This window comes from Methylobacter sp. (assembly GCF_036845245.1).
In the GTDB taxonomy this organism is placed as follows: domain Bacteria; phylum Pseudomonadota; class Gammaproteobacteria; order Methylococcales; family Methylomonadaceae; genus Methylobacter_A.
The window spans coordinates 57,672-115,342 of record NZ_DAIUEH010000001.1 but is presented as its reverse complement, the minus strand read 5'-3'; the positions used below and the strand labels follow the sequence as shown (position 1 = coordinate 115,342).

Sequence of the window (57,671 nt, the reverse complement as noted above, 5' to 3'; positions counted from 1 at the left end):
ATGAAGTCAGCGAAACCAGCCAACAAGAGTTGGCTATCGGTGTGGCTATGATACTGCCGGTGGCCTTGCCTAAAATCATCGATTACATCAAGCAGGGCAATCTTACGGGGACCGAAAGCGGCATCATCGCCTCCGCACCGCTTGCGAATAATGCCGATATCAATAGCTTCAAGAAGTTCGCCTTTACCGATAACCAGCTTGATGAAGCCAAAGCCTTTGTTAAAGCCGAGCCGGGCGATAAATTCAACTTGTCGAAACCGGAAATAGACAGCCTGAAAAGTCTCCAAACCAGCCTGAAAGGTGCCGATAACAAAACCTTGTTAAAAGCCGCGAACCAGAAATACCGGGAAATCCTGTTGCAACGCTGGCTGGCTTACCGGAAAAGCGGTTTGTCCGGCATTGCGCCTTATAGCCGCGAGAACGGCACTACCGACCCGGCAACGGAACTGCGAAACGATGCGGTCAACAGCAAAGCCTGGGCACGCTACTTTCCGGATTTACAACAAGCCTGGCTTAATTATCCGGCCGCATTGCCGCCGAATGCGACCGAACAGTTCCTTTGGTTGAATCGCAATGTCGAAGACCGGCCTACCGCCATCCTCCTGCATCGCATTATGGTCACCGGTGAAACGGGGGGCATTATTGTTTCACGACAGTTTTATGTCGGGCACTCTTACAGTTGCAGCAATGCGGTGGCCGGTGGCGTGCCTTATAAAGACGGCACACTGGTGTTTTATTCGATCCGCAGCTCTACCGACCAGGTAGCGGGCATCGGCAGCAGCCTGAAACATTCGATAGGCCGCGAGCAAATGAAAGAAGAAATGATTAAACGCCTGCAACGGCTTAACAAAGACCTGAAGCGCTAGGTAGGAGGATGCTTACGCGTTCCAACCTATTACTTTATTACCGTAAAAAATCTAACATCTGATTCAGCCGATCATTGCCCGAGCAAGCCGGGCAATGATTGATTTGGCATGTGATTAATAAAATTAACGCAGAGGAATTGCACCATGACCAACTTAATTCTGACACTAGCATTTTTGTTCCCGGTATCCGTTCAACCCAATGAAGAAGGCTGTTTGGCCAAGATTATTTTTGCCGAATCCAGAGGCGAATCTATCGAAGGGGCCATTGCTGTGGGGCAAGCTACGGTTAATCGAGCCAAGCGCACCGGCAAGCCGATATGCAAGCTGACCGGCGTGTCCCGATTAACCCCGCCACATAATTTGGCAGCGCATTACACCGCATTAGCCAAGTCGGTTATCGGGGGTAAGGATTCCATAGTACGGAATTCCGACAGCTGGAATACCGGCACGAAGCCCCGGCGCGCCGGGGAAGTCGTCAGGCAGATTGGCGGCCATGTTTTTTATGTGATGTCGGGGCTTTAATTAAGCGCTTCAACGGCTACGTAGTCTGCACCCTGTCAGGAAGCATCCAGTTTGTAGCCGAATCCCCGGACAGTTTTAAGAAGTTTTAGTTCGTAATCATCATCGATTTTCCGCCTCAATTGGCGAATATAGACATCGACCACATTCGTCAACGGATCGGCGCTATAGCCCCAAACTTGTTCCAGAATCCGGGTACGGCTCAACACCTTGCCGGGCATGCGCATAAAGCATTCCAGTAAGGCAAATTCTTTCGGAGTCAGGTCGATGAATATTTCGCCGCGCCTGACTTTATGGGTTTCTCCATCCAATACCAGGTCGGCTACCTGCAATTCTTTGGTTTCGGGTTTGATCTCGCCGTTACGTCGGCGCATCAGTGCCTCGATTCGGGCCAGCAGTTCTTCAAATGCGAAAGGCTTGGTCATATAATCATCGGCGCCCGAGCGTAAGCCGGTTACTTTATCCTGTACCGTGTCCCTGGCCGTCAACATTAGAATCGGAGTGCTGACGCCGGTATTACGCAAGCTCTCGCAAATCTGCCGACCATTGAGATCAGGCAAGCCCAGGTCCAAAATGATGACTTGAAATTTACCCTGAGTACCCATCGCTATCGCCTCCATCCCGCTACGAGCCACCTCTACGACATAGCCTTCGGCTTTCAGCCCGCGCTGGACAAAATCGACAATCCGTTCATCGTCTTCTACTAGCAAAACTCGCATATAACCGTTATCCATTAGATTATTGTATTTAAGTTATGTTTCATTGTTCTGGTTATCATCCTGTTCGGCCGAAATTAACGGCAGCATTACTGTAAACGTCGAGCCCGAATTTTCAATGCTGGTCACAGTGATGCTGCCGCCGTGAGCTTTCAGTATAGACTTAGCCATCGGCAAGCCCAGGCCCTTGCCGTCGTCCCGCGAAGCCAGCGCATTCCGGCTGCGAAAATGGCGGTCGAAAATATGCTCCAGGTCCTGCACGGGTATGCCTATGCCTTGATCGGTCAGGCTGACGCTTGCCCTTTTTCCGTTCACCCGCAAGGCAACCGCTATACTTCCGCCAGCCTTCGAATATCGGCAGGCATTATCGCCAAGAATGAATAGTACTTGTCGAAGCCGCTGTTTGTCACCATGCACCCATAAGGGTTCGGTCGAGGCATTCAGGGAAACCGAAATCGAGTTTTCCTCGGCCATCACTTGAAAATTCTCGACGGCTCCGGCCACCAGTTCGGCCAAGTCTACATTATCCCATTCAAATTGCAGATTGGCGGTTTCCGCACGGGCCAGGAACAATAGATCGTTGACGTATTTCCCCAATTGCATCGACAGTTCGACGATACGGTGCAAAGCATCCTTATATTCTTCGGTGTCGCGGTCCTGTCCCCGTAGCGTGACTTCCGCTTCCCCGCGGATCACGGTAATCGGGGTGCGCAGTTCATGGCTGATGTCCGCTAAAAACTCCCTGCGTTCGTTGTCCATGCGTTTTAATTCTTTATTGAGCTGATGAAGTTCAGAAGTCCGTTCATCCACTCTTTTTTCCAGCACGGCGCGTCCCTCGCGCAGCTTATTTTGCTGGAATTCCAGTTCCTGCGCCATTTGATTGAAATGGCTGGCGAGATAGCCGAATTCATCGCGGGTATTGAGAGCAATACGGTAATCCATATTACCGGAGGCTATTTCATCGGTACCCTTCATCAGCGCTTCGATAGGCTTCCTGACCCCGCGAAGCAGCAATACCCCGGACGTGAGACTAAATATCGCCGCAATCACTGATGCCAGAATCGCGATCCAACGCGATTGAGCGACCCAATCCTCCATTTCTTGCTTGGCTTTTCCTGCTTTTTCGCGTTCAGCACTGATCGCGGCATCGATCAACGGTTGGAACTTTCCGTCGATTTCTTCTTCAGAAAATTTCGATAGCGCTTTCACCGCCAGCTCATTTTTTCCTTGTTGACGCAGCCGCTCGACTTCGTTGAAGCGATATTGGCTGGCATCCAGAAAGGCGGTGAAATGTGCCACTCTTTCCAGCTCGGCGGGTTTATTCTGCGAATCTTCAGTATGATTTTCCGCGACTGCGGTATTTCTAAGTTCCTGCATCGCTTCGTAGAGACGTTGTTTGGATGACTCAACACCGGCTGCTGCCGTCGGACTGGTCGTTATCAGTCTATCCATCCGCTGTTTGAAGTGGCGATAAGCTTCCTGGGACAAGCGCTCATAATGATCGAAAGCCTCATACGCCATCTGGCTGCGTTGAAAATGCCCGGCAACCTGGTTTGAACCCCAATACAGTGCGACTCCTAAAAGCAACACAAAACAGAACGAAACAACGATGACAATAGCCAAACGGAAACGAAACATAAGTTCTAATTTGCGTCGCTGCTTTCGTCCAGGTGTTTTTCCATAGACCTGATGGCTTCCAGTTTTTCCCGCAGTAAGCGGGTTTCATTTTTTTTCGATCCGTTGGTATCTTTCGATTCCAGTACGGATTGAACCGATTTTTGTTTGTGCTCCAGCGTACCGACTTTTTTCGACACATTTTGTAAATGTTTTAAAGCTTCGGTATCGATAGCGACAAGTCTCTGCATTCGTTCATCGGTCAAACCACCGGGTGGGATTGCGCTAATCCCGTCCAGAATCTTGGGGATTTCGCCGCAAGCATCGGAAACTAAACGGCCGACCATCAGGTGCAGGTGTATCCCTGCTCCGGGAGGGTTCTTTTGGCGTTTCAGTAAGGTGCGGCATACTTCGGCGCGGGAGGCCGGCGATATTTTGGCCATGTTGGCACCGAAGGCCAGCAGCTCATCAAAATTCGACTGCGCATACGGATCGTTATTACGGTTTGAAGTCCCGTTCCAATCGGGATTGAGTTCGGTGCATCCGCTTAGCAGTAAAAGGCTGAGCGCTAAGCTTGTATTTCGAACAGAAGGTAATGAGTGCATAAATAGTTTTGTTCCGTATTTTTTAGGCTTTTCCGGTTAGCGGTATTTGAACCCGGATGCGGGCGCCATGTTGATCTTGTCTTGAGTCGATAATATCGACTTTGCCCTGGTGGTTGACGACATAGTCCCTGACAATGGCAAGCCCCAATCCTGGGCCTTCGATATTATCTTCGCAGTAGGCGGCGGCCTTGCCGCGGAAAAAGGGTTCGAAGACATGTGAGCGTTCATCGGGTTCAATTCCCGGTCCTTCATCTTCGACTTCCAATTCCAGTTGCGAACCCGAATCGCGCAGCATGATGCGTATTTCGCCGCCCGTTGGCGAATATTTGACTGCGTTCGATATTAACTGTTCGATAATGCTGCGCAACTGGTCATAGCTTCCGGAAATTTCGACCGGTCTGACCAGTTTTTTCAGGCTGATCGATTTGCTCTGTAGACGGGTTTGAAAGTCGTGGATAACAGACTCGAGCAGGTATTGCATATTAACGGTTTCCTTGCGGTTAGTCTTCGGCTTCGAGTTAATCTGGCTGTAACGAACCAATTCTTCCGACACTGTTTTCAGCTTGTCGACATTGCTGCATAGCAGTCGCGCAATGTCTTGCCGAGCATCGCTCGATTCGTCGCCGGCCTCGTTTGCAAGCAAATCCGCGCCTTCGCGGATACTCGCCAACGGCAGGTCGATCTCGCGGGCTACATTGTGCATGAATTGCTGCTTCGAAATCTCCAGTTCCATCAAATGCGTTCGCAGCCATTCAAGACGATTGCCCAGATAGCGCAGGTCCGAAGGGCCGGTAATGTCAATCGGCTGTTCGAGATCCCCTGAACCCAGGCGGCGAATGCCGGTATTCAACTGCCGCATTGAACGCGAAAGTATAGCCAGCATGATGACCAAGAAGATAAACGAGATGGCTAATAAAACCGCACCCTTGATTAATAGCCCTTGTTCAAGGGATTCCGATTGACTGCGCAGTTCGTTGAATTCATGATCAACGTAGCTTTCGAATTCGCGAGATAGGCTGGAAGAAGATTCACGCAGTCCCTGGAACGCTTCATCGACCGGTAATTTGAACTTATTCTCACTCGCCGAGCTGATGATCTGCTGATAAATCAGGTTTTCCTTTTCCGATAGCTCGTTGACCAAAAGAGCGATTTTGTTATCAAGATGGAGTTTTAGCAATGCGCTCAGGGCTTGTTTGAATGATGCCCGCGTACTTTCATAGGAATGTTGTTCATAAGGCTGACGAACGGCCGGGTCGGACAGCAGGACGAATAATCGGGCTTTTCGTTCGATATCGGCAGTCTTTTGCAGGACCAGGCGTATCGCCTTAGTCTGTTCGAAAACCTCGGAATTGATGGTCCGGCCCAATGCCGAAGTCTCGCGCATGCCGAAAGCCGCGTACATAACGGCCAGAAACAGCGGAATAACCGCGATCACAAAGCCCAGCGCGATAAGGGATTTTAACGATAAGATATTTTTGAATTCTATCTGATCGCAAAACGATAAAAATCGTTCCCTTGGTTTTGACCAAAGCATCGACAAATCCGGTTTTCTGAAAATATTCAGAACAAAGTTGGGAATAAGCTCCTTCATGGATCTCCGTGTTTATATTGTTAAAAAGTAATCCTTTCTACAATAAGTCATCCATGATGCCGCGCTGCAACGGAATATGTTCCGAACGATGGAAAATCCAAATGCACATTCGATACATTTTCTGGCTAGCGTGGCTTAATAGTCGATATTATACACACAAGTGTCGCATCACTTACCACGTTGCGAACTCATCAGCTTGTCCTCATTCAAATTTTCATAAGCCATGAAGCCATTGACTCTATTTCTTTTTACATTACAGACGGCATTGGTTGCGTTGTCCGTTGCCAACGCCGATGTAGTCGCGGGATTGCCGATACAAAGCACAGTCGAGAAGCCTGCATTGTTGCTTGAGCTGGGCAGCGAACCTTCGTCGGTCGGCATTGACGATAAGGCCACGAAAGTGTTGACGGGCGTTGTTGAAGCGCATGAAGGAGACGTATCGATTCAGACGACTAAAGATGAAATCAGCTCTTTGCATCCCGGATTCGGCAGTTGGAAAGTCAGCTTTCGATTCAAGGTCAACCCCGGCTTTCCGGCCAAGGCATATACTTTCTGGGCGCGTTGGCGGCAGGGTGGCGATCCCAATGTCTGCGTGCAATCTTTTGAAGTCTGGGCCGGGCCCGATCCGTCCCGGCTGGAATTGCGGGCGACATTGTCGATGAAGCCCAAGGGTTGGGAATATGCCTGGATAGCCGCCGAGTCGCCGGTCAGTCTTAAAGCTGACGACGCGGTTATCGAAGTGCGAAATAGTGGTGCCGGTCATGACGCTAAAGTTTTCGACGCCTTTCTGCTAGCCTCGCCGTTGTCCTCCCTGCCGACCGGCGGTACGACGGATAAGCCGCTGGTACTGCTGGATTTGGGCAGTGCGCCTGCCTTTTCAACAGCGGAAAAAGATCCAACTCTGCACGTTCAACCCGGCGCAGCCACGGCGGGTCCCGGTGCCGAGTCGGTGTTGACCGAAAAGGACGAAGTTCAGGTTTTTCATCAGGGTTTCGGAAACTGGGGCGCAAATTTTCGTTTTGAACTGAATCCGGAGATTATTCCGGGACAGTACCGTTTTTACGCGCGTTATAAAAGCGGCGGCGAAGTCTCCCAAGTGAGCCAAAGCTTTACGGTCAAGGCCGGGGCAAAACCGGATGAACTGGCGACACGCGGCGATTTTGCGCTGATCAACACCACGCCTTGGGAATATCAGTGGTTGCAAGCGAAAGCGACTGTCACGGTATTGCCGGGCGACCGCTGGCTGGAAATCAACAATATGGGCAAGGCAGACGGCGCCAAAGTTTTCGACGCTTTCCTGCTGAAACTGGAGACGCCGCTCGGCGACTGGATGAATGCCGCTCAGGCCCAAGCCAGGAATCGCTTCCTGGCGCTGACCAAGACTATTTCTGATGCGAACCGGTATCTGACCGTGCTCGACGGCAACGGCGGAAAAGATACTTTCCTGTTTCAAGGCTTGGCTTCCGATGCTGCGCGGCCAAATTATCAAAAACTTTCGGTTTCTTATTTGGTAGGCCCTGAAGCCGAAGCCATGGCCCGCAGCTTGAACCTTCAGTCATTGCCTGCCGTATTGATGACAGACGATCATTACGGCATTCTCGGCGTATTAACTCAGCCCAACAGCGAACAGGAGTCGGCAAGATTTCTTGCCGACCCCGGCAAAATCGGCATGATGCCGACGCCGCCCGTGCTTGCCGGCGAAAGCGCGAAGCCGCTTAAGGGCGGGATACCGGATGCATGGCTGGTGGGCGGTTTGCAGGACGGCTTGGCGGGCGTTTCGGTTTTTGGATTGGATAGCGAAACCGTGTTACGTCCGAATCCCGGCCAATCCTACCTTAGCTTACAAATGATGGGCGGGGAAATGCGGGCTTGGCATGCCGAGACGACGCAAGCCAACGGCGTTACCGACATTGAGGCCAGTACACAACATTCTTACGGCTGGTCGCGCGGCAGCGGCTATGCCCAGCTTTATTTGCATGTCGATCAACCCACACAGGCGCTGCTGCATCTGAAACAATCCGGCATCAAAACCGGCGGCTGGCTGGACGGGCAGCCTTTTAAACTGGCCGATGACCCGAATCCTCCGGCCGGGTTCTCGTCTTCTGCCGGCGAGCAAATAAAAAAATTGCTGCACGGGCTGACCATCGAAGGGCTTGTCGCCACCGCGTTGTCGGTTCGCCCGGAAGCGCCGCAGCTTGCGACGCTGAACCTGTCGCCGGGATGGCATAGCCTGCTGGTCAAGCTGGTGATGCAGCACGACCAGGGGCAGCGGTTTTATTTCGCAGGCTTATTTACCGATCCGGCCGGTAAGCCGCTGGACTCGATCAAAACGCAACCGGTCGATCCCGATGCAGATCTTGGGTTTAACAGTATTGCCGCCAAACTACGTCCTCTGGTCTTCGTGGATGCGTCAGCCAATCTGCCGCATCCGAACGATCCGCTTAAATTGCGGGTGGATATGCGCTGGCATCCAGTTTTGGAAGAAACCGCTTTAGCGTCGCCGTTACCGCGCTTTCCGGCAAAACTACGCCTGCGTTTGGTCGATTACAGCGGCAACGAGGTCGCAACGCAGGAAATAAGCGGCGTCTTTCCCGGCGAAGCCGAAGTGGATTTCGGTAAGATCAGGGAACCCGGCTACTACGCCGTTTACCTGTCGTTGCATACGCCAGACGGTAAGTTGATCATGAATTATCCTGCCGATGGCTTCTCTGTCGTAGGTGGAGCCGTCGAGCAAAAGCATAGGTTGGACAAGAAAAAACTATGGAACAACGACTATTACGCGTTGGCCGACGGCGACAACAGCTTTATGCAGGAAGGCGGCTATTTTTCCTGGCTGGAACGGATGGGGATTTACAAAAGCTATGGCAGCTATCCGGGATTCGATTCTCAGTATCGGGTCAAATGGGAACAAGCTAAACAACGCGGATTGGTCTTGTTCGCCGACTCTTCGGGCGATAGCGCGTGGCTGAATGATAATCCGGCAGACGGCCAAAACTTTATCAATACGGCATCGGCATTTACCCGTTTCTTTAAATCGACCAACGAGATCGACATTCGCAGCGAAGCCGAATGGCAAAAGCTGCGCGAACCCGCGCATTGGGTAGAACGCGCCAAATGGGAATATGAGCAGGCGCACAAGCAGCGTAGCGACGCCCATTACGTCGGCGGCAGTCTGGTGCGGCCGGGTAATAATGAGGGGGCAGGGCAGTGGTTCAAGCAGGTATTGCAGCGAGGCCTGGATAATTATCAGGACGCTTGGGACATCCATGCCTATCCGCAGCAAGCTCCGCGTTTCGGCGGTCCGATCGGCAATGGCGAAAGCGAAGATGAGCGAGGCGTACTGGCGGCTTATGCCAGCTTGGGTAGGAAGAACCGCTTGCCGTTCTGGTTGGGCGAAACCGGCGCCAAAGCGATGCACGGCCTGACCGGACGCCGCTGGCAAGCCGAGCAGGTCGCGAAAATGATCGCCTGGGTCAACAGCCGTAGCGACTATCTTGGCGTGGCGTTTTGTATCGGTCACGAATACGACTTGGCTTACGGCCGGATATGGGACTACTCAATGGGCCACAAGCCCGGCGAGGCGGCGCTCTATACCGCAAGCGCGTTGATTGACGGCTTGCCTTATCAAGCTTTCGATACCAAAGACGCTAATATTCAGGCGGCTTATTTCGGCGACACCTTTATGATTTGGCGGACCGATGAAGCAGTCGGCAATTGGCCGTTGAGGCTTGAACCCGGTAAACCTTGGGTGCGGGTGGACGTGGTCGGACATATACAGCCGTTGCCGGTCGATGCTTTAGGACATGCCGAGGTGCCTATCTCAGCAAGCCCGGTTTATGTGTTGCCGCGCTCAGAATATGAACGGTTGACTGGAGATTGAAAGCTGTTTATTCACTAAAATGCCGGGCAATGAAAGAGGTTGCCCGGTAAGCCTGGGAACCGGCGGCGGATTCAATGTTAAATATTCAGGCGATCCGCCGTTTATTAAAATATCTTATTTTGCTAACGAAACAGACCCAACAAACTCACCATTCCCCAGGCTAAACCTCCCGCTGCCGGAATTGTCAAAACCCAGGCCCAAACAATCCGTTCGATGATGGAAAGCTTGAGGGCGTGAGGATTCTTCGCAAAGCCCACACCCATAATCGCTGTTGAAATACTATGGGTCGTGGAAACCGGCATGCCGAAATGAGCCGCCGTCAGCAGAATGGTCGCCGAGCTGGTTTCCGCTGCAAAACCGTTTATCGGGTGTAATTTCACCATTTTGTGACCGAGCGTTTTGATAATACGCCAGCCGCCCACCGCAGTGCCTGACGCCATGATCAAAGCGCAAGCAAAAATGATCCAGGTATCGATGTCTTTTTCCCCGCCGTCCGGCCGTAAGAACTCGGCCCAGGCCGGTAATTGATCGAGCGTACCGGCGCTGTTAGCGCCAAAAATCGCCAAGGCGATAATGCCCATGGTTTTTTGCGCATCGTTGCTGCCATGAGCGAAGCCCATATAACCGGCTGACAAAAGCTGGGCTTTTCCGAACACAACATTAACCCATTTCGGGCGCGCTATTCGCGCCATCATGCCGCCCATGGAATTCATACCGCTGATGATAGCCATCAGGCCGCCCATTATGACGATACCCAAGGTAAACCCGGCAATCGGCGAACTGATCATCGGAAGCACTACTTTCCAAAGTAAACCTTTATTTTCTGTCCAGACGGCCGCGGTTTTCGACCACATCAAAACATCGGGATTATTGCTACCGGCCGCAAGAGCCGCGCCGCACAGTCCACCGATCAGGGCGTGGCTTGAAGAGGACGGCAACCCTAACGCCCAAGTAATAAGGTTCCAGATAATGGCGCCGGTCAGCGCGCAGATCAAAACTTCGGAGCTGATAGTCACCACGCTGGTATCCACCAGTCCCGACGAAATGGTTTTGGCTACGGCCGTTCCCGAGAACGCACCGACTAAGTTAGTGGCCGCTGCAAGTATGACGGCTTGCGTCGGCGTTAATACTTTGGTGGCAACAACCGTAGCAATCGAGTTCGCGGTGTCGTGGAACCCGTTAATGAACTCGAATACCAGTGCTGCCAAGATGACAAGCAGGAGCAAAGTCAGCATGACAACCCTTTTATGAATTTTTTAAGATGATATGGTAGACGACGTTGCCGGCATCGCGGCAGCGGTCAATCGCTTTTTCGAGGATTTCAAACAAATTCATTTTTATCAGGTAACGGATAGGATCGGTCTCGTTGGCATAGGCATCCCGGTACAATTCAAGGATTTGACTATCCGCTTCAGCTTCGATGGCTTGCAACTGATCGTTTAATTTTTTGATTTTATCCAGATCCATTCCCTGGCGTAGCAATCCGACCATTTGTTCCAAAACTTCGCAGGCCTGTTCCAGCATCTCGGCACGACTAATAAAATCCACATCGCCTATACGCGCTACCGCCAGCGTATATCGTTCAGCAAACTTTTCTACGACTTTAGGGATTTTGTAGAGGGCGCTGTTAAGCGCTTCGATATCTTCACGTTCGAGCACAGTAACAAAAGTATTGACTAATTCTTCGCTAATTTGCGCGAATAAACCTTTCTCCCGGCGGCGCGCCTCTTTAAATTTTTCCAAAGATAATTCGGACACCGGCGCACTTAACAATTCGATTAGCGCTCGAGCCGACGAACTCGCGGACTCGGAACTGGCTTCAAGCAAGCCGTAGAATTTATCACCTTTGCCGAAGATGGTTTGTAATGAGAACATGTAGTTTCCTTTATTTTATGAGCCATGAGGCATTTATTCTTGGTGTAATTATCGCATAACATTGTTTTTAATTATCAATAGATCAGAGTTGAAAGATCTAACGGGTATTTAAAAAACTGCCGGTATTATAAATTTCCTTATGTGAAATAATCGGTTGCGGACATAATTGGGATACGACAAAGCTGGAACTGATTGCATAATCGATATTTACAATCCGGACAATCAGATTCTCGGATAGCACTTCCGGTGTTTATAAAGCCGGGATCGCAACCATGAAAGACCGCTGCAAAAATAGTGTAAGGAAAGTCTTCGGCTTTAAGAATCAGGAGCAAAGCCTCCAGTACGTCGACGGTGGAAGACCTGATGGAGATAGACATGAAAAGTGAGGAAATGACGGAAAGTTATGAAGGATATGTCTAAATTCAGGGTAAGAGGACAGGTTTTGCCCTATAAAGAAAACCTGCCAATGCAAAAGCCAAGGCAGGTTTTCTGTTTTACCCGTCGCGGTAAATAAAGGCGAGTGTAACGCAGTAATGAGTAATCCGAGGCGTAATAGCGTAATTAATGCGCCGTCGGCGAAAAGGCCTGCGGGGCCAATACCGGCTCGCTGGCGAAATCCTTGGGCAACTCGCCCGTCAATCCGTTCAGGAATGCCACCAAATCATTAACTTGTTGCTCGTTGAGTTCTTTGCCGAGTTGCACTTTGGCCATGACGCGCACCGCCTGCGGCAGAGTGGCAACGGAACCGTCATGGAAATACGGCGGAGTCATGGCGACATTGCGGAGACCGGGGACCTTGAACAGGTACTTATCGGCGGGAGCTTTCGTTTCACTGAAACGTCCTTCGTCGATGGGTTGGCTGCCGGTCTCTTTCCAGTAATCCCCGAATATCCCGAATTTTTGAAATGTGGAACCGCCGATAGCCACTCCGTTGTGACAGGACGCGCAACCGATGTCGATGAATATCTTTAAGCCGTTCTGCGCTTGAGCAGTCAAGGCCTTGGCATCGCCTTTGAGAAAGGCGTCGAAAGGCGATGGCGTCACCAGCGTACGCTCATAGGCGCCGATGGCCTTGCCCCAGTGCTCCAGTTTCACCGGGTCCGGGTCGTTCGGGAAGGCTTGCGTAAACTCGCCGGTATAACCCAGCGCCTTGAGTTTTTGAATGGCCGTCGCAGGGTCGGGGTTGCCGAAACTGGCGCGTCCGGTCAGCGATTTCATCGCTTGTTCTTCCACGTTCGCGAGGTTACCGATCCAGTGGGCTTTGAACTGGAGCGCGGCATTGAGAATGGTCGGAGCATTGTGGACATTCGGCCGATGTTCGACGCCGATCGATTTGGCCAATGCATCGGTACCGTATAGGGGAGGGCGGTGGCAGATTGCACAACTCACAGTACCGTCCAGCGACAGCCGGGGATCGAAGAACAGCTTCCTTCCCAGTGCGACACGTGCGGGAGACGTTGGAAACTCTTCGGTCGCCATGTCTTGCGGAAGCGGTTTGAACAGTTGCTTAGCCGTTTCGATCAAAGGCGGACCCGCTTCTTGAGCTTGAACTGTCACCGAGAGAAAAGCCGCAGCCCAGATGATGCCTAATATCCAAGAGGTCGATTTGCTTTTTGCAGTAAACAGATGGCTGGTCATATTCGTGCACCCTTAGTCAAATTTCGTGGTAAAGTCGGCCAGTTCGTTAAGGCCGAGTGTATGCCCAAATTGGGGAAACGTCTTCAATCCTGTTTTTCTTTCTCTTGATGCTTTGCCCCTGTTTGGGCAAGAGTAACCGTGGGCCGGGCGAGTGCCGCCGCGCCACAAGCCAGAATGCCGGTCTGTTGAATAAACTGTCTGCGAGTTGCGGGTTTCTTCATGGTCAATCGCCTCATCAAAGTATGCTGAAGGCATTGCAGGAAGGATATTTGGGAACACGGGCTATCAGATGGGCTTCGTTCAGGTCATTCAAAACAGCTTGCTATCGAATACCGGTAATGCTTTAAGGCATTGTAATTCCGCTTTGGACATCAATGCAATCGGAGAAAACCTGATAAAAGGTTTGGCCTGAAAATCACCCTCTCAGCTACAAGCTCTAATTTTTGTTTGATAGATCAATTTTGCATTGAGGCGGATTAATGGAAGAACCGTTCCTATTTTGCTTCGTGTTCCTTATTCAGAGACAAAATCCAATTCGCCAACTGTTTGGCTTCTGCTGCATTGACCTGAGGTTGCGGGGGCATGATGATATTGCGCCAGCGGTGCGCTGTAGGGAAACCCGACACAGTGCCGACGATGGGCTGTGGCGGAAGGGCTGTTTCGTCCGCTTGGTGAACGCCGCCGTCTTGAATTTGCTTGATAATTTTGGCTTGGGCATTCTTGTCCTGACTGTATTTTTTGGCTACGTCAATATAGGCAGGGCCTATTCGCTTGGACTCTACTTTATGGCAGGAAAAACAGTTTTTAGCTTTCGCAAGTTCCTCCGGGTCGGCATTCGTTAATACAGGAGCAAGTAATGCGGCAAATGACAAAATCCGGCTAACCCGGAATTTCCATGCTTTTTTGCGATTTGAATGGGTTAATGAATAGTTTAAATTCCGTGCTCTGAAGCTGTGTAAATAAAGTTTCATTTTATTGGCCTCTAATCTACAAAGAACTCGACTGTCAGTGATAACTGACAATGTCATGGATTCTCCTAAACCGATACGGCTATGTCAATATTATTCGGGTCGATAAGTTTTTATCTTAAATGGCCAAGAGCCGACTATAGCAGGGCTTCGTAAAAAAACGGCTTATCCCTTTCCACACCGGGTTTTGAATAGCCAATATTTAATAAAACCCTCATCCGATCTTAATCAGACTCCCCGGTTTTCTCTCATCTTGCTTCTGTAACCTTTATCCAAACGTAGCGGCCTGCGCGCGTAATGCCGGTCGCGATGACTTTGGGGATGAACGGTTTTCGCGGTTCATCGTTGAGCAGACAAAACAGGGGTTTAACGAATATGCCACTCGCTATAGGTAATATCTTCAACGGGCTCTTTAAGCAATACGGACACACGGTGATCCTGTTGCTGCGGTTCATCGACATCGCCATGCTGATCGGCGCCGCCTGGGTCTCCCATTATTTCTGGCTACGCCAGTTTGTCATCGACCAGGATTACCGGATAGTGGTCTCTCTCGGTATTTTGGCGGCTATCATCTTTTTTGAAATCGGCCAGGTTTATCGTCCCTGGCGCAATGATGCGATGCGCGGGGAAGTCGCGCGTATCGTCAGGGCCTGGGTATCCGCGATTGTGTTGGTTATCTCCATTGTTGCGTTGATTCGTTTGCATTTCTGGTTCGGCTCCAGTTATCGCTGGATCGTGACCTGGTGGGTGTTGGGATTGTTATTCGTGCTGACCGCCCGTAGCCTGCTTTCTCATGTTTTGCAATGGTTGCGGGCTCGCGGCTGGTCTCAGGGACGCATCGTCCTAGTCGGATTGAACCGGATGGCCGTTGCGGTCAGCGGACAATTGAACCAGTCATCCTGGGCCGGTTTGCAGGTTATCGGCTATATCGATGACCGCTCAGAAAATCGGCATTCGGTCAGTGATTTTTCGTTGCCGCGCCTCGGGGAATTGGACGACCTTGCAGCGATAGTCGCCAAGGAAGCGATAGACGAAGTATGGATTGCATTCCCAGGCGAATCGCTTGCCGAACGTGCGCAATATCAACTGCGCCATCTGCCGGTCAGTATCCGCCTGGTTATCGACTGTTTTGCGTTCAAGCAAAGTAAATTCCTCAGCCTGAACACGGTGGCGGGCATTCCGACATTGGACTTTTCGGTTTCTCCGTTGCATGGCATTAACCGCTATATCAAGGAGATCATGGACAGGATGTTAGCGCTGATGCTGTTGATACTGATCAGTCCATTACTATTATTAATCGCTGTCGGCGTCAAGCTGAGTTCAAAAGGCCCGGTGTTTTACCGGCAGGAACGCGTCGGCTGGAACAATCGTTCGTTCACGATGCTGAAGTTCCGCTCGATGCCGGTGGACGCCGAGGCCAAAACCGGCGCGGTGTGGGCAAAGCCTGGCGAACAACGGGCGACCCGGTTTGGCGGTTTCCTGCGTAAAACCAGCCTCGACGAACTGCCGCAGCTGATCAATGTGCTTACCGGCGATATGTCGCTGGTCGGGCCTCGCCCTGAGCGTCCGGATTTTGTCGAGGTATTCAAGGACCAAGTGCCGAATTACATGAAAAAGCACATGGTTAAGGCCGGTATCACCGGTTGGGCGCAAGTCAACGGCTGGCGCGGAGACACCGACCTGAACCGGCGCATCGAACACGATTTGTATTACATCCAGCATTGGTCGGTGTGGTTCGACCTGGAAATTGCCCTGCGCACCGTGCTGACCGGTTTCATCAACAAAAACGCTTACTAAGGAATATTTGCCATGTTTAGATTGATTCTTCTGTTGTTGGTTTTGCATTTGTCGGCTTGTTCTTTGACGCCCGGCATGGAGATGAAAACTGAAAACAACTTCACGGAACTGGAAGTGCCGGTGATGAAGAATGGCAAGATGGTCAAGGAAAAAACCCGCATCGTCCCGATTACCGCAGACCTGATTATCGATCGGGAAAACTCGCGGCTTCAGGCGGTTAATAATCTGCCGCCGGTGGATGTCAGCCAAGTTACCTATCGAATCGGTCCTCACGACAGATTGCTGATTACGGTTTGGGAGCATCCCGAGCTGAACGATCCCGGCAGTGAAAAAATCATGCCCGAATTGGCCGGAAAAGTGGTGGCGGACGATGGCAGTCTGTATTACCCGTATGTGGGCAATATCCATGTGGCGGGGAAAACGGTCAGCGAGGCCAGAACGATGTTGACCCACGAGCTTTCCAAATATTTCAAGAAGGTCAAGCTCGATCTTCGCGTACTGTCATTCCAGAGCCATCGGGCCGCTATCGTCGGCGAAGTCAAAACGCCGGGTATACAGGCGATGACCGAGACGCCGCTGACGGTCTCCGAAGCGATCAGCCGGGCAGGCGGCGTGACTGAGAACGCCGATATGAGCAACGTGGCCCTGGCGCGCGACGGCAAGCTCTACAAGATCGATGTGCTTTCGCTGTACGAGAAGGGCGGTGCCGCCCAGGATATGCTGCTCAAGGACGGCGACGTGCTGAATATCCCAGACCGCAAGGACAACAAAGTGCTGGTGATGGGCGAAGTCGGCAAACAGCAGGCCTTGCAGGTCAACAAAGGCAAACTGTCGCTGTCGCAAGCCCTGGCTGAAGCTTATGGTTTCGACTTGAATACTTCCAGGCCCGGAGAGGTCTATGTGATTCGGCCGGGCAATATGAATCCGGAGATTTTCCAGTTGAATGCGAATTCTCCCGATGCGCTGATTCTGGCCGACCAGTTTCCTTTGCAGGCGCACGATACCGTCTTTGTCGGCACCTCTGGCGTGACCCAGTGGTCGCGCGTTCTGAACCAAATATTGCCGGGATCCTTTACCTCGATGATGTCGCTCGCCGCCACTCACGGTATGTAAAGACCTTTTTCAAACGATGGAGATACGAAAACTATGCATTCACAGAATGAAGCTACTATACAGCTCCCACCGTTGAATCCATCACGGATTGAGGAGCATGGCGTCAGTATCCGCGACACTATCGATCTGCTGATCGAAGGCAGAAAAATCATTCTGACGACGTTACTGACTGTATTGCTGATCACAACAGCCTATTTGACATTTGCGCCGCGCACTTACAAAGCTGATGCGTTGTTGCGGATCGACCGAAACAAGGCGCTGCTCGCCGCTCCGCTACGGAACGAGGCCAACGGGGCGACGACTGAAGCCGATAACCCACGGGCGCAGCGTGAAGTGGAAATCCTCCGCTCCCGTTCGGTGCTCGGCAAGGTGGTGGATGACCTGAACCTGATGGTGGAATATTCACCGTATTATTTTCCGATTATCGGAGAGACGCTGGCTAGAAAGCATGACGCCCATGACGGGGTTGCAGGTTCATGGTGGGGATTTGGCCGCTGGGCCTGGGGCGGCGAAAAGATGAAAATCACTACTTTCAATGTGCCGGATCGCTATCTGGGCAAAGCGTTTACGCTGATCGCGCTGGAACAAGGCAACTTTCGCTTGCTCGGGCCTAAGGATAACGTTCTGGCTGAAGGCCGGATAGGCGAAACGCTGACGGTCGATATGGGCGAAACCGCGCCTGCGGTCATTAAGCTCGGTGAGCTTGAGGCTCATCCCGGTACCCATTTTGAGTTGACCCGGAAAACCTCGTTAGCGGCCATCGAAATCTTGCAAAAAGCTTTTTCGGTCAAGGAAGTTTCCAAGGACACTGATATTCTCAGCGTCGAACTCAAGGGGCTTAATCCTGATCAATTGGCTAAATCAGTCAACGACATCGCTACTATTTATGTCAATGCGACCGTTAATTGGGAGTCGGCGGAAGCCTCGCAAAAGTTGAGCTTTCTGGAAAGCCAGTTGCCCATTGTCAAAGAACGCCTGGAAAAAGCGGAGCAGGGCTTGAGCGCTTACCGGCAACTGCATGGCGCGGTCGACATATCCGCCGAGGCAGAGATACTGCTCAAGCAGGCCTCCGAAATGGAGACGCTGGACATCCAGCTCAAACAAAAATACGAAGAGCAGAATCAACATCTGGAGGCGGCTCATCCGGACATGATAGCGACCAAGGCGCAAATCAAACGCATCGACCAAAAGTTGGCGAATCTGGATAAGCGGATTAAGGATTTGCCGCGCACTCAGCAAAACGTAGTGAGCCTGTCGCGGGACGTGCAGGTCAATACCGAGCTTTACACTTCGCTGCTGAACAGCGCGCAGGAACAACGCATTGCCGCCGCCGGTTCGTTGGGTAATTCACGCATTGTCGATTTTGCGGTGATTCCGGAAAAACCGTATTGGCCGAAACCCGGCCTATTGTTAGCCATTGCCACTTTGCTGGGCTTGAGTGCGGGATCGGCCATGGTGTTCCTGAGGCACTCTTTGCAACGCCACGATAACTATCCGGCCTTGCTGGAATATCAGGTGGGCTTGCCGCTTTATGCCGCTATCCCGCACAGTAAAAAGCAGCGGCGGTTGACGCGCCTGATCGATCAGGGCAGGGATCGAGAACCCGGCATTCTGGTCAGCCAGGACCCGCTCGATATTTCAGTGGAGTCGCTACGCGGCCTGCGCACTACGCTGGAAGCGACGCTGGCCAGCGATGCCAGCAAAGTCATCATGGTCTGTAGCCCGGCGCCCGGCATGGGCAAATCTTTTGTCAGCACTAATCTTTCGGCGTTGTTGGCGAGTATCAAAAAACGGGTGTTGATCATCGACGCCGATATGCGCAACGGCCGATTGCATGAAACGTTTTCCGTCGACAAGGGGCCGGGGCTTTCCGACCTGTTGGCCGGTACGGCCACGCTGGGCGAGGTCATCATCAGCTTGCCCGATGTCGGCGTGGATTTGATACCGCGCGGAAGCATGGTGCTGAACCCGGCCGAGTTACTGGTTCTCGGCAATCTGGAAGAGACGCTGGAGCAGTTGAAGAGTTTTTATAACCATATCGTGATCGATTCGCCGCCGATTTTGGGAGCGACGGACGCCGCTGTGATCGGCAAGTACGCCGACGCCACGTTTCTGGTGGTCAAGGAAGGCCGCTACACGGCGCAGGAGTTGGAAGTCAGCTTCAGGCGTTTTCAGCAGGTCGGTATAAAGCCGAACGGCTTCATTATCAACGATATGAAAGAAGGGTCGTCGTATTACCCTTATTACGGTTATGCCTACAGCCGTACCGACATGGAGTCCAAGGGTTCGTCGGTATTCATGGCCGGATACCAGGCGGTCGGCGACTGGTTGGGAAAACGCCAGGAGCATGATTATCTGTTAGCTCCGAAACCAGGCACAGACGACGATACCGACGATACTGTGCAGGTTTAAGATGAGGTTACGCCTCGAAAAAGACTTGCCGGTCCTGTTGTTCGCGCTGGTCAGCGCGTCGACACTGTCTTCTTTACCGCAGGTCGAGTCGGCCTGGACCGGGGTGAAAGAGGTTTATGGCGAGCAGGATTTCGGTTTGCGTATCCTTCGCGAGGTCATGCTGTTGGTGCTGGTGGCTTATGCGTTTTTCGAGCCGCGCTTGCGTCAGGGAGCATTGTCCAGCGCGGTGCTGGCTTTTTTGGGCGTTGTTGCCACCTATGTGTTGTTTGAGATTGGCTATGCGTTGTATCTGGATTTACCCGTGGTGGTGCCGATGGCGGGCTTGCGTGTGTTTGAGTACCTGCCGCTGGCGTTGATCGGGTTCGCGACCAGCCGCCTGGGTTCGGGGGGCTATGTGATCAACCGGTTCGCGCATTACCTTCGTTATTACATTGCGCTCCAGGCCGTGTTGGCGATAGCCCAGGCGTTATGGGCGCCACCTTTGTTCGGGGTGTCGTTCTTGGGCGGCGGCCGGCCGTTCGGCACCTTCGTCAGTCCCAATCTGTTTGGAGCGACGATGGCGACTTGCGCACTGCTGTTCTCGCTGGTTCCGGGCATGAGAAAGTGGGTGGCTGCCAGCATCTTTTTGGCCTTGCTGAGCGGTTCGCGGACTGCATTCATCAGTTCGTTGCTGGTAGTTTATTTCCAGGTTTACGCACTGCTCCGTCCCCGCGATCGCTGGGCTTTGATCATGCCTGCGCCGATACTGGCGGTGGGTGCGCTGGTGCTGGCGTCCAGCCCGTTGCTCAGCGGACGCGATGACGCCGATCCAACTCAAGACGGCCGCATAGACTTGTGGCAGCGGGTCTTTTCTGAACAAGTTCATGGACCTGCCGATGTGCTGTTCGGCTGGGGTTTGGGGCTGAGCTCCAATACCATCAATATTCTCTACGGGGCGGAACATTTTCAGGGGCAATTCGACTCCGACAGTCTTTATTTATTCCTGATGAACGGCTACGGCTTGGTCGGTCTGTTGGCCTATCTTTTGTTTTTATGGACAACGACAAGGACGTCTGTCCACCCCAACAAAGGATTGGTGGTGATGTTTATTTTCGTGGCCGGGCTGACCTTCAACATGTGGGAGTATTTTCCGCAAAACGCGATGCTGATGTATCTCTGGGGCATTGTCTTGGGTACCGGGTATCAGTCGGTCCCCTCTTTAGCACAGGTTAGCCCGACTGTATCGGGTTCGTATTATCGCCGACCATCCTGACTTTAAAGGAAAAGAGCATGATCTTAACTGTCTATTATTCACCACGAAGACACGAAGAGCACGAAGTTTTGACTGTTATTTTTCTTCGTGTCCTTCGTGTCTTCGTGGTGAAAATTTTTTAATATTTTTTTGAATGCCTATGTTCGGACTATTGAAAGAAAAACAATTATTCGGCGACGCGTTTTGGGCGCTGTTTGGGCAGGCCATGTCGGCTTGTGCTTTGTTGGCAGGCACAAGAATCCTGACCGAACTGGTAACGCCCGATATATACGGACAAGTCGCTTTATTGAACGGCTTTGTTGCGCTTGGTGTCGCGCTGTTTTCCTACCCTTTCATTTGTGCCGGTATGCGGATACTGCCGGAATGCCTGAATAAAGGTGAACAGGCGGCTTTATATAGAGTTGTGGCCGGGCTGACTGCCAGGGCAACGGTGTTGGCGATAGCTCTGCTGGTGTTGGGCGGCGTTAGCTACAGCTATTTTTCGAATAGCGATTTTTGGCTGTTTATGCTGGCAGGCGTTCTGTTGATAGTTACAGTCCGGCGCGAACTGGGCATTCAGTTGCTGATCGGCCAACGTAAGCAACGCGGCGCAAGCCTGTGGCAGACCAGCGACAGTTTCTTGCGTCCATTGCTGGCGATCGCGCTGGTATGGTGGGGAGGGCAAAAGGCAGAGTGGGTATTGCTAGGCTATATCGTCGCAAGCGTGGTTTCGAATACGATTTGGTCATTAGTGCTGGGCGCAAAACCAGACAACAAGCGTTCCATCATCACCCGTCATTTCAGGAGCGATGTGTGGGCTTATGCGTTGCCGTTAATCCCGATGGAATTGATATTTTGGATTAATGGCCTGGGTGATCGCTATGTGATCGGCTATTTGATGACGGCTGCGGAGGTGGGTTTATATGCGGCGACTTACACGATCGTCAACGAGGCGTTTAACCGTAGCGCAATGGTTTTGTTGCGTACCTTTCAGCCGGTTTATTTTCAATACTATTCCCAATGCCGGCCCAAGGAAGGATTCAGGATTTTATGGATATGGATAGCTTGCGTTGTTGCTTTAGGGATTATCGGCGTGTCGCTGGTGTTTATGACCAAGGATTGGGTCGCATCGCTGGTGCTCGCAAAATCTTATCATTCGGCGGTTGAACTGATGCCCGCCATCGCTGTCGGTTGCGCGCTGCATGCCTTGGGAACCGTGCTTGCCCAACCGCTGCTGGCAAATAAACAAACACGGTTGTTATTGCTGGGGCGCATATGCGGGGCGGTGACGGCGGCCATCAGCATTCCGTTGATGGTGAAACATTACGGTTTGATCGGTGCTGCGCTGGCCAATCCGATCTATTTCGGGGTTGAGGCTTTGGTTTTGGTCATGCTGGCCAAACCCTGGCGGAATAGCGGCTTAGAGGATCGGGCTGTAATAGATCAGGCCGATGAAGATGCGTTGCCGGCTGACAGTTATGTCAGCCATTGAGATATAAAATTATTTATTAGTCAACAAGTTATAAAACAATAAAAAATGGGGAATACTATGGCGTTTGCACCGGCAGCTTCAGAAATATATGGCGACATTTTACGTGAATGCGTGGCCTGTAGGGCTCATAAAATAAGATATTGGCGCCAGAAACATTTTCAATATACCGAAGGCACCAGCCACAAGGAGTTCCATATCTACCGTTGCGAAAACTGCGGAACCGGGTTCTTGAATCGGCCTCCGCATATGAAATGGCTGCAATCCATTTATCAATATTCAGGCCAGGCGCTGACTCAGGCGGTGACACTGGATGTCGTGCTGGCCAGGGAAGAAGAGTTTCCGAACTGCAAGCTGGATGCCGAGCGGATGAGCCGCGATGCCGCGCTGTTCAACAGCTCAGGCAATTACCGGGCTCTTGATATCGGCTCGGGCTTTGGTTTTTATACGCAGGCGCTCAGAAAGTCGGGCTACCGGACGGTCAGCATTAATCCCGGCCAATATGAAAACGAAGTGTTCAAGCATTTGAATGGCGATGAGCCGCTGGCCGTAATGTTCGAGAATTACCAACCCCAACCATCGGGGCAGTTTGGGGTAGTGATGATGTCCCAGGTATTGGAGCATCTTCTTGAGCCGGATCATGCGATCAGCAAAGTGTCCGCTCTGCTGGCGCCGGGTGGCGTTTTAGCGTGCGCCGTACCTAATTACGATTCGTTTTTGGTCAAACTGCTGGGCACGAAAGACAACGCTTGTTTATGGGTGCCGGAACATGTCAATTACTTTAGCGAGAACGGGCTAAAAGCCTTGGTGGAACGAAACGGCTTGCGTATTGTTAAGGTCGAGCAAATAACCCGTATTCCACCCAACGCGTTATCCAAACGGCTACGATTAAAAGGAAGACCGGCTGCGGTTGCCGACAGTTGGATAAAGTTTTTCCAGGTTCCGTTTGCCAAAGTGATGAATTACTTAGGATGGGGCATTTATATCAATTTATACGCGGTCAAGCAGTAAAAATGCGTTCGTGGTGATTAGTTACCCATCAATTTTAAACAAGTCATTATGTTAACCATTGTTATTTTGACTAAAGACGAGCAAGCGAATCTGCCGGGCTGCCTGACGGCTATTCCTGAGCGCTATCCGATTGTGATTGTGGATTCGGGCAGCACCGATAATACCGTCCCGATCGCCAATAGTCGAGGTTGTAGAGTTTATACCAATCCATGGCCCGGTTTTGCCGAGCAACGCAATTTTGCGATCAGGCAATGCGATATCAGTACGCCGTGGATATTATTCGTTGATGCGGATGAAATCTACCCGCAGGTTTTTTACGATTGGTTTGAATCCGGGGTGGCGGGCAATGATGCGATCGATGTATGGATGGTGCCGTCGATACTTTATCTTCGCGGCAAGCGCCTGAATTATGCTCCGGGTTATCCCATTTATCATCCAAGACTGGTACGAACAGAAACCGCAAGTTTTGTCCGCAACCACACCGGTCATGGAGAAGCCGTGATGAATACCTGCCGAATCGGCTATTCCGCTATTGCTTATGAACACTATTTTTATCATGGCGAGATAATCGAATGGATGCATAAACATGTCGATAAGGCCGCGCAAGAGGTGCAGCTTCAGCCGACAGCAGGGGCGGTAATGACTACACGCGGGCGGTTAAGCGTTTTATTGGGGCGATCCTGGTTTAGGGTTATTGCCCGTTTTTTATACCACTTCGTATTTCGAGGCGGTTTTTTGGACGGAGTTGCCGGGCTGGAATTTGCACTGATGTTTACCTGGTATGAGGCAACAATCTATTTACAGGCAAAAGCCGGTGCTCAGGCAAGGTGATTAATATGAAAGTTTCGTTGGTTTTAGCAACACTCGGAAGAGAACAGGAATTGGCCGATTTTTTGAAATCGTTGATCAACCAAACCTATAAAGATTTTGAGCTGATCATCATTGATCAAAACAAGGACGGTAAGATCGATGCGATCGTCGAGCCGTTCAAAAGCTGTCTTGATGTGATGCATGTCAAAGTCGATTTTACCGGTAACGCCCGAGCCAGGGACTATGGCATAGGCTTGGCCCACGGCAGGATCATCGCGTTTCCCGATGATGACTGCGCTTATGATAGGAATGTGCTGAAAAAAGTGGTCGCCGAGTTTAAACGACGGCCGAATCTTTCGATCCTGGTAGCGGGTTCGTATGAGTTTTCATCGAGCCGTTTTAGCATGGGTGTTAACAGCGACAGCGCGCAGTATTTTTCGCGCTTTAAAATGATGGGTGTGGAGTTTACTCATTTTTTCGATCAGAAAAAGATTGATGGCAAACAGTTCTACCTGGATCACGATTTCGGCATCGGTTCCAAATATTCGGGAGCGGAGGGTTTTGAACTTTTGTATCGCTTGCTTCGCGCAGGCAGCACGGCATTTTATACGCCGGAGATAAAGATTTATCACCCGGATAAAGATCACTACAAGTTGGGAACCGGCAGAATGCTGATGTATTCGACCGGGATCGGGGCTTACATCAGGAAGTTCGCGAATCAGCAGGATGCATTCATTTTGTATTACATCATTCGCAAGATGTTTGTCGCGCCGATCCTGAAAATGATGCTGGCGCTGGTGTTATTGAACCCGAAAAAGCTGGCTTATTCTTTTTACAATTTCGTCGGCATTTGGCGGGGCTTCCTGGCGTATGGAAAGTGAAATTAGGATGGGGACATCTGCTGGACAGATGCCGCTGCTTTTTTCGTGCTTTTCGTGGACAACTCTTTTAGTGGATTCATTAGAAGGATATTGCGGAGCGCCATGGGCGTAATTTATTTTCAGAGTGTTTCAGGAGACATATTATGAATGTAGGTATCGTTACCACGCATATACCTCCGGCTAAAGGTTACGGCGGGGTGTCCGTCACAGCCGGCGTTTTAACCAAGGCTTGGGCGGAGCGGGGGCATAAAATGGTGTTGATCGCCTCCGACGAGTCGATTGCAGGCCGGTTGCGGTCCGAGCAGGTGCATCTTGGCGAGCAGGTAGAGGTCAAGCTTTATCGTTGCTACGGATTCAGGCGATGGGGTTTTGGGTTGGGCGCTGTTCCCGAACTGTTTAAATTATGTCTGCACGCGCCGGTGGTCTATATCCATGGCATTGCGACCTGGCCGTCTACGCTGGCGGCTGTTTTTTGCACGCTGTTGCGTCGCCCGTTCATGGTCGCCGTGCATGGCGGGTTGATGCCTGAGCATGTCGAGCTGATACGGCGGCAAAAACCTCATAAATGGTTATATTATCGATGGCTGACTTTTCCAACCTTGCGCCGCGCTATCGCCGTGCATTGCACCAGCGAAACCGAGGCCGAAGGCGTACGCGATGTGCTCGGCCAAGACGCCAGAATCTTGCTGGTTCCGAACGGCATCGACAGCCGCGATGTTAACGTTGCCGGATATCCTGAAGGGAAGGGCATGAAGCTTTGCTTTCTGGGACACATTCAGCAGGAAAAAGGCATCAATGCGTTTATCAGGGCATGGTTGCAAGTTAGAAACCCAGAGGACAGGCTGACGATTGCCGGCAGAAGCGTGGACGGCGCTTATTTCGAAGAGTTTCAGGCGCTGGTGGAACAGGCTCAAGGGGCGATTGAATACAGCGGATACCTCGAACGCGGCGAGGTGATGGAGTTGTTAGCGTCCAGTCATTTCCTGGTGCTGCCTTCAGGGCTGGAAGCCGCAGGCGGCATGCGCGAGAACTTCGGTAATGTGGTGGCCGAAGCCATGGCAGCCGGACGTCCGGTATTGGTCGCCAAGGGGCTGGCATGGGATCAGTTGGAATCGGTCGGCGCCGGTTTTGTTTTCAATAGAACCGAGGCTTCGGTCTGCGACGTGCTGCGTAAAGCGCAAGCACTGGATAGTTTGGAATGGGGGCGGATGTCGCAAAAGGGCCGACAGTATGTCGAACAACAGCTCGATCCGGTCAAGCTGGGCGAGCGAATCTGGCAAGTGTTGAATAGGCCCGGTCAAACCAATTTGCCGCAACCGCTACCCGAAAGGTCTTCGTTATGAGTAAGGTCGGCCTTATCGTGCCTACTCTAAACGCCGGCAGTTTGTGGAAATACTGGCTCAAAGCCTTCGAACAGCAGACCCGGAAGCCGGATTTCCTGTTGCTGATCGATTCTTCATCGAGCGACGATACCGTCGTTTTGGCGAGCCTCTACGGCTTTGAGGTGAGGGTGATTTCCAAGTCGGAATTTAATCATGGCGGCACTCGCCAATCCGGTATTGATATGCTGCCTGAGGCGGACATTATCGTGTTCCTGACTCAGGATGCTTTATTAGCCGATCCCGATGCCATCAAGAAACTGTTGGCGGCGTTTGTCGATCAGCAAGTCGGTGCGGCCTACGGACGACAGCTTCCGCATCGGAATGCAGGGCCGATTGCGGCCCACGCCCGTCTTTTTAATTATCCGGCCGAAAGCCAATTGCGCGGCATAGAAGATAGGGCGCGCTTTGGTATAAAAACGGTGTTCTTATCAAATTCTTTTGCCGCTTACCGGCGAAATGCACTGATGCAGGTAGGCGGCTTTCCTATCGATACCATTATGAATGAAGATACCTATGTGGCCGGAAAGATGTTGCTATCCGGTTGGAAAATAGCGTATTGCGCCGATGCGCAAGTGTTTCACTCTCATGACTACGGTTTTCTGGACGAGTTTAAGCGTTACTTCGATATCGGCGTTTTTCATACCGATACTGCATGGCTGCAACATACATTTGGCGGGGCATCCGACGAAGGGATGCGCTTTGTGGTTTCGGAAATGCACTACCTGATCAAACGCGCTCCCTGGCTGATTCCCTCCGCAGTGCTGCGGACTGGATTGAAATGGATCGGTTTCAAGCTGGGCGCATTACATAAAGGATTACCCCGAGTAATTCGTAGATGCTTTAGTCTGCATAAAACTTATTGGCTTCGCGCATTGTCGTAAATTTGTCCGGCGAAGGAATGCAGATTGATAGATTAGTCACGGAAACTAACGGATATTTGAAAGATAAAACATACTCAATTTCCGAAATGGTTTTAAGATATAGTCGGCCTGAAAAGTTTTGTTCTCCAGAACCTGTTCTCGATATCTGTTGTAGGGCGCGCGCAGCACGTCCTACAAAGTTTATTGTCTCAACGTAGTGAATTTCAGGCCAAATAATTAAAGTTTTGGTTGACGTTTTAAATAAATCTTAATTATTCGGATCTAAAATGTCTGGCTTACTGGGCAAGAGACTTGGTTGAATGACTCATTTTATAAAGGTGGCCGATTTGAAAACACATAACATTGTAAAAAAAGCCGTAATGGCCGCATCTATTGCAGCTGCCTTTTCAACAGCTATGTCTTACGCCGATGTTCATCCATCCGCTGATCTGATTAAAGTTAAGCCGTCAGCGGTATACCAGGCTATCCGCGGAAAGTCGCTTGTCGACACATTGGCTCAGGTTGCCCAACGATCCGGTATTACTTTTAAGGTCAACACCGATCTCGGTAAAGATGTCGTTAGCCAGTCGATTGCTGCCGAGAACTGGGACATTGCTGTCCGGTCTTTGCTGGTTAACTACAACTTCACTGCCATTCAAGATAAAGGTGCGATCAAAACCGTCATTATTTCCGGCCGCAATAATGACGGGGCCGATACGGTTACTGCTAAAACTATTACCGCAGCGGCTGATGACATTATCGTTATTGAGCCCAGGCTGAAAACGCTTCCGGAAAAATATAAAAACTTTCCTGCCGGTTCAGTCACTGCCGTTGATTTACCGGTCAATACGATGATGAAAGTCAAGGACGGTTCAACTATTGCGTTGGATTTGCCTATGGGGCAGTTTAATGTCGCCCATGATCATACCGTGAATGAGGATGACGGCAGCAAAACCTGGGTGGGGCATTTGTCCGACGAAGGTGAAGGTTACCGTGTATTTTTGTCCCAAGGTGCAGGCGGTGCGATGGGCATAGTTACCACGCCCGATGGAACCTACAATATCGAGTCCGATAACACCGGCACCTATCTTGTTGATACCAGCAAGTTGCAACACGCGGGCTTTGACGGTGACTTAGCTACGCCATCTGAGGCTATGATGGATGCTATCACGATGAACGCCACTCAAGCTCAAATCGACCAGTTGCAAACAGCCGTTAATAACGCTAAAAAAACGCTTGATGCCGCAAATGCTTTAGTAGCGCAGTACACTTCCCAACTGAATAGTTATCAAACCCAGCTAAAAACTGTTCAGGCTACGTATAATGCAGCAATAGTCAAACGCGATACGGCGCAAAATGCATACAACATGGCGTTTGCTGCATATAGAGCTAGACCAAGCTCCGCGAACCAAGCTGCGGTGAATGCCTCGTATGTTGCATTAATTGCAGCTAAAAATGCCTATATCGTGGCTTTTAATGCGAACCAAACCGCAACAAATAATGTTAACGCAGTAAATAGCCGCTTAACTGCCGCTAAAGCTGCGGCGGCTAAAGCACAGAAAAACTACGACCTGGCGGTAAAAGCCCTGAGTGATGCTCAAGCTACTCCGGTAACGCCTGTTGCTTCCGGTACAGGTACTGGCGCGACGCCTGCGGCAACAGATACGCCGGTGGTAGATTTGATGGTTGTGTATACGACTGGGGCGCAAACGGCTGACTATGCCAAGCAACGCCTCACCTTACTGGTGACAGCCAGCAATCAAGCTTATGTAGACTCGGGTATCAATATGAAATTGAGGCTGGTCTACACTGAACCGACTGCTTACGTTGAAAGTAATAACAATTCGCAAGCGTTGTCCGACTTAGCTAATGATGTTGGCGCTTTTGCCGGTATAAGCCAAAAACGTGTGCAATATGGCGCCGACCTGGTGTTCTTATTCAGGCCTTTGTATGCGCAAACTGCCGGCTCTTGCGGTACAACTTACGTTGAGTTCGCACAATCCAGTCTGGCTAACAAATGGTTGGGTTACGGCACTGTAAGCGATGGCAGCTCTAAAGATGCGCTCACAGGTTACTATTGCGGTATCAATACTTTTACACATGAGATTGGGCACAGCCTGGGCTTGGTGCATGATCGTGAATACAGTAGTTTTACCGGCGTATTTAATTATTCTTACGCTTGGGGAGTTCAAGGTACTTTCGGCACAATCATGAGTTATAAACAGCCTGTTTTGATGTATTTTAGTACGCCTCTATTGTCTACAAAATGTGCCGGTCAGCCTTGCGGTTATGCTGAAACCGACACGGCTCGCAGTTCGGACCAAGTTAAATCGGTAAACTACACGGCTCCTCAGGTTGCAAACTTTATGTCGACAATGGTCACTACGCCTGTCCTAAAGTAATCTGTTCTGCCTAATGGCATAGTTAAAAGCAGGAGGAATTCTTACTGAAAGTTTGTTTTGGCAATTCAGCCCAGGCAAACTTTCATTCTCCCGCTTTTTTCATACGTAAATGCCATAAAAAAATCAAAGGTCGCAAAGGTTGCCATGTCCTGAATGTTTATAAACATTTAGGTATTTTACGATATACCAATCTCTCGTTATTTGGCTTAGTGTGTAATCCTCACAGAATGATGATTTTTGCGAAACAGGAGGAACTGACACTATGGCAACTAAAGAGCTGACCAAGCAAGCCTTCGCGCTTTACGACAATATTAGAGCTCAAAGTTATAGAGTTTCAGATTGTTCAGAGAATAGGGCACGTTTATATTTTCTGAGCTGTAAAGCTTTTTATAGATATAAACGCCGTCTGAAAGCCGAATAAAGGCGATGAGTGATGTTCATTGAGTAGCTTCCACGTATAGATTTTTTCTTCGTTGTAGAGGTTTTTTTTATCTATGTGTATCGGATTAAATTTCAATAATCAAAAAGAAATATGGGCCGCTAAAACAGTTTCTTCCGGCATTAGCGGCTCAAATACGAACAAACATTTGTGCGGACAAATAAACAGGATGGAAAGAGAATTGATTAAAGAAGCTTGTAAGTTATACGACAGCATTAACGATATGATTATGGCTGAGAATAACAAGCTGTATGTTTGCGTAGGCTTTAAGGAGCGTCTCTGTCGGCTTGCACTGCGGGCTCATAAAAGATATATGCGGCGGCAAGGGTATTTTCATGCTGATCAGCGAAGCAAGCATTCATAATATGCCAAACATGCGACGTCATCGGCTGATGATGACTGTTAATGGCTTAAGCTAAGATAACTTGCTGTAATTTCATTCTTGAATAGATAAGAAACCGAAGCGGACTTTGGGAATATTCGTAATCTACAACTCACACTTCTTTCAGTCCGCACGATTTATTTCGTCTGCCGGGTTGATTTACGGCTTATAAGGTCCGTTGCCCAAGCCGCCAACCGTTGTGTTATCACATAAAGCACGGGTACGAATGGAATTGCCAATAGCGTTGAAGACAGCATGCCGCCGAAAACCACGGTACCGATGGCCTGCTGGCTGGCCGCGCCCGCTCCCGAAGCACCGAGCAAAGGCACGACACCCAGAATAAAAGCAAACGACGTCATCACAATCGGCCGGAATCGACGGCGGGTGGCCTCTATCGCAGCCTCCTGAACGGATTTTCCTTCGGCTTGCAGTTGCCTGGCAAACTCGACAATAAGGATCGCATTCTTGCAAGCCAGACCGATCATTAAAATCAATCCGACCTGCGTATAAAGATTATTATCGAAACCCCGCAACATTAAAGCCAAAAGGACGCCCACCAAAGCCATCGGCACAACCAGTACCACCGCCAACGGGCTGGTCCAGCTTTCGTACAAAGCCGCGAGTACCATAAATACCAGAGTGATCGACAGCGCGTAAATGAAGTAGGCTTGATTGCCGACCTGCTTTTCCTGGAAGGACGTCGCGGTCCAGTCGTAACTTATTCCTTTGGGCAAGGTTTTATCAGCCACTTGTTCCATCAAACTCAGGGCTTGCCCGGAACTGAATCCCGGGGCAGAAGCACCGTATATTTGTGCCGCCGGGTAAAGGTTGTAGCGTAGCACCAGCTCAGAACCTAACGTCCGCTTAACTTCCAGCAGGGTTCCTAACGGTACCATCTCGTTCTGCCCATTCCGGACATAAAGATTCTTGATGTCTTCCGGCTGCGCACGGAATGACGCATCGGCCTGAATATAAACCTGGAACACCTGGTTGAATTTGTTAAACAGATTAATAAAAGACGACCCCAGATAAGCCTGCAACGTCGCAAACACGTTATTCAGCGGAATATTCAGCGACTCCACCTTGGTCCGGTCAATATCAAGGAAAAGCTGCGGGTTACGCGCATTGAAAGTAGAGATCAAATTCCGCAAACCGGACTGCGAACTGCCGGCGCGGATAACCTCGTTGACAGCTTTTTGTAACTCGGTAAGCCCCAGGCTTTGACGGTCTTCGATCATCAACTGGAAACCGCCGCCTTGGCCCAGTCCGCGAATCGGGGGAGGAATCAAAACCAGGGACCTGGATTCCTCTATAGCGGTTAGGTCTCGGCGCAGATTAGCGGTAATAATGTCCTGGTTCAATTCCTTCCCTCGTTTGTCCCAGTCGTCAAAAACAATAAAGGTGGTAACGATGTTGGAGACGTTGGCGTTGTCCAGTATCGACAGTCCGCCGATGGTTACCCAGGCTTCCACGCCTCGGGTTTTTTTAAGAATCTCATTAATCGACTTGGTCGTCGCAATCACTCGAGGCTGCGAAGAAGCGTCCGGAAGCTGGGTAATAACAATTGCATAGCCCTGATCTTCTGTGGGTAAAAATCCGGTTGGATGGTAGGCAAACTTCCACGCACTGAGAACGATTATCAGCAGATACAGCAGGAGCATCACAATGGCGCGTTGTACCATCCAGGTAACCAGGCGTACGTAAGCGCTTTCAATAAAACCATAACCCTTGTTAAAGCCCCGGAAAAACCAGTTGACTTTCTTGTCCTGGACCGGGCGCAGCCATAGGGCGCATTGGGCCGGTTTAAGCGTCAACGCATTGATCGCGCTGATGATAGCCGTGGACGCGATGACCAAAGCGAACTGGCGGAACAGCTGGCCGGTGATGCCGGGAAGGAAGGCGGCCGGTAGAAATACGGAAGTCAGCACCAGGGTAATCCCCATTATCGGCCCGGTGATTTCCTGCATCGCTTTAATCGTCGCTTCTTTCGGAGCCATGCCCTGTTCGATATGAAACGAGGCGTTTTCGACGATAACAATAGCATCGTCCACGACGATGCCAATCGCCAGAATCAGCGCGAACAGTGTCAACAGATTTATACCGAAGCCAAGCAGGGACATCGCCGCAAACGCACCAATCAATGTGACCGGAACGGTCGTCGCCGGTACCAGCGTGGCGCGCCAACTCTGTAAAAATACCACAACGACGATGAGCACCAGTACGCCGGCCTCGAACAAGGTTATGTAGACATCGTGTATAGCGCTACTGACAAACTTCGTGGTGTCGTAGTGAATTTCGTAACTCAGTCCGGGCGGAAAATCCTTACTCATAGCCGCCATGGCGCTTTTAACTTCCTTCGCTACGTCAAGTGCGTTGGCGCCGGGCAACGTAAACACCGGCATCACGGTCGCCTTGTGACCGCTGGATTGGGAAAAGTTACTGTAGCTCTGCCGATTGAGCTCGACGCGGGCGACGTCGCGAATACGCACGATTTGCGCCGACTCCTCGCGCGTGCTTTTGATAACGATATTCTCGAACTGCCCGACATCCTCTAAGCGGCCCATCGCGTTGACGGTAAACTGAAAAGTCTGGTTTGTGGGAACCGGAGGACCGCCCAGCTGTCCTGCGGCCACTTGCAGGTTTTGGCTCTGGATGGCGTTGGCTACATCCTGAGTCGTCAAATTGAAATAGCGAAGCTTTTCCGGGTTCAGCCAGACCCTCATGCTGTAAGGCCCGGCACCCCGTACCGCAATTTGACCGACACCGGGCAAACGCGCCAACGGGTTTTGTAAATTGATCACCGCGTAGTTGGACAGATAGGTATCATCAAACCGGTCGTCTTCCGAATACAATCCCACCACCAACAAGATATCCGTTGACACTTTTTTTACTGTGACACCTTGCGGTTGAACCGAGGCGGGAAGTTGAGGCAAAGCACTGTTAACCAGGTTCTGCACCAGCGCCGTTGAGGTATTAAGATCGGTTCCTACATTGAAAGTGATTGTTAAGGTGTAACTGCCGTCGCTGGCGCTGGTCGATAACATATACAGAGAATTCTCCACGCCATTGACCGCTTGCTCGATCGGGATGCCTACTGTATTAGCAACCACCTCGGCGCTGGCGCCCGGATAACGCGTAGTGACCTGAATGGTCGGGGGCACAATCGGCGGATATTGCGCCACAGGCAGGTTCATAAAGCAAACTATGCCCAGAATAATCGTGATCAGCGCGATGACATTGGCGAAAATCGGTCTTTCGATGAAATATTGGGAGATTGTCATGGTGCGGGTTTCCCCTTTTCAGCCGGGGCAGAAGAATCGCCGCCATCGGCTTTGGTAAGAGGCTTTCGAATCGGGTTTACTGTATTGCCGGGAATTGCATGTAAAAGCCCCGTCATAATCACCCAGTCCTGATCGCTAATTCCCTCTTCGATGACCCGGTCATCGCCCGATCGAACGCCAAGCTTGATCGGCCGGCGCTCAACCACGTTTTTGTCGTTCACAACCAGCAGGTATGAGCCCAACTGGTCATAACCAATAGCTGCTTCCGGTACCAGTAACGCCATTTTTTCCGAATTGAGCACAAGAACCCGCACCCGGGCAAACAGTCCCGGCAAGATCGTGCTGTTGGCATTGGGATAACTGGCGCGCAACAGTAAAGTGCCTGTCGTCGGCGTCACCGAAATCGCCGTGAAATCGAGGAATCCGGCATGCGGATAGCCTTCTTCGCCGGATAGCGCGAGCGTAGCCGGTATCTTCATTTTCTCGGCCTCGCCCGGCTCGACTTTGGTTTGTCTGATAACTCTCAGCAGGTCGGTCTCGTTGATCGTAAAGTAGACATAGATGGGATCAGTCTGATTGATCTGGGCCAGTGGGGTAAACTCACCGGCGCCGACAAGATTGCCCGGGTCCTTGAGCCGACGGTCGATACGCCCGTTGAAAGGCGCGACGACCTTGGTGTAATCCAGGTCCAGTTTAGCCAGATCCCGATTGGCCTCGGCAGCCACCACAGCAGCTCTCGCGTTATCACGTTCGAAGCGCCAGTTATCGACATCGGTCTGGGCAGCCGCGTGTTGCCGCACCAGCCCGCTGAACCGGTCCAATTCGGTTTGCGCATGATCAAGGCTGGCTTTTTGTTGAAGCACTTGGGCCTCTGCCTGCTTCAACCGGGCCTGATAAGTATCCTGTTGAATCAAAAATAACGGCTGGCCTGTTTTTACTCGATCGCCATCATGAAAGAAGACTTTTTCCAGGTAGCCTTGTACTCGTGCGACTAACTGGACTGAGTTAATAGCCTGGGTGTTTCCGGTAAATTCCAGATATTCGCTGACTTGTTGGCGAACGGGCTGACTCACCGTGACTTGTGGCGGCGGCGGAGGCGCGTAGGCATTTTTTTGTTCACAGCCTGCGCTAAAAACCGTGATTATCCACATCAACCATGCAATGTTTTGCCTCATCATAACTCTTCGCCCCATCCTCACCATCGCGGCCAACTGACGCCGGTCGGTGTTTGAGTGTCCGGCGACGGTTGGGCGGCAGGCGTCAACAGGCCGCCCCAATCGGTACGTATGGCCATCTGCTCCTTGATCGAATCAGGCACGACATCATTACCTTCCCGAATCTGCCAGCCGCCGCCCAGCGCCCGGTACACGCCGACCAGATTATTGGAGATGTCGCCCAATGTGCTGGCGAGATTATCCTGTTCGCTTAACAGCGCCTGCTGGGCCGTCAGCACGGTGGTGAAATCGGTAATGCCCTGCCGGTATTGTAAGGTTGCCAGATCCAGCGAGCGCTGGGCGGCTGCGGTGCTTTCTCCCAGCAATTGGGCGCGTTCCTGGGAGCGTAAAAACGCCACCAGGTTGTCTTCCACTTCTCGCTGAGCGCTGAGCACCGTATTTTGATAGCTGATTAACAACTCCTGTAGCCGTGCGTCCTGCACCCGCACCTGATTGGTAATTTGGCCGTAATTGAAGATGTTCCATTGCAGCGCCGGACCGAAGTTGGCGGTGCGGCTTTTCCACAAAAAAACATCGCCCAGAGCAAACGAGCCGACATCGCTGGATAGCAAGCCGAAAGTGCCGGTGAGTGAAAGTGCGGGATAGAGAGCGGCCTTGGTTACGCCAATGCTGGCGGATTGAGCGGCTGCCTGCCATTCAGCATGGCGGACGTCGGGCCGACGCCGCAGCAGTTCGGCGGGTATGCCCACGGCTACTTTTGCCGGAGGTGCCGGGATTTGCGCGGTCCCGGCCAGCAATTCGTTCATTCGGCTGGGCGGCATACCCAATAGAACGCTAAGCGCATTCTGTTGCTGGCGTAGCCCGATTTCCAGGGTAGGGATGGAGGCCTGTGTGTTTGCCAGCACTGTTCTGGCCTGTTCGACATCGCGCTCCGAGGTTGTGCCGCCGTTATAGCGGATTTCTGCAATATTCAGGCTTTCCTTTTGGGTCTCGACATTCTGCCGGGCAATGCTCAAGCGTTTTTCCAGCGTTCGGATAGTGACGTAAGCCGTGGCTACATCGGCAGTGAGACTAACCAGTGCGTTGTTATAATCGGCCACTGCCGCCTGAAACCCGGCATCCGCCGATTCAATGGCGCGGCGGAACTTTCCCCAAAAATCAATTTCCCAACTGGCGGTCAACCCCAGCTGGGTTTGGGCGTAATCGAATATCCGGGAGAAAGCGGCTTGCGAGGCGCGTTCGCTGAGGTGCACTTTGTTTAGCGAGCCGGTTAATTGCTGGTTTTGCGGATAGAGATCCCCGATCGCGACGCCCAGTTGAGCGCGGGCTTCGAGAACGCGTACTCCGGTTATGCGGATGTTGAGATTTTCGCGGTAGGCGTGATCAATTAACCGGTCCAGAATCGGGTCATTGAATGTTTTCCACCACTTTTGATCATGGGTAGAGGTCGTTTTAAGCCGCTTGTCCTCTGCTTCCAACCATTGGCTAGCCGTTTCGGTAGCTGGACGAACATAGTCCGGTCCGACCATGCAACTGGAGAGCAACAGAAAAACCAACGGCCAAACCGGGTAAAACCCAGCGAGGTTCACGTCCCATCGCATCATTAACTCCTAAGTGCTTTGATTTAGCGCTTGCAGTCCGGCACTCCAGCCGCACTGGATATTTTCGCATGCGTCCGGCGTGTCATAGTCAATCACGCTGCCATAACTTAAGGTTTATTAAGATATATTGTCAGTTTTTGCGCTACCGAAAACAGCCTTGGAGTTGACTTGCCGGGATCCCGTTTTTTGGCATGTCTATATCGTCGAGTATTTACCGGTTTTTTGTATAGCGATCCAACACAACTTGTAAAAATTCATAATCGAAGTATCTCTTGTTTATGAATCATGATAAATCCGCACAACTACTTATAAGCCAACATCATTGACAGCTTTTGCGGCCACTGATTCACCAACCACAGCCGTGCCCGATTACCGTTGTAGATTGAGTCATTTGAGACGGGTTGATGCTGTTTGACTGTTTTCCGGATCAATGGACATGCATGGCTGTCGAACTTTGAAGTTATCCGGGTATAATCGAGCAAAAAATCAAAGTTAAATTCATATGTCCAAAGATAACCACAAGCCCGGCTCTTTATTTTTAGCCGCGAACCTATCGGTTCGATCTTATGCTTGGGTGCTTCAACTTCTGGGCCTGACTGCCGCTTATTTTATAACCGGTAAACTCGGTACTTTTTTAGCTATTCCTCCTGGTTATGCAACGGCCATCTGGCCGCCTTCCGGTATCGCGTTGGCGGGCATTCTGATATACGGATACCGGGTTTGGCCGGGTATCCTGCTAGGCTCTTATCTGGTTAACCTCTCGACCGCATTAGGGACCGGCTCTGCTTCGGAAACGCTAATATCAGTCGCTGCTACATTGGCTATCGGCGGCGGAGCAAGCTTACAAGCTGTCGTAGGCGCTTATTTAGTCAGGCGCTTTACCGGTTTTCCAAACTCGCTGACCAGAGAAAAAGAAGTCTTTCGACTCTTTCTTTTCGGCGGACTCTTAAGCACCCTGGTCAATTCGACTATCGCAGTCTCGACGCTCGTCGCTGCAGGGCGGGTTCCGGCTGTAAGTTTTCCGGCCAATTGGGGGACCTGGTGGATGGGGGATGCGTTAGGGGTGTTTATTTTTAGCCCGCTTGTCTTGGTCTGGGCGCAACAGCCCGGCGAGCTTTGGCGCAATAGGCGCATGGCAATAACCCTTCCCGTTATCGCGATGTTTGCACTGACAACGGCCGCGGTTTTTTATGAGGCTCAAAACAACAGTGATCGGTTAAAGCATGAGTTCGATCAGCAGTCTGCGGAGCTGGGTGTCGCATTGGAAAAGTCGATTTCGACGCACTTAAACATATTACGTGCTCTCGGCAGTTTCTATTCGGCTTCGGCAACGGTCGATAGGGAAAGCTTCCGAATCTTCGTTGCTCATTCACTCGATAATTTCAAAGGAATTCAGGCGCTGGGATGGAATCCCCATATTCTGTCATCCGAACGGGATGCATTCGAACGTAGCGTTCGAAACGAAGGCTACCTAAACTTTCAGTTCACAGAACGGAATCTCGGCAAACAGCTTGTGCCCGCTGCGAGCCGCCCGGAATATGTCCCGGTCGGTTTTATCGAGCCTTACAGGGGCAATGAAACCGCATTGGGTTACGATGTGTATTCCGATGCGTTGCGACGTGAAGCTATTGATAGGGCGAGAGATAGCGGGGAAATCGCCACGACTGCCAGAATTACATTAGTTCAGGAACGCGGAGATCAGTATGGCGTTATCGCGTTTATGCCTCTTTACCGTAAAGGCTTGACGCATCAGACGGTGGAAGAGCGGCGTAACACTATTTCAGGTTATACGGTTGCGGTATTCAGGGGCGAAGACATCGTGACTGCCGCACTCAAAGACCTGAATCCCGAAAGACTGTCGTACAGGCTTATTGATCAGGGAGCTCCGGCTGGAGAGCAATTAATTTTTTCCAGCGATCAGAAGCAGCTAAAGCCGCTTGTCCTGCTGGAAAAGGGGCTTTTCGGAACAAACGTTTCTCTTGTGAGCCGTTTAGTCATGCCGATCGGCGGCCGCCAATGGTTGTTTGAGATCGTGCCTTCACAGGATTATTTTGCCTATCATCGCTCGGATAATGCATGGCTGATTTTATTGGTTGGCCTGTTGCTGACCAGCATGGGCAGCGCATTCGCACTGGTAATCTCCGGTCGCGGAAGTCTGCTCCGGCAGCTGGTGGATGAACGCACTGCGGCTTTAGCGCAAAGCGAGGAGCGTTTTCGTTCTACTTTCGAGGGTGCCCCTGTCGGCGTTGTTAATGTATCGTTTGATGGCCGTTTTTTAGAAGTTAATCAAGGATTCTGCGATTTGGTCGGTTACAGCCGTAATGAGCTTCTGACCATGACATTTATACAAGTGACACATCCCGATTATTGCCAGTCCGGTGCCGATAAGATACGGCAAACCCTGGCGGGCGAGATTACCGGCTTCAATGTGGAAAAAAAGTATCTGCGTAAAGACGGCGGATTCGTTTGGGGCAATTTATCGGTAAAGTTGATCCGTCATTCCGATGGCGTTCCGGATTACTTTGTTGCGGTTATAGAAAATATCGATCATCGTAAAAAAGCAGAGGCGGTGCTGAAAGAGAATGAAGTTTTTAAGCAAGCCATCCTGAATTCAGTTGTTGCCGAAATAGCCGTATTGGACCACGATGGCGTAATCTTGGCGGTCAACGAGCCTTGGCGGCGTTTTGCGCTGGAAAATACTGACAACTCCTGCATGCCGGTAGTAAACACAGATGTCGGAGCCAATTATCTGGCCATCTGCGAGGCAGCAGGTACAGATTGTTCGGCAGAGGGCGCGATGGAAGCCTACGATGGCATTCGGGCCGTGCTGGATGGCCGTTTGCCCTGCTTCAGCCTGGAATATCCATGTCATTCACCACAGCAACAACGCTGGTTCAGCATGAGCGTTACGCCTATGGGAGATATTGCACAGGGCAGTGCGGTCATCACGCATATGGACATCACGACCCGTAAGCAAGCGGAAGAGCAGTTGCGCATAGCCGCCATTGCGTTCGAATGCCAGGAGGGAATCGTGGTGATGGGTGCAAATTGGGAAATTTTGCGGGCAAATCAGGCTTTCACACAGCTTACAGGTTACTTCCAACAGGAAGTTCAGGGAAAAACAATAGCTGTTTTCAGGTCAGACCGGCACCCGCCCTCTTTTTATGACGCGATCAGGGGTGAAGCCCAGCGCACGGGGGTATGGCAGGGCGAATTGTGGCAGCGGCGTAAAAAAGGCGAAGATTATCCGGGACAGGTCATGATTACGGCCGTCAAGGATGAGACCGGGCAGGTCACTCATTACGTCGGCAATATTACCGATGCCACCAACAGTAAGCTGCATGAACAGCAGCGCCTGCTCAACGAGGCCGCACATCGTAATGCCCTGGTGCGTATCGTGCATCATCGTATTAATAATAGCCTGCAAGGCATCACAGGTATAATGTACCAGTTTGCGCAAACGCATCCCGAGGTGAGCGATCCTGTTCATCAGGCTATCAGCCAAGTGCAGAGCATTTCGGTCATCCATGGATTGCAAGGGCGTGCAGTCACCTCATTGGTACGGGTATGTGAGCTGACTGGAGCCATAGCGGCAGGCGTTGAGTCGATATGGAAAAAGCCCGTTATTGTCGACATTGCCGATGGCTGGATGCCTTATATTATTACCGAAGAGGAAGCGGTACCTTTGGCGCTGGTATTGAACGAGCTGATCTGGAATGCGCTCAAACATGGCGGGATAGAGGGGCATGTCGGAATCATGCTCAGTCATCAACCATACCCGGACCCGGTTCGGGTGACCATCCGCAATACCGGCCTGATCCCGCCCGGATTCGGCTTGGAGGATACAACGGCCTTTGGCACCGGCTTACAATTGGTCGGGGCGTTATTACCGCGAGCAGGCGCTAGATTGGCTTGGGCACAACAGGGTGAGATTGTCGTTACCACGCTGGGCTTGGATGAGCCCGTTATTCAACAGGAACCGGTCCATGAACTCCAACAATAACAGACAACAAAGCCTTTTATTGGTCGACGACGAACGACTGGTGCTGGCGACCGTTGCCCAAGGGCTGTCCAGAGCCGGTTATAACGTCAATACCGCAGAATCCGTGGACGAGGCCGAAGCTCTGCTGGCAGGTGGAGAGCGGCCGGACCTGGCCATTCTTGATGTTAGTATGCCCGGCAGGAGCGGGCTGGAACTGGCGGAGCGGCTGTATTCATTCGACGATATTCCTTTTATGCTGTTGACCGCCTACAGTGATCAACAGATCGTTGAGCAAGCGGCCGCCTGCGGTGCGCTGGGCTACCTGGTGAAGCCGGTCGATACGCGGCAATTGGTACCGGCGATTGAGGCCGCTCTGGCCCGCGCCTCAGAGCTTAAAGGTTTGCGGGTGACTGGGCAGCAGTTGCAGAACGCTCTCAACAGTGAACGTGAGATCAGCATTGCGATCGGTATCACCATGGTGCAATACCGGCTTGGACGCAAGGCAGCCTTTGAGCTGTTACGCAAAACTGCGCGCAGCCAGCGCCGCAAACTGGCGGAACTTGCGATAGATGTTATCAACGCGAGTGAAAACCTGAATCTTGGAAGTTAGCTAAAATATACTTTGATTTTAGATTATATGTAGGATATAACTTACGCAACGATTTCGGTTTGCCCCAGACCCCCGCGCCGAATCTTTGAGGCCCAGAACACGCCTCGTTAAGCTACCCGTAGTTTTTTCATAAACGGGAATTGACGAAAAATGCCCCCAAAAGGCAGGAGACACGCGTGTTCAAACAATTTGTAATTGGCTTTGCCGGTCAATATCTCCATACTCTGATTGATATATCGTTGGCGGTATCCGTATGATTGCCATCCATCAATCCGGGGAGCTCCTACAGATCACCATTAGTGGCGAATGTACTTTCGACGTCGTCCGAGAACTGTGGCTGATATGTAAAATCCAACTGCACGAAAGTAAGATCAGCCGTATTGAAATCCTGCTCAAAGAGGTGACGTCTTTCAACAACAGCGTCATCGACGCGATGTTTTTGATCTCGAACTGGGTATATGGCAATTTCCATATTTATGTGAACGATTGCTGTCCTCCTCCCTTCATACCCTCCTCACTACCTGCCAAATTGAGGTAGATGCGATGATTAACCAAATTATTGGATTTGTCAGCGGTAATGGATGGATGCCGGGCTTGTTCTGGTCCTATGCGCTTTCCGAAGCGCTGGTTATACCGGTTTATTATTCCATCGCTTTTGCACTCGCTTATTCCGTCTGGCGCCATAAGAACCTGAAGTTCCGCTGGGTTTATTTGATGCTCGGGGCTTTCATCCTGGCATCCGGCACGGCTCATTTACTGTCAATCGTGCTGTTGCGGCAACCGCTTTACCCGCTGGATGCCCACATCAAAGCGATTGCGGCAGTAATCGCTATTACCACAGCGATTTACCTGGTGCGGATTATTTCACAAGCCTTGCGTTTGCGGACTCAGGAAGAACTGGAAAAGAAGATCAAAGACTGTCATTTGGCGTTGCAGGAAAAAGATTACAAATTACAAACACTCAGCGAACAGTTTGCCGCTCTGATAGAGACAATCCCGGACGCCCTTTTTATTAAGGATGGCGAGGATAGATTAGTGATTGCCAATGAGGTCGCCAAGCAATTGTTCAAATTGCACGATATTGCCTGGCAAGGCAAGACCGGTAAAGAGCTTCCCGCAATATGTCCGGAGCTGCACGGCATGTGTGAACAATGCTTCACAAACGATAACTCCACCTGGAATGAACGCAATGCGCTTGTTTCCGAAAACGACTTTACTATGGAAGATGAAGCCGGCAATCATCGTGAGTTTTCAGTGCTTAAGGCACTATTTTTCAGGGAGAACGGCGAACGAAAAGGCATGGTCGTTATGGGTCGCGACAAAACCGATTTCCGGCTGGCCGAGCAGGAACTGCGGATTGCCGATATAGCAATTGAATCGCAAGAGGGCATCATTATCACCGATAGGGATCAACGAATCTTACGTGTAAATCGCGCTTTTACCCGGCTTACCGGATACAGCGCCGAAGAAGTGATCGGGAAAACACCGGCTATTTTGAAGTCAGGCTGCCATAACGAAGCTTTTTACCAGGCCATGTGGGAAAAATTGAGACTGGAGAAGACCTGGCAAGGAGAAGTTTGGGATCGACGTAAAAGCGGCGACATCTACCCCAAGTGGCTTACCATCAACGCAGTGGTCGACCCCGTTGGGCGAGTCAGTCATTATGTCGGCTCATTTAGCGACTTGAGCGAACATAAAGATGCACAGGCGGCCATTCACCGCCTCGCATTTTACGATCCCCTGACGGATCTTCCGAATCGGAGATTGTTTAACAATCAACTGGACCTGGCAATGTCCGTTAGCGTCTGTAACCAGCACTATGCGGCAATCATGATGATTGACCTGGACAACTTCAAGGCTATCAATGATGCCCAAGGCCATGCAATGGGTGACCAGTTGCTGGCTGAAGTGGCGCAAAGATTGAAATCCTGTGTACGCCAAGGCGATACCTTGGCGCGCTTGGGCGGCGACGAGTTTGTGATCATCCTGGAAAATCTGGACAAGGAGGACAGTCAAGCCGCTACGCAGGCCCAAGCAGTAGGCGAAAAGATCCTGAATGCGCTGAATCAGCCTTATCTGCTGAATGGAGACAAACACTATACTTCAGCCAGTATCGGCATCAGCCTGTTTATCAATTACGACGTCACCCGCGAGGAAATACTCAAGCGCGCCGATGCCGCGATGTACCAGGCTAAAAGCGCGGGTCGAAATACGTTGCGCTTATTTGATCCCGATATGCAAGCCTCGCTGGAATCACGTATGACGTTAGAGATCGAGCTACGCCATGCATTGGCGCAAAATCAGTTCCAGCTTCATTACCAGATTCAGGTAGACAATTCAGGCGAGATCATCGGTGCGGAAGCCTTGTTGCGCTGGAAGCATCCGCAGCAAGGGCTGATGACCCCAGACCGGTTCATCCCGCTCGCCGAGGAGTCGGGGTTAATTCTGCCGATTGGCGACTGGGTACTACGCACTGCTTGCCTGCAACTCAAGGCATGGGCGGACAACTCAGCGACAAAGGACTTGCAACTCGCCGTCAATGTGAGTGCATATCAGTTCAGCCAGCCCGGCTTCGTCAACCAGTTGTGCAAGATTTTGATAGAAACAGGCGCCAACGCAACAAGGCTTAAGTTGGAGCTAACCGAGAGCCTGTTAATGCACAACATCACTGACACCAGCGAGAAGATGGAAGCGTTGAAACCGCTGGGTATCCGGTTTTCTATGGATGATTTCGGCACCGGTTACTCTTCGCTCAGATACTTGAAGACGCTACCTATCACTCAACTGAAAATCGATCAATCGTTCGTGCGCGACATCATCATAGACCCGAGCGATGCGACGATCGTAAAAACCATTATCAGCATGGCCGACAACCTTGGGCTTAACGTGATAGCCGAAGGCGTGGAGACCGAGGAACAGCGCGCTTGCCTGGAACGCCTGGGCTGCTTTGCCTATCAGGGTTATTTGTTCAGCAAACCGGTACCGCTGGCCGAGTTTGAGGCTCTGTTGAGCTTAGCCTGGACTCAGACACGATCAATACAAGATCTGTTAAAAAGCGCCCGTTCTTGAGAAGAGCCTGATTAGAAAATTTATAAATTAATATTTAAAAAAGGAAATTCGCGATGAAAATCAATACGCCGGTAAACGATGTGGAGTATATCCTCGCAGAGCATGACTCTATTGTTTCCAAGACTGATTTAAAGGGAGTAATTACTTATATTAACGAAGACTTTCTCCGGGTTAGCGGGTTTGCCAAAGAAGAATTAATCGGTGCGGATCATAATATAGTTCGCCATCCCGATATGCCGCCCGAAGCATTTAAGGATATGTGGCAATCGCTAAAAGAGCGCCGTCCATGGACCGGCATCGTTAAAAACCGTTGCAAAAACGGCGATTATTATTGGGTCGTCGCCACTGCCACGCCCATTTACGAAAACCAGCAGCTGACCGGCTATATATCGGTGCGCAGCAAACCCGGTTATCAGCAGATTAAAGCGGCACGTGCCGCCTACAAAATGCTCCGCGAAGGCAATGCGGGCAATCTGAAAATCCGGGATGGAAAGATCATCAAATCAACTGTCCTGGAGAAACTTAATATATTTAAAGACTTCAGTATCAAAACCCGTTTGACATTTGTTATTGGTTTGTTGTCCGCTCTGATGATGATCGTTGGTGGTATGGGCCTACTGGGTATGAACAAAGCTAATGAAGGTCTGAGAACAGTATATGAAGATCGTACGGTTCCTATGGCCCAGATTGCTTCTATCCAGAAGCTGTTGTTGACCAACCGGCTGCGCATTACCGCTGTCCTTATCAATCCAACGCCGGAGATAATTCAGCAATACACAGCCGAGGTGGAACAAAACATCGCGGAAATCGATAAGGCTTGGATTGCTTACATGAGCACTTATCTCACACCCGAGGAAAAGAAACTGGCTGAAAAATTCGTCGAAGACAAAAAGCGCTTGGTAATGGAAGGCATGGACCCTGCGGTTACAGTACTACGCGCCAACGACATCAGTCAGGCTAACAAAATCATTGTGGATAGAATTCGTCCGCTCTATGAACCTGTTGCAGAGAGTATTCGAAGTCTTATGCAGTTACAGGTAGACGTCGCTAAACAGGAGTTTGAGACAGCGCAATTACGCTACACAGATATTCGTAATATTACTGTCGGGTTGATTGCGGCCGGCATTGTTTTGGCGCTGTGGCTGGGCATAACACTGATCCGCGCCATTATACGTCCGCTGGATGCCGCTATCGGGAACTTCGGCCAAATAGCTCAAGGTAACTATAACAATACCATTGACGTTGAAAACCGGAATGAAGTCGGTAAGCTACTGGAAGCGCTTAAATCAATGCAGATTAAACTCGGTTTTGACATGGCGGAAAGCAAACGCCTTACCGATGAGAACTTGCGCATTAAAATCGGCCTGGATAACGTCAGTACCGGCGTGATGATTGCGGACAGCGCCCACAATATCATTTACGTCAATAAATCGGTAGTCGATATCCTCAGCAAGGTCGAAACGGACATTCGCAAACAATTGCCGGATTTCTCGGCAGCCACGCTAGTCGGCACCAATATTGATATTTTTCAGGCCAATCCTGAGCATCAACGGCAATTGCTTTCGACTTTAACCAACACTTACGTCGTCAGCATGGATGTTGGCGGCCATTCTATGGTCGTGACTGCCAGTCCGGTAATTAACGAACAGGGCCAACGATTAGGCGCAGTAGCCGAATGGAAGGATCGGACTGCCGAAGTCGTCGTGGAAAAAGAGGTCGCTGATATTGTGCAGGGTGCTGTCATGGGCGATTTTACCAAGCGCATCAGAATGCAGGATAAGGAGGGGTTCTTCAGACAACTGGGCGAAAATCTCAATCAGCTGATGGAGACCAGCGAAATCGGTCTTAATGAAGTCGTACGAGTGCTCAATGCGCTGTCCCGTGGCGACTTGACGGAAAAAATCACTAACGATTATTACGGGACTTTTGGACAACTCAAGGATGATTCCAATACTACAGTGGAAAAACTGAAAGAAATCGTCAATAACATTAAAGATGTTACTAACAACATTAATACCGGTGCCAAAGAAATTGCCGCAGGCAACAATGATCTGTCTCATCGTACCGAAGAGCAGGCCGCCAGCCTGGAACAAACAGCCGCCAGCATGGAACAGTTGACTTCTACCGTTCAGCAAAATAGTGCAAGCGCCAAACATGCGAGCGAGCTTGCGGTTAATGCATCAGACATCGCGGGGGAAGGGGTTAAAGTAGTTAGCGAAGTCGTCACGACCATGGAAGATATTAACGAGGCTTCACGTAAAATCGGAAACATTATCTCGGTGATCGACGACATCGCGTTCCAGACCAATATACTTGCGCTTAATGCCGCCGTGGAAGCGGCTAGAGCCGGTGAACAAGGCCGGGGGTTTGCCGTGGTGGCTGTAGAAGTGCGCAATCTGGCGCAACGCGCCGCCGCCGCTGCCGGAGAGATTAAAAACCTCATTGACGATTCGGTAGATAAAGTGGCGGACGGTACTAAATTGGTCGCCCAAGCCGGCTTAACCATGGAAGAAATAGTGAACTCAATCCGTGGCGTTACAGCCATGATGACTGATATCAGCTCTGCTTCAGTTGAGCAAACATCCGGTATCGAGCAAGTCAATCAAGCCATTGCCCAAATGGATGACGTAACCCAGCAAAACGCCGCCTTGGTAGAACAAGCCGCCGCGGCGGCGGAATCACTAGAAGAGCAGGCGCAAAACCTGGTTAGCACAGTCGGAAGTTTTAAAATAGATGAATATTCAAACAATGCTCACAATTATCTGGAGGACTTGGAGGAAATAATTAAAGAACCAAGGGCGACTCGAGCAAAAGCGCATAAAAGTTCAACGGCTATCAAACCGAAACTCATGATGCAAGCTATTGATAGCGACGAGTGGGAAGAGTTTTAAAGTTATGATGTGGAGATGAAGCAAATGATGTGCGCCGCTGTGGTTCGAAAAAAAACGTTCGGTTCGAGTTCACAATCAGCGCTCGGGTGGGGGCCGATTGACTGTTTAAATGGGGTCTAAAACTGATTTAATGCAGTCGTTTGAGTTTGGCTACAGGTGGTAAAAAATCCGGAAAATCGCTATGCGAGGCGATAGCCGGTAGCTTGAAATCAGTTAATATGCGAGGATAATCGGCATTCAACAGTTCCCCTGGAATGCTTATGAACCCTACAGACTTTTTGACTTCCGCTTACGGGGTACGGATACCCCGCATTATTTACGGCACAGCCTGGAAGAAAGACAGCACGGCGGCGCTGGTAGAACAAGCTGTCGGGCTGGGCTTTCGTGGCATCGATACCGCTTGTCAGCCCAAGCATTACAACGAAGCGGGTGTCGGCGACGGCGTGGCCGCTTGCCTGCATAACGGGCTGGATCGCAGTGAGCTTTACCTGCAAAGTAAATTCACGTCATTGAGCGGACAGGATCCGCTGCAAGTCCCTTATGATCCGAAAGCAGGACTCGGCGAGCAAGTCGCACAATCATTCCAGACTTCACTGAAAAATCTGCAAACCCCTTACCTGGATTGCCTGGTGCTGCATTCACCCTTGGCAAGCTATCCGCACACATTGGAAGTGTGGCAGGCAATGGAGCGTATATTTCACAGCGGCGCGGTTAAACAGCTGGGGATCAGCAATTGTTATGATCTCCAGCTGTTTGAGCTTTTGTATAAGGATGCGAAGATCAAACCGGCTGTTATCCAGAACCGGTTTTATGCCGAGACCGGGTACGACCGGGCCATCCGCGATTTTTGCCGGGAACAACGGATAATTTACCAAAGCTTTTGGACATTGACCGCCAATCCCAATGTATTGGGAAATCCGACCCTGCAAGCTCTGGCGGCTAAATACCGGTGCCACGCCGCTCAAATATTTTTCCGTTTTTTGATCCACATCGACATTATTCCGTTAACCGGCACTACATCGGAAAGTCATATGCGTGAAGATTTGGCGATCTTTGATTTTGAACTGACTGCCGACGAGTGCGATGCTATCGAGGTGTTGCTTTGAGTAGGACGCTATCGATATACAAGGCCGAAAAGCGCGATGCAGGGCAGATTGCCGCTTTGGTTAACTCGGCTTATCGCGGCGAATCCAGTCGACAAGGCTGGACCACGGAAGCCGATTTGCTGACCGGGCGTAGAACCGACGCTGAAGACATTCTACGGTTAATCTCAAATGACGATTCGATGTTTCTGCTATACAAAGCTGGAGCGGAATTGAGCGGGTCGGTGCATGTGCAGAAACAGGCGGAGCAGGTCGATCTCGGCATGCTGGCAGTCAATCCGTCATTACAGGGAAGAGGCATCGGCAAGCAGCTGTTGGAAGCCGCGGAGCAAGCCGCACTGGAAACCTGGGGCATCAATAAATTGGTTATGACGGTCATCTCACGCAGGGATGAACTGATCGCATTTTATCAGCGGCGCGGTTATCAGCGTACCGGAGCAAGCAAGGAATTTCCGGTGAATCCCGAGCTATGGATGCCTAAAGTTGCAGACTTGCGCCTGGAAATATTGGAAAAAGTCCTGTCAGAGAATCGAAAGCTTTAGCCTTTGCCGGGGCTTAACATCAGTGCAATCATGATAAATAACATTTTAACTCAAGAGAATTTCCAATAATGTTCACACTATCTTCCACATGGAACCTGATTATTTCCACTATTGTGTTTTTGATCGCCGCCAAATATCTTCACCGTTATCTTGATGTTCAGGGAATACCCAAGGGTATGACACGCAGCTTACTGGTATTTTCGCTCGCCTATTTGGCGTCATGGGGATCGGGAGAGATGGTGGACTGGGCCCAGGAAAAAATAGAGGGGCCGCAACCGCAGGTAGCGCAAGGCTCTGACGATCTGTCGCAACTGCTGAAGATACTCGGTCAGGCGCAGTCTTCAAAGGAGCCGGGCTTGAATTAAAAGTTCCTTAAGCGGCATCGGTGGGATGGAGCGTTCCTTTTAAAAGCAGCAGCCGTAGTGTCCGGTAGCATTCAAGCTGTATTCGAAAAATTACCGTGTTTTCAGCTGTTTTTGCAGTACAAGCAAACGATTGTTGGCGGGCATGGCGATATCGTTTAATAAGCTAAAGCCGCCGGATGTCGATAAAGACACTATATCTTCAAAGTTCCTGATGCCGCTGGCGATACTTTGGCTCTTAAGCCAGTGATCGAAAGAGGCATTGCTGTCGCTGGTATAAGCGCGGTTATAGTTAAACGGGCCATAAATACAAACAAGCGCGTTGGGATTCAGGTATTCGGCCAAGCGGGTAAAGAATATCTGTACTTCATCCCAACTCATAATATGCAGCGTGTTGGCGGTAAATAATGCATCGATAGTACAACAGGGCCACACTGTATCGGTGACATCCAGCGTTAATGGCGGTTTCAAATTGTCTAGTTTCGCTTCTTCCCGCCATAAACGGATGCCCGGAATATTTTCGCTTCTATCGGTAGGCTGCCATTCAAGATGCGGCAGGTGTTCGGCAAAATAACAGGCGTGTTGGCCGGTGCCGCTGCCGATTTCCCAAACGGTTGTCGGCTGACAAAAAACGGTTTTAATAATCTGTAAAATGGGATCTTTATTATTTTCGCAGGCTTGAGAAAAAGGTTTATGGGTCATATGTTTAATGGATTAATGTTATTCTGTTGTTTTAACTGTACTGTTTTTAAAAATGGAAGTAAAACAAATCCATAGTCTGGCACAAGTTGATTGTACGGCCTGGAATCGGCTTGCCGGCGATGCTTATCCGTTTTTACGCCATGAGTTTTTATTGGCGCTCGAGCAAAGCGGTTCGGTCTCCGGGCAAACGGGTTGGGAGCCTGCGCATTTGCTGGTTATGGCTGAAGATGAACTGGTCGCTTTTATGCCGTTGTACCTTAAGCGGCATTCCTGGGGCGAATATGTGTTCGATCATCAGTGGGCTCAGGCTTATCAACAGCAAGGTATCGATTATTACCCGAAATGGTTGACTGCGATCCCGCTGACGCCTTGCCAAGGGGCGCGTATTGTTAGTAAAGCGGCTGTCGACCCGGTTGAAGTCATGCCGCTCTTACTGGCTTTTATAAAACAGCGTTCAGATGAGCTGGGTATTTCTTCATGGCATTGCTTGTTTCCTGTCGAGCAGCAGACAGAGCGGCTGCGGTCCATGGGCTTGAGTATTCGCGAAGGTGTGCAGTTTCATTGGTTTAACCGGGGTTATTGCGACTTTAACGATTTCCTGCAAACTTTGAATGCCGGTAAACGCAAAATGATCAAACGCGAACGCCGACGGGTTAGCGAGCAGGGCGTCAGCTTGCTGCGTATTGCAGGGCCGGATATCAGTGAATCGCAATGGCAGGTGTTTTTTCAGTTTTACACGATGACCTATTTAAAAAGAGGGTCGCAGCCTTACCTGAATCCGGCTTTCTTTGAACAAATAGCCGCAACCATGGCTGAGCAGTTATTGCTGGTTCTGGCGGTTAAAGACGGTAACACTATTGCCACAGCATTAAGTTTTGTTGGCACAGATACTTTATATGGCCGCTATTGGGGCTGTCATGAAGAGTACGACAGCCTGCATTTCGAAGTCTGTTATTACCAGGGGCTGGACTATTGTATTGAGCGTGGCTTAAAGCGGTTCGATTCAGGCGCTCAAGGCGAACACAAGATTTCGCGCGGCTTTGAGCCGATTACTACGTATTCCGCGCACTGGATCAAGGATGCCCGTTTTGCAAAGGCGATCGAACAATTTTTAGCTCGAGAGCAAGAAGCCATAAGACTTTATAAGCAGGATGCAGCGTCTTATTTGCCCTTTAAGCAGCTATGACGATGCTATAAAAATGAGCGGAAAATTAGCCAAACAAACCACATCAGTGTAGTGCGGTTGAAAAAAACCGCAGTAAAACGGTTTTTTTCAACCGTTATCCTCCTGCCGATCTAACCGAATAACAATACGCATTGATTTTGTTGATGTTATTTTGGCATCGCAGTTCATGGCATGGATATGGCTTGATAATCTGTAAGTTGCTGTTAAAAGCTACTCTATATTCAATATCTCTGATGTTTAGAGGGTTTATTGAATAAATATTTAATTTATATTTACAGAGGTAAAATCGCGATGATATTTGATATTGTACTTACAGGCGTTTTTTGTATAGCTGTTTTTTATGCTCATGTTTTTATCAAAAAAATAATGACCGGCGAATTAAATTGATAACCGGGCATTTTTGACACATCCTGAGGTCATAGGTAAAGCGGCTTGAATGTCTTGGTTCCTAATAGTTAGTCAAGACATTCAAGCCGCTGTATTTAGAGATCGATAATATTAATCTTAGGCATCCGGCAGGATAGCACCGCCTGATGTGAAGAACCCTATATTTGCCTATTCATCGCTATCAGTTACTTCATTAGGATAAATCTGGACATAGACAATGCGCGATTCATTCATTTTCCTGACCACGACATCGAACTGATTAAATTCAATTCTTTGACCTTCGACCGGAATATCACGCAGTTTGGCCATGATCAGCCCGCCAATCGAGACCTCGTCTTCCAGCTCAAGTTCTTCGTTTTCGATATCAATTCCCATAATCCGTTCCAGCGAGAATATCGGCAGGCTGCCTTTACCGATCAGTGTGCGGTCATCAAGCCGAGTCCAATCATTGTTATTCGGCCGGAACTCGTCGCGTATCTCGCCGACCATTGCACTTAACAAATTATCCAGCGTAATGAAGCCTTTCGGTTTTTGCCCTTTTTGTCCGATGATTGCAAAATGCGAAGCGCCCATGCGGAATTGACGGAATAGTTCCAGCGCGGGCGTATGCGGCAAGATGTATTGGATAGGCCGCAAGTAATGACTTAAGTCATCGATCGTTTTGCCTTCTTGCTGGGCGAAAAACAAATCTTTTAAATGAATCACGCCTAACACATCGATACCATTAGCGTCGAAATAGGGATAACGGCTGAAGCGTTTTTGAGACACGGTTTGCAGGTTTTTTTGCAATGACGCGTTGCAGTGCAATGCCGCGATCTCATGAATAGGGCGCATCAGGTCGGACACCTCCAGTTCGCTGAAATCAAGCGTTTTCGCCAGAATATTCCATTCGTCCCGGGTAAATCGATCATCCGGGAGGTTGCTGCGTAAAATAAGTTTAAGTTCGTGCGCCGAGTAGTGGGCATCGTGGCCATGAACATCACTTAGACCGAATATGCGCAGCACTAAATTGGCGCTGGAGTTCAGCAGCCAAATCGCAGGATACATCAGCCAATAAAACCCGTAGAGCGGCACCGCGCTCCATAAGCCGATTTTTTCAGGGTTTCGAATCGCCAGTGATTTGGGTGCAAGTTCGCCGACGACAATGTGCAGAAACGAGATCAGGGTAAAGGCGAAAGCGAACGAAATGCCGTGCACCATTTCCGGTGACTTGATATCAATTCTGTCGAACACAGGCTCCAGAAGATCAGCGAACGCAGGTTCGCCGATCCAGCCCAAGCCCAGCGAAGCGAGCGTAATGCCCAGTTGGCAAGCCGATAAATAGGCATCGAGTTTTGCGTGTACCAGTCCTAAAATGCGTCCACGCAAACCTTGTGTTTTAACAATCGAACGGATGCGCGTTTGCCGCAGTTTGACCAGGCCGAACTCTGCGGCTACAAAAAAACCATTGAGCACAACCAGCAATAAAGCTGCAATGATCGGGAGAAAATTATTCATATCGCCTTAAGTTTTAATGGGAAGAATGTAGTGATGTCGTCGTCGAGCAAGCGTAAGGATGGCTGCTATTAAAGGTAGTATGCGGAATCAATACAAGATAAATATCAAACAGAATGCATAAATTTAACCGTATTTGGCTAAGAATGCGTTTTATCAGCCTATTCTTGTAGATAAGTGTGTTCCCGATAATGTCGGCTATGCCGGACAAAGCCGACTGCTGTAACCAGCATCAAGGCGGCAAAAAACCAGAAATACTCGGCTCCGGCGAGGCGGCTGGAACCGTCCGGGTTTTCAATGAAAAAATTCACCGCACTGGTAAACAAATTCCCGAGTGCAACTGCCCCTAGATAAAACGACATTACCAATGATTTCATCGTCCTCGGCGCTTGCGTATAGGAAAACTCCAGACAGGTGATCGACACCATGACCTCGGCGGAAGTCAGCAACAGGTAGGCCGGCAATTGCCAGCAGATATTAGGAGGGTTCCCTGCATCTATGCGCATTTGAATGTAAGCGACCAATACAAACGACAATACGGTGATAAACAAACCGATCGCGATTTTGTTCATATAACTTAAGTGCAACAGCCTGCCCATCGCCGGGTATAGCTGTTTGTAAAACAACGGCGTGAGCAGCACAATCAGCAACGGATTGGCGGCCTGAATCTGCGAGGGTAATATCTCGATGCCGAATACATGTCTATCCATTTGCTGTGCCTGCAAGACCCAGGATGAGCCGTTTTGGTCGAATAAAGCCCAAAACATCGCAATGAACAAATAAATCCCGCTTAACCGTCCCAGACAGCGCAAACCTTCACCGCTCAGGGCCTCGCGTACGAAACCCATACCGGCGGGGGGTATATGTACAAACCGGTATCGCCCGGACCAGAATATCACCGTTGCCAGCAGCATCAATACACCCGGTACTGAAAACGCGACCGATGCACCATAAGTTTTGAGTAGCCAAGGCACCAGCAACATAGAGACAAACGCACCTAGGTTAAGCGTCAAATAAAACCAACTGAATACCTTGCTAAGCCAATGCTGATTTTTGACTCCAAACTGGTCGCCGACATGAGCGGATACGCAGGGTTTAATACCGCCGGCACCCAATGCGATCAGGGCTTGTCCTACTAAAAGACCTGTTCGTGTATCATCCAGTGCCAGACAAAAATGGCCTAAGCAATAGACTATCGATAATAAAATGATTGTCCGGTACTTGCCCAATAAGCCATCGGCCAGTAACGCACCTAAAAAGGGTGTGAAATAAGTGATGGAGACGAATAGATGGAAATAGGCTTTAGCTTCGTTTGCAGCCATAGGCGCAAGCCGGCCGTCGGCATTCATCAGGTATTGAGTCATGAATACGACCAAAATCGCCCGCATGCCGTAATAGCTAAAGCGTTCGGCAAGCTCGTTGCCAATGATGAAAGGAATGCCGGGGGGTATCTCTGTGGAAGAAATCGGGGCTGTATGGTATGGGGTTTTCATGGAATTATACGCCTCAAAATTTTGATGTCATTTTCGCACATTTTCGAAAATGCTGAGTAACGCTGAACGAAAGAGAGGCATTCAAATGAAATAAGGCGAGCTGGAAATGAGTATTGGCTGCTTAGTCGAGCTATAACTGAATCGGCCCGGATTTCCGGGCCGATTCTTTTACTTATTTCCAATAGCTGGAATTATATTACTTAACTTTAACCAGTTCCTTGTCGCCGCTGGAAAAGTGGCATTTGCTTACGGTAAAGGTCTCGCAATCTTTCGATTCTTCGACCTTCGCACCGCTTGGGCTAAGTTTAATTTTCAGCTCGCAGAAACTGGCTGCGCTTTCAGAATGTTTTTTCATGACCAATTCGTTTTCACCTGTACTTTTGGCTTTACCGGAAATAGTCTCGGAACAGTGAGTGCTGTCGGCCGCAGATTCAAAGTCAACATCAGTACTGACCGTATAGTCGTCGCTGATTTTGGTGACTTTCAGGTGACGAACATAGTCGCCGTCACGCAATACATAATGATCGGTAGCGGCGCTTACGTTACCCGAAATCAGCATCGCAATAGCCAGAAACAAACTTTTTTTCATAATGTTACCTCTTGTTTGATTAAAATTTTGATCAACATGGTAGCAGGCAGGGTTTGTTGCTGTTCATGTCGTCGTGGGATGTACTTGGCACAACTCGAATTATTGTACCCGATTGCAGGCCGTTACTAAAAGGCGATGCAATGATGATGGCCTATTCATACTCATAAAAAATAGCGCGCCATGACGGTATAGACGGCGGGGCGGTTGAGCATATTTAAGAGTGAATGCAGGTTACTGGATGTGCTTAAGACTTGCGCCTTTTTTGGCACTTGCGGAACGACGGTTAACAGGCAAATAACGAATTGGCGTAGGATTCTTGCTAATCAGGAATAAAATTAATGAGATATAATTAGAGATCGTAAATAATCGGTTTCCTTTTCTTGCCTTGGACTGTTCAATACAGAATGACTAAGCATATTTTTTTAACTCACACATAGCTACTGTCCAATGGCTAACAATTTAATTTTCTCTCCTAAAGTCCCGCAAAAAAAAGACCAAACATTCATCTGGACCGGGCTAACCGGCTGCGGTGATTCTCTGGCGTTGGCTTCGGCCATTAAAAATGAAGATCGCCTGTTTATTATCGTTACGCCGGATAATCAGACCGCATTGCGTATTGAGCATGAGCTATCGTTCTTTTTACAAAATGAACACTCCATTTTGCATTTTCCCGATTGGGAAACATTGCCTTACGATGTTTTTTCACCGTTGCCGGAAATTATCTCGGAACGCTTGAAAACGCTGGCTTTGTTGCCTCAGGTGAAACGCGGCGCGCTGGTGGTTTCGGTGACGACATTGATGCACCGGTTGGCGCCCCGCGAGCATGTCCTGGCGAACAGTTTTGCAGTCGAAGTGGGCGATGATTTTAATCTGGAACTGAACCGCGTGAAGTTGGAAAGCGTCGGCTATCACTGCGTTTCGCAAGTCTATCAGCACGGTGAATTTGCAGTCAGGGGGGCGATAGTCGATTTGTTCCCGATGGGCAGTAAAGCGCCGTATCGTATTGAATTATTCGATGAGGAAATTGAATCTATCCGCACTTTCGATCCTGAAACGCAGAGGTCGTTGGAAAAAATTGAGCGGATTCAGCTGTTTCCGGCACGGGAGTTTCCGTTTACCGATGAGTCTATCAAGCATTTTCGGCAGGCTTTCAGGGATGCTTTTCCGGAAAGTTCGCCTAAAAATCATTTTTACCAGGATGTCAGTAAAGGCATTACACCCGGCGGTATTGAATATTATTTGCCGCTATTTGTAGACCAAATGGCGTCATTGTTCGATTATCTGCCTAAATCGGCGGTTTTGGTGATGTCGGACAGTTTTGACATGACATCGCGCGCTTTTTATGCCGAAGCCGAGGACAGGTTTCAGCAAAGAAAATACGATGTTGACAGGCCTTTACTAAAACCGGAACTGTTGTTTTTATCGACTGATGAACTGGCGCAAAGGACTGGGGCGTTTGCGCATGTCACTGTCGATTACACCGGAGCAAAAAAAGATCAGCAAGACAGCATTGTTTTCAATTGTCATCCATTACCCAATGTAACCGTCGACACAAAATTGGAGCAGCCTGCCCAGGCATTGCAGCAATTTGTAAACGGTTTTGCCGGCAAGATTTTATTTGTTTCGGAATCGGCGGGTCGCCGCGAAGCCTTAATGGAAAAATTAAGGCATTACAAAATTACCGTCAAGCAGGTTGAAAGCTGGGACAAGTTTCTTCAGTCCGAAATATCGCCGTGCCTTCTCGTGGCACCGATGGATCAGGGCTTATGGCTCGACAGTCCAGCGATTGCGATTATTACCGAAAGCCTGTTGTCCGGCGAGAAAGTTCAGCAACGGCGCAGGCGGCGCAAGTCTGCGGCGCATGAGCTGGAAAATATCGTCAATAACCTCAATGAGCTGACCATCGGTTCTCCGGTCGTGCATCAGGAGCATGGCGTCGGCCGCTACTTAGGATTGCAGACGCTTGAGATAGGCGGCGTCGCGTCGGAGTTTCTGACCCTGGAATACGCCAATCACGACAAGCTTTATGTGCCGGTTTCGGCCTTGCATGTCATCGGCCGCTACACCGGCATGAGCGCGGAAAATGCGCCGTTGCACAAGCTGGGCGGCGATCAGTGGAGTAAGGCCAAGCAAAAAGCCATTAAGCGCATCCGCGATGTCGCCGCGGAATTGCTGGAGATTCATGCCAAAAGAGCGGTCAAGCAAGGCCATGCTTTTGCGGTTGAAAATGTCGAATATGCGGCTTTTGCCGATGCGTTCCCGTTTGAAGAAACGCCGGATCAGCAGACGGCTATCGAAGCGATACTGGAAGACATGGCCAGTCCTCATCCGATGGACAGGGTGATTTGCGGCGATGTCGGTTTCGGTAAAACCGAAGTGTCGATGCGGGCTGCATTTATTGCGGTGCAAAACGGCAAGCAGGTCGCGGTTTTGGTACCGACTACCTTGCTGGCGCAGCAGCATTACCAGAATTTTCGCGACCGCTTTGCCGATTGGCCGGTCCGCGTCGAAGTGCTGTCGCGCTTTGTCAGCCCCAAACAGCAAAAAGAGATTACCGACGACCTGGAGCAGGGCAAGGTCGATATCGTCATCGGTACGCATAAGTTATTGTCGAAAGAGATCAAATACAAAGCGCTGGGCTTGGTGGTGATCGATGAGGAGCACCGGTTTGGCGTCACGCAAAAAGAGCATTTCAAAAAGCTGCGCAACGAACTGGATATGCT

Annotated in this window: 40 protein-coding genes (2 of these 40 cut by a window edge); 24 read left to right on the top strand and 16 right to left on the bottom strand. The window is 50.3% G+C overall.

Going from position 1 to position 57,671, the window contains the following annotated elements:
* Together V7051_RS00435 and V7051_RS00430 are read left to right on the top strand one after the other, a co-directional pair.
* On the top strand, positions 1–866 hold the 3' portion of the coding sequence (locus V7051_RS00435) for a hypothetical protein (protein WP_333872907.1). It extends 166 nt beyond the left edge of the window; 866 of the gene's 1,032 nt are visible here — the last part of the coding sequence; its start codon lies beyond the left edge, outside the window; it ends in the stop codon at positions 864–866.
* A 144-nt stretch (positions 867–1,010) separates the two neighbouring features.
* The gene (locus V7051_RS00430) at positions 1,011–1,388 is read left to right on the top strand and encodes a hypothetical protein (RefSeq protein WP_333872906.1); all 378 of its coding nucleotides are present in this window, start codon (positions 1,011–1,013) and stop codon (positions 1,386–1,388) included.
* Between the two features lie 35 nt (positions 1,389–1,423).
* Here the strand turns inward: V7051_RS00430 and V7051_RS00425 are convergent, their stop codons facing one another.
* From V7051_RS00425 to V7051_RS00410, 4 genes are read right to left on the bottom strand one after another with little or no spacing between them, the layout of a single operon-like run.
* Positions 1,424–2,104 (bottom strand): response regulator transcription factor, encoded by a 681-nt coding sequence (locus tag V7051_RS00425; protein ID WP_333872905.1) that lies wholly within the window; start codon positions 2,102–2,104, stop codon positions 1,424–1,426.
* A 33-nt stretch (positions 2,105–2,137) separates the two neighbouring features.
* The gene (locus V7051_RS00420) at positions 2,138–3,739 is read right to left on the bottom strand and encodes a sensor histidine kinase (RefSeq protein ID WP_333872904.1); all 1,602 of its coding nucleotides are present in this window, start codon (positions 3,737–3,739) and stop codon (positions 2,138–2,140) included.
* 5 nt (positions 3,740–3,744) lie between these two features.
* Positions 3,745–4,320 carry a hypothetical protein gene (locus V7051_RS00415; RefSeq protein ID WP_333872903.1) on the bottom strand — a complete coding sequence of 192 codons (576 nt, stop codon included), beginning with the start codon at positions 4,318–4,320 and terminating at the stop codon, positions 3,745–3,747.
* Positions 4,321–4,342: 22 nt separating this feature from the next.
* Entirely contained in the window at positions 4,343–5,911 is a 1,569-nt protein-coding gene (locus V7051_RS00410; protein WP_333872902.1) for a sensor histidine kinase, read from the bottom strand.
* Positions 5,912–6,134: 223 nt separating this feature from the next.
* On the opposite strand from V7051_RS00410, the gene V7051_RS00405 reads away from it, so the two are divergent.
* Positions 6,135–9,791 carry a hypothetical protein gene (locus V7051_RS00405; RefSeq protein ID WP_333872901.1) on the top strand — a complete coding sequence of 1,219 codons (3,657 nt, stop codon included), beginning with the start codon at positions 6,135–6,137 and terminating at the stop codon, positions 9,789–9,791.
* Between the two features lie 122 nt (positions 9,792–9,913).
* On the opposite strand, the gene V7051_RS00400 is transcribed toward V7051_RS00405, so the two are convergent.
* From V7051_RS00400 to V7051_RS00380, 5 genes are all read right to left on the bottom strand, one after another.
* On the bottom strand, positions 9,914–11,026 hold the full coding sequence (locus V7051_RS00400; RefSeq protein WP_333872900.1) for an inorganic phosphate transporter: 1,113 nt from the start codon (positions 11,024–11,026) through the stop codon (positions 9,914–9,916).
* 10 nt (positions 11,027–11,036) lie between these two features.
* Positions 11,037–11,666 (bottom strand): DUF47 domain-containing protein, encoded by a 630-nt coding sequence (locus tag V7051_RS00395; RefSeq protein WP_333872899.1) that lies wholly within the window; start codon positions 11,664–11,666, stop codon positions 11,037–11,039.
* 561 nt (positions 11,667–12,227) lie between these two features.
* Positions 12,228–13,304 (bottom strand): cytochrome-c peroxidase, encoded by a 1,077-nt coding sequence (locus tag V7051_RS00390; RefSeq protein WP_333872898.1) that lies wholly within the window; start codon positions 13,302–13,304, stop codon positions 12,228–12,230.
* Positions 13,305–13,387: 83 nt separating this feature from the next.
* Complete coding sequence (locus V7051_RS00385) at positions 13,388–13,525, bottom strand: twin-arginine translocation signal domain-containing protein (RefSeq protein ID WP_333872897.1); 138 nt, start codon at positions 13,523–13,525, stop codon at positions 13,388–13,390.
* A gap of 273 nt (positions 13,526–13,798) precedes the next feature.
* Positions 13,799–14,275, bottom strand: coding sequence for a c-type cytochrome (locus V7051_RS00380; RefSeq protein ID WP_333872896.1), 477 nt, complete (start codon positions 14,273–14,275; stop codon positions 13,799–13,801).
* A 372-nt stretch (positions 14,276–14,647) separates the two neighbouring features.
* Between V7051_RS00380 and V7051_RS00375 the strand changes: the two genes are divergently transcribed.
* From V7051_RS00375 to V7051_RS00320, 12 genes are all read left to right on the top strand, one after another.
* Complete coding sequence (locus tag V7051_RS00375) at positions 14,648–16,069, top strand: undecaprenyl-phosphate glucose phosphotransferase (RefSeq protein WP_333872895.1); 1,422 nt, start codon at positions 14,648–14,650, stop codon at positions 16,067–16,069.
* A 12-nt stretch (positions 16,070–16,081) separates the two neighbouring features.
* The gene (locus V7051_RS00370; protein WP_333872894.1) at positions 16,082–17,182 is read left to right on the top strand and encodes a polysaccharide biosynthesis/export family protein; all 1,101 of its coding nucleotides are present in this window, start codon (positions 16,082–16,084) and stop codon (positions 17,180–17,182) included.
* Positions 17,183–17,215: 33 nt separating this feature from the next.
* Positions 17,216–19,594: a polysaccharide biosynthesis tyrosine autokinase gene (locus V7051_RS00365; protein ID WP_333872893.1), complete on the top strand. Its 2,379-nt coding sequence runs from the start codon at positions 17,216–17,218 to the stop codon at positions 19,592–19,594.
* Between the two features lies 1 nt (position 19,595).
* Positions 19,596–20,846, top strand: a complete 1,251-nt coding sequence (locus tag V7051_RS00360) for an O-antigen ligase family protein (RefSeq protein ID WP_333872892.1) — start codon at positions 19,596–19,598, stop codon at positions 20,844–20,846.
* Between the two features lie 139 nt (positions 20,847–20,985).
* The gene (locus V7051_RS00355) at positions 20,986–22,317 is read left to right on the top strand and encodes a lipopolysaccharide biosynthesis protein (protein ID WP_333872891.1); all 1,332 of its coding nucleotides are present in this window, start codon (positions 20,986–20,988) and stop codon (positions 22,315–22,317) included.
* 45 nt (positions 22,318–22,362) lie between these two features.
* Entirely contained in the window at positions 22,363–23,325 is a 963-nt protein-coding gene (locus V7051_RS00350; RefSeq protein WP_334181098.1) for a class I SAM-dependent methyltransferase, read from the top strand.
* A gap of 48 nt (positions 23,326–23,373) precedes the next feature.
* Entirely contained in the window at positions 23,374–24,156 is a 783-nt protein-coding gene (locus tag V7051_RS00345) for a glycosyltransferase family 2 protein (protein ID WP_333872889.1), read from the top strand.
* Positions 24,157–24,161: 5 nt separating this feature from the next.
* Complete coding sequence (locus V7051_RS00340) at positions 24,162–25,016, top strand: glycosyltransferase family A protein (RefSeq protein WP_333872888.1); 855 nt, start codon at positions 24,162–24,164, stop codon at positions 25,014–25,016.
* Positions 25,017–25,159: 143 nt separating this feature from the next.
* On the top strand, positions 25,160–26,359 hold the full coding sequence (locus tag V7051_RS00335) for a glycosyltransferase family 4 protein (protein WP_333872887.1): 1,200 nt from the start codon (positions 25,160–25,162) through the stop codon (positions 26,357–26,359).
* Positions 26,356–27,279, top strand: a complete 924-nt coding sequence (locus V7051_RS00330) for a glycosyltransferase family 2 protein (RefSeq protein WP_333872886.1) — start codon at positions 26,356–26,358, stop codon at positions 27,277–27,279. Before V7051_RS00335 ends, V7051_RS00330 begins: the two co-directional genes overlap by 4 nt.
* Before the next feature lie 326 nt (positions 27,280–27,605).
* Positions 27,606–29,660 carry a reprolysin-like metallopeptidase gene (locus V7051_RS00325; RefSeq protein WP_334181097.1) on the top strand — a complete coding sequence of 685 codons (2,055 nt, stop codon included), beginning with the start codon at positions 27,606–27,608 and terminating at the stop codon, positions 29,658–29,660.
* A gap of 262 nt (positions 29,661–29,922) precedes the next feature.
* A complete protein-coding gene (locus V7051_RS00320; protein ID WP_333872884.1) occupies positions 29,923–30,081 on the top strand; it encodes a hypothetical protein in 159 nt (52 codons plus the stop codon).
* A gap of 537 nt (positions 30,082–30,618) precedes the next feature.
* Here the strand turns inward: V7051_RS00320 and V7051_RS00315 are convergent.
* The 3 genes from V7051_RS00315 to V7051_RS00305 are packed head-to-tail and all read right to left on the bottom strand — an operon-like array spanning position 30,619 to position 36,541.
* On the bottom strand, positions 30,619–33,762 hold the full coding sequence (locus V7051_RS00315; protein WP_333872883.1) for an efflux RND transporter permease subunit: 3,144 nt from the start codon (positions 33,760–33,762) through the stop codon (positions 30,619–30,621).
* A complete protein-coding gene (locus V7051_RS00310; RefSeq protein ID WP_333872882.1) occupies positions 33,759–34,940 on the bottom strand; it encodes an efflux RND transporter periplasmic adaptor subunit in 1,182 nt (393 codons plus the stop codon). The genes V7051_RS00315 and V7051_RS00310 overlap by 4 nt, the downstream gene beginning before the upstream one ends.
* Before the next feature lie 17 nt (positions 34,941–34,957).
* The gene (locus tag V7051_RS00305; protein WP_333872881.1) at positions 34,958–36,541 is read right to left on the bottom strand and encodes an efflux transporter outer membrane subunit; all 1,584 of its coding nucleotides are present in this window, start codon (positions 36,539–36,541) and stop codon (positions 34,958–34,960) included.
* 499 nt (positions 36,542–37,040) lie between these two features.
* Between V7051_RS00305 and V7051_RS00300 the strand changes: the two genes are divergently transcribed.
* The 7 genes from V7051_RS00300 to V7051_RS00270 all read left to right on the top strand — a co-directional run bounded on the left by V7051_RS00300 (position 37,041) and on the right by V7051_RS00270 (position 49,100).
* Positions 37,041–40,541: a CHASE domain-containing protein gene (locus tag V7051_RS00300; RefSeq protein WP_333872880.1), complete on the top strand. Its 3,501-nt coding sequence runs from the start codon at positions 37,041–37,043 to the stop codon at positions 40,539–40,541.
* A complete protein-coding gene (locus tag V7051_RS00295; protein ID WP_333872879.1) occupies positions 40,525–41,130 on the top strand; it encodes an ANTAR domain-containing response regulator in 606 nt (201 codons plus the stop codon). Before V7051_RS00300 ends, V7051_RS00295 begins: the two co-directional genes overlap by 17 nt.
* Positions 41,131–41,673: 543 nt before the next feature.
* The gene (locus tag V7051_RS00290) at positions 41,674–44,199 is read left to right on the top strand and encodes an EAL domain-containing protein (protein WP_333872878.1); all 2,526 of its coding nucleotides are present in this window, start codon (positions 41,674–41,676) and stop codon (positions 44,197–44,199) included.
* A gap of 53 nt (positions 44,200–44,252) precedes the next feature.
* A complete protein-coding gene (locus V7051_RS00285) occupies positions 44,253–47,090 on the top strand; it encodes a methyl-accepting chemotaxis protein (protein WP_333872877.1) in 2,838 nt (945 codons plus the stop codon).
* A 260-nt stretch (positions 47,091–47,350) separates the two neighbouring features.
* Positions 47,351–48,196, top strand: coding sequence for an aldo/keto reductase family protein (locus tag V7051_RS00280; protein WP_333872876.1), 846 nt, complete (start codon positions 47,351–47,353; stop codon positions 48,194–48,196).
* A complete protein-coding gene (locus V7051_RS00275; protein ID WP_333872875.1) occupies positions 48,193–48,735 on the top strand; it encodes a GNAT family N-acetyltransferase in 543 nt (180 codons plus the stop codon). Before V7051_RS00280 ends, V7051_RS00275 begins: the two co-directional genes overlap by 4 nt.
* Positions 48,736–48,803: 68 nt before the next feature.
* Entirely contained in the window at positions 48,804–49,100 is a 297-nt protein-coding gene (locus tag V7051_RS00270) for a hypothetical protein (protein ID WP_333872874.1), read from the top strand.
* 90 nt (positions 49,101–49,190) lie between these two features.
* Here V7051_RS00270 and V7051_RS00265 read toward each other — a convergent pair whose 3' ends face one another.
* Positions 49,191–49,799, bottom strand: a complete 609-nt coding sequence (locus tag V7051_RS00265; RefSeq protein ID WP_333872873.1) for a DUF938 domain-containing protein — start codon at positions 49,797–49,799, stop codon at positions 49,191–49,193.
* A 52-nt stretch (positions 49,800–49,851) separates the two neighbouring features.
* Between V7051_RS00265 and V7051_RS00260 the strand changes: the two genes are divergently transcribed.
* The gene (locus tag V7051_RS00260; RefSeq protein ID WP_333872872.1) at positions 49,852–50,985 is read left to right on the top strand and encodes a GNAT family N-acetyltransferase; all 1,134 of its coding nucleotides are present in this window, start codon (positions 49,852–49,854) and stop codon (positions 50,983–50,985) included.
* A 555-nt stretch (positions 50,986–51,540) separates the two neighbouring features.
* On the opposite strand, the gene V7051_RS00255 is transcribed toward V7051_RS00260, so the two are convergent.
* From V7051_RS00255 to V7051_RS00245, 3 genes are all read right to left on the bottom strand, one after another.
* Positions 51,541–52,869 carry a hemolysin family protein gene (locus V7051_RS00255; protein WP_333872871.1) on the bottom strand — a complete coding sequence of 443 codons (1,329 nt, stop codon included), beginning with the start codon at positions 52,867–52,869 and terminating at the stop codon, positions 51,541–51,543.
* A 158-nt stretch (positions 52,870–53,027) separates the two neighbouring features.
* Complete coding sequence (locus V7051_RS00250) at positions 53,028–54,359, bottom strand: POT family MFS transporter (RefSeq protein ID WP_333872870.1); 1,332 nt, start codon at positions 54,357–54,359, stop codon at positions 53,028–53,030.
* A 196-nt stretch (positions 54,360–54,555) separates the two neighbouring features.
* The gene (locus tag V7051_RS00245) at positions 54,556–54,948 is read right to left on the bottom strand and encodes a hypothetical protein (protein ID WP_333872869.1); all 393 of its coding nucleotides are present in this window, start codon (positions 54,946–54,948) and stop codon (positions 54,556–54,558) included.
* Between the two features lie 447 nt (positions 54,949–55,395).
* Here V7051_RS00245 and mfd point away from each other — a divergent pair, with 447 nt between their 5' ends.
* A protein-coding gene (gene mfd, locus V7051_RS00240; RefSeq protein ID WP_333872868.1) for a transcription-repair coupling factor crosses the window boundary here: on the top strand, positions 55,396–57,671 show its 5' portion. 1,198 nt of this gene lie beyond the right edge of the window; 2,276 of the gene's 3,474 nt are visible here — the first part of the coding sequence; the start codon lies at positions 55,396–55,398; its stop codon lies off the right edge, out of view.

Bases quoted from the DNA above. Each gene is read 5' to 3' on its own strand.
- V7051_RS00430 (WP_333872906.1), top strand. From the start codon at position 1,011: ATGACCAACTTAATTCTGACACTAGCATTTTTGTTCCCGGTATCCGTT.
- V7051_RS00425 (WP_333872905.1), bottom strand. From the start codon at position 2,104: ATGCGAGTTTTGCTAGTAGAAGACGATGAACGGATTGTCGATTTTGTC.
- V7051_RS00420 (WP_333872904.1), bottom strand. From the start codon at position 3,739: ATGTTTCGTTTCCGTTTGGCTATTGTCATCGTTGTTTCGTTCTGTTTT.
- V7051_RS00415 (WP_333872903.1), bottom strand. From the start codon at position 4,320: ATGCACTCATTACCTTCTGTTCGAAATACAAGCTTAGCGCTCAGCCTT.
- V7051_RS00410 (WP_333872902.1), bottom strand. From the start codon at position 5,911: ATGAAGGAGCTTATTCCCAACTTTGTTCTGAATATTTTCAGAAAACCG.
- V7051_RS00405 (WP_333872901.1), top strand. From the start codon at position 6,135: ATGAAGCCATTGACTCTATTTCTTTTTACATTACAGACGGCATTGGTT.
- V7051_RS00400 (WP_333872900.1), bottom strand. From the start codon at position 11,026: ATGCTGACTTTGCTCCTGCTTGTCATCTTGGCAGCACTGGTATTCGAG.
- V7051_RS00395 (WP_333872899.1), bottom strand. From the start codon at position 11,666: ATGTTCTCATTACAAACCATCTTCGGCAAAGGTGATAAATTCTACGGC.
- V7051_RS00390 (WP_333872898.1), bottom strand. From the start codon at position 13,304: ATGACCAGCCATCTGTTTACTGCAAAAAGCAAATCGACCTCTTGGATA.
- V7051_RS00385 (WP_333872897.1), bottom strand. From the start codon at position 13,525: ATGAAGAAACCCGCAACTCGCAGACAGTTTATTCAACAGACCGGCATT.
- V7051_RS00380 (WP_333872896.1), bottom strand. From the start codon at position 14,275: ATGAAACTTTATTTACACAGCTTCAGAGCACGGAATTTAAACTATTCA.
- V7051_RS00375 (WP_333872895.1), top strand. From the start codon at position 14,648: ATGCCACTCGCTATAGGTAATATCTTCAACGGGCTCTTTAAGCAATAC.
- V7051_RS00370 (WP_333872894.1), top strand. From the start codon at position 16,082: ATGTTTAGATTGATTCTTCTGTTGTTGGTTTTGCATTTGTCGGCTTGT.
- V7051_RS00365 (WP_333872893.1), top strand. From the start codon at position 17,216: ATGCATTCACAGAATGAAGCTACTATACAGCTCCCACCGTTGAATCCA.
- V7051_RS00360 (WP_333872892.1), top strand. From the start codon at position 19,596: ATGAGGTTACGCCTCGAAAAAGACTTGCCGGTCCTGTTGTTCGCGCTG.
- V7051_RS00355 (WP_333872891.1), top strand. From the start codon at position 20,986: ATGTTCGGACTATTGAAAGAAAAACAATTATTCGGCGACGCGTTTTGG.
- V7051_RS00350 (WP_334181098.1), top strand. From the start codon at position 22,363: ATGGGGAATACTATGGCGTTTGCACCGGCAGCTTCAGAAATATATGGC.
- V7051_RS00345 (WP_333872889.1), top strand. From the start codon at position 23,374: ATGTTAACCATTGTTATTTTGACTAAAGACGAGCAAGCGAATCTGCCG.
- V7051_RS00340 (WP_333872888.1), top strand. From the start codon at position 24,162: ATGAAAGTTTCGTTGGTTTTAGCAACACTCGGAAGAGAACAGGAATTG.
- V7051_RS00335 (WP_333872887.1), top strand. From the start codon at position 25,160: ATGAATGTAGGTATCGTTACCACGCATATACCTCCGGCTAAAGGTTAC.
- V7051_RS00330 (WP_333872886.1), top strand. From the start codon at position 26,356: ATGAGTAAGGTCGGCCTTATCGTGCCTACTCTAAACGCCGGCAGTTTG.
- V7051_RS00320 (WP_333872884.1), top strand. From the start codon at position 29,923: ATGGCAACTAAAGAGCTGACCAAGCAAGCCTTCGCGCTTTACGACAAT.
- V7051_RS00315 (WP_333872883.1), bottom strand. From the start codon at position 33,762: ATGACAATCTCCCAATATTTCATCGAAAGACCGATTTTCGCCAATGTC.
- V7051_RS00310 (WP_333872882.1), bottom strand. From the start codon at position 34,940: ATGATGAGGCAAAACATTGCATGGTTGATGTGGATAATCACGGTTTTT.
- V7051_RS00305 (WP_333872881.1), bottom strand. From the start codon at position 36,541: ATGATGCGATGGGACGTGAACCTCGCTGGGTTTTACCCGGTTTGGCCG.
- V7051_RS00300 (WP_333872880.1), top strand. From the start codon at position 37,041: ATGTCCAAAGATAACCACAAGCCCGGCTCTTTATTTTTAGCCGCGAAC.
- V7051_RS00295 (WP_333872879.1), top strand. From the start codon at position 40,525: ATGAACTCCAACAATAACAGACAACAAAGCCTTTTATTGGTCGACGAC.
- V7051_RS00290 (WP_333872878.1), top strand. From the start codon at position 41,674: ATGATTAACCAAATTATTGGATTTGTCAGCGGTAATGGATGGATGCCG.
- V7051_RS00285 (WP_333872877.1), top strand. From the start codon at position 44,253: ATGAAAATCAATACGCCGGTAAACGATGTGGAGTATATCCTCGCAGAG.
- V7051_RS00280 (WP_333872876.1), top strand. From the start codon at position 47,351: ATGAACCCTACAGACTTTTTGACTTCCGCTTACGGGGTACGGATACCC.
- V7051_RS00270 (WP_333872874.1), top strand. From the start codon at position 48,804: ATGTTCACACTATCTTCCACATGGAACCTGATTATTTCCACTATTGTG.
- V7051_RS00265 (WP_333872873.1), bottom strand. From the start codon at position 49,799: ATGACCCATAAACCTTTTTCTCAAGCCTGCGAAAATAATAAAGATCCC.
- V7051_RS00260 (WP_333872872.1), top strand. From the start codon at position 49,852: ATGGAAGTAAAACAAATCCATAGTCTGGCACAAGTTGATTGTACGGCC.
- V7051_RS00255 (WP_333872871.1), bottom strand. From the start codon at position 52,869: ATGAATAATTTTCTCCCGATCATTGCAGCTTTATTGCTGGTTGTGCTC.
- V7051_RS00250 (WP_333872870.1), bottom strand. From the start codon at position 54,359: ATGAAAACCCCATACCATACAGCCCCGATTTCTTCCACAGAGATACCC.
- V7051_RS00245 (WP_333872869.1), bottom strand. From the start codon at position 54,948: ATGAAAAAAAGTTTGTTTCTGGCTATTGCGATGCTGATTTCGGGTAAC.